Source organism: Arthrobacter sp. 'calajunan' (genome assembly GCF_046940185.1).
Classification (GTDB): domain Bacteria; phylum Actinomycetota; class Actinomycetes; order Actinomycetales; family Micrococcaceae; genus Glutamicibacter; species Glutamicibacter soli.
In genome coordinates, this window is record NZ_JBKZDY010000011.1 from 1 (window position 1) to 57,671 (window position 57,671).

Consider the following 57,671-nt stretch of genomic DNA (forward strand, 5'->3'; position numbering starts at 1 on the left):
AGATGTGTATAAGAGACAGCAGGACGCGGTGGTGGCAACCATCGCCGCCGGTTCGCAGACGCTGCCGGGCACTTCCGGCCAGTCGGTGAAGCTGACCGAGTTCAGCGAATTCCCGGCCAAGGGCCGTGCCACCGCCGGCGTGCGTGCCCACCGCTTCGTCAAGGGCGAGGACTACCTGGTGCTTGGCTACGCCGGGCATGGTCCGGCCCGCGCCAGCTCCGCGGCCGGCGTGGTGCGCGCCCTGCCGACCGAATTCGGCAAGCGCGACGGCTCCGGCGCCCCGCTGGCGCAGAGCATCAACATCCTCGGCGGCTCGCTGAGCGTCGCTACCGGCACCGGCGAAGCCCCGGCCCGCGCGGCCTCCGCGGCCACGGCAGGCGCGGAGCTTCCCCCGGTGGTTCCGTCCTCCCGCCCGTCGGTGCAGCCAGGCGAGGACACCTTGCCGTTCGACGACGGCGGGGTCGTGCTCTAGCAGTTTCCGCCGGCCAACGGTAGTTGACCCCCGGCAGCAGTCAAGCCCGGGACCGGTTCGCACTGAACCGGTCCCGGGCTTGTCCGCGTTGTAGCTGGCCACTCGGAGCCGCGAGCCGTCAGCTGGCGGGAGCCAGCTTGGCCTGCAGCCGGATCTGTCCTTGGCATTCGCGGGCGAGCTGCTCGTCATGGGTGATCAGCACGACGGTGCGCCCTTCGAGCGCGCCGCGCAGGGTCTGCATCAATTCCACGGATTCGTCTTGGCCCAGGTGCGCGGTGGGCTCGTCCAGCAGGATCACCTGGTGCCCGCCCACCAGAGCGCGGGCCACGGCGAGCTTGCAGCGCTGGCCGCCGGAAAGCCGGTGGCCCCCGGAGCCGATACGCGTGTCCAGTCCCCCGGGCTGCTCGGCAAGCCAGCCGCCCAGGCCCACCTGCTGCAGCACGTCCTGGAGCTGGTCGTCGGAAACCTGCACCTCGTCCGCGGCGCCCAGCAGCAGGTTGCGGCGCAGCGTGGAGTCGAACAGGTGCGCTTCCTGCGGGCACCAGGCCACCGAATCCAGGTTCGCCGCGGCGAACTGGTGTTCCCGGCCGTCCGCATCCAGCGCGGCCAGGCGCCCGCTCTCCAGCGGCAGCGCCCCGAGTAGCGCGGTGAGCACCGTGGACTTGCCCGAGCCGGACGGCCCGGTCAGCGCGCTCCACTGGCCCGGTTCGATGCGGGCGGTCAGCTGCTCGATCACCGGGGCCTGCGGCCCGTAACCGAGCGACACGTCCTCCAGCACGAAGCCGCGGACAGCTGGCGCGCCGGCCGGGGAGGTCTCCCGCAGCCCGGTCTGGCCTTCGGCTGCGCTGCCCCCAACGCCGCGCGAGGCGAGGGTCGTGGTCAGTTCCTTCAGCGCCCTGCCCTGCTGCACGGCGCTCAGCGCGGCGGTGGCGGCTTCGCCCAGGGCCAGGGCCATGAGCACGGCGAGCGCGGTGAAGGAGGCCGAGCTGGTGGATAGCTCCGCGAAGGCGACGGCCAGCGCGCCGGTCAGCAGCGCACCCAGGGCCGGGGCGAGGCCCTGGCCGAGCGCGTGGCGCCGGGCAGCCGAGGTGTTCTCGGATTCGGCGATGGCAAGCTTGTCCAGCACCCGGGCCAGCGACCCGTAGGCGCGCAGCGCGCCCTGGTTGCGCAGGATGCCCAGCACGGCTTGGTTCACATTCAGCCGGTGGGCCAGCTGCCGGGCCAGGTGCAGGCCTTCGACTCGGCGCACGAGCCAGCGGCCCGGGAAGGCCAGCAGCAGTCCGGCGGCCAGCGCGGCCCAGCCGAAGGCGGGCTGGATGTAGAACAGCACAGCGATGCCGGCGGCCCAGACGGCGACGGCCTGGATCGGCGGGAAGAGCACGCGGGCCAGCAGGTCGCGCAGCTCGTCGACCTCAGCCAGCAGGAAGCGCAGCACCACCGAGGAGCGGCTGACCAGTCCCCAGCGGGCGGGGTTGGCGACCATGGAGGTCCAGATCTTCTCACGCAGCGCCCCGGCGTAGCCGAGCACTGCGTCGTGGATGGCCAGCTGTTCCAGGTAGCGGAAGGCGGCGCGGCCGATGCCCAGGGTGCGGACCATGACGAAGGCGACGGTCAAGTGCAAGATGGCCGGCTGGTAGCTGGATTCGACGATCAGCCATCCACTCAGTGCGGACAGGGCCACGGCGCACAGGATGCCGAGGGTGCCGTAGACCGCCGCCTTGCGGGCCGGGACGTAGCCGGAGAACAGCTCGCGCAGCGGGTTGAAGCGCGGCGCGGGGCCGGCTGAAGCCGTTGGCACAGCGGACGCCTGGGCTGACGGGGCCGCAGCATGCCGGCTCGCGAAGTCCCGGGCAGGCTGCGAAGCCTGCGGCGCACCCTTCTCGCCGGCCTGCGACGGGTTGGCGGCCAGCAGCGGGTCGTGGCTGGCAACCAGCACGGCGGTGCCGGCCGGAAGCTCGGCCAGCACCTGGCGTACGGCAGCGGCGTTGGCCATATCCAGATGGGCGGTGGGCTCGTCGGCCAGCAGCAGGCGGCAGTCTGGCACGCTGTGCAGGCGCAGCACGGCGCGCAGCACCTCCAGCCGGCGCAGCTCGCCCGGCGAGTATTCGGCGATCTGCCGCGGCAGCATGGTCTCCAGTTCCAGCCGGGCCGCCAGCTCGGCGACCAGCCGCTCCTCGGCGTCCGGGACGTCCTGGGCCAGCTGGGCCTCGCCGGTGGCGGCGTTGAACTGCGGGTGCTGGCTGATGACTGCCAGCTGGCTGCCCACATAGACCTGGCCGCTGACGCGGGCCGCATCGAAGCTGTTGTCGCTAGTGGAGGCCTCGGCGACCAGGCGCAGCACGGTGGTCTTGCCGGTGCCGCTGGCGGTGGACAGCAGCTTGCGCTCCCCCGGCATCAGGGTGAGGTCCAGGTGCTCGTGCACCGGTTCTCCCGCGCGGTAGCCGATGGACACGTCGCGCAGTTCCAGCAGGCTGCCCGGGGTCGCGGGGACCAGCGAGAGGATCTGGTGGTTTTCCTGTTCGGCGGTGATGGCCTGGTAGCGCTGGTAGGAGGCCAGCCCGTCGTCGGCGGCGTGGTAGGCGGAGCCGACCTCGCGCAGCGCGGAAAACAGCTCCGGGGCGAGGATCAGGATGATCAGGCCCGGAGCCAGGTCCATGCTGCCGCCGACCAGGCGCACGCCGATCATCACTGCCAGCACCGCCACTGACAGGGTGGAGATCAGTTCCAGCCAGAAGCTGGAGAGGAACACGGTTTTGAGATTGGCCATGGTGGCCTGGCGGTACTTTTCGCTGACCGCGGCGATGGCGTTGCCGTGGCGGCGGGCGCGGCCCAGGCCCAGCAGGGCGGGCAGGCCCTGGGCCAGCTCGTACATCTGGTGGGCCAGCGCGTCGAGCTTGGACTGCGAGGCGGCCAGGGTGTCCTGGGTGTGCAGGCCGATCAGGGCCATGAACACCGGGACCAGCGGGATGGTCAGCAGCAGCACCACCGCGCTGATCCAGTCCAGGGACAGGATGTAGATGCCCAGCAGCGCCGGGAGCACCATGGCTCCGATGAGCGCCGGGATGAATTTGGTGAAGTAGTCGTCGAGCTTGTCGATGCCGTGGCTTGCCAGGGTTGCGGTGACCGGCACCGAGTGGTCGGCCGAGTCGGCCGGGACGATGCCCGGCCGGCTCGCCGCGGTGCGCACCAAGGTGGCGCGCATCCGCTCCTTGGCACCCAGCCCCATGCGCCGCGCCCCGGTGTTCAGGCCCCATACCCCGGCGGCGCGGCCCAGCACGCCGGCGGCGGCCAGGACCAGCAGCGCCGGGGTATTGCCGGTTCCGGAGGCCATGTTCGCGATCCACTGGCCCAGGCCGTACGCGGCGAGCACCAGTCCGGCGGTCTTGAGCACCGAGAACACGGTGAGGACCACGATCTGGCGTGGAGCGATCAGCTCTCGGGGCAGGAAGCGCGGTGTGCGCATGGGGTGCGTTCCTTTCGGTCGCCGCGGTGGGGTGTGCTACTTGACGATCGGTTCCGGGTGGTGCGCCTCGGGGATGTGCTCCTCCTTGACGCGCTTGCGGAAGACCCAGTAGCTCCAGGACTGGTAGGCCAGCACCAGCGGGACGCCGAAGGCCGCCACGATGCTCATCAGCTTCAGCGTGTAGGCCGAGCTGGAGGCCGTGTAGATCGTCAGGTCGAAGGCCGGGTCCAGGGTGGAGGGCAGCACGACGGGGAACGCCGCAGTGAAGATCGCCGCCACCCCGGCGGCGAGCATCACGCCCAAGGCGATGAACGAGACGCCTTCGCGTCCGGCGCGGGCGGTGACGATGCTGACGACCAGGGCTAGCGCCGCGGCGGCCAGCAGGGCCCAAGCCACTGCCGAGTCATTGTCCAGCAGCACCATCAATACCCAGGCCACCAGCGGCAGCACGGCCAGCGGCAGCCAGCGGGTGAACAGCCTGCCGGCGCGTTCGCGGACCGGGCCGTCGGTCTTCAGCCGGACGAAGGCCAGCGCGTGGATCCAGCAGAAGGCCACGACCGCCACGCCGCCGAGCACTGCGTACCAGGTCAACCACGCGAACGGTCCGCCCACGCGGTCGCCGTTCTCGTTCAGCGGCAGGCCCAGGGTGGTCAGCGCCAGCATGGCGCCCACGCCGAAGGCCGCGACCAGCGAGCCGTAGCCCAGGGCTGCGTCCCACAGCTTGCGCGAGCGTTCGGTCTTCGCCTTGCCGCGGTACTCGATGGACACGGCGCGGAAGATCAGCGCCACGAGCACGAGCGTCAGCGGGATGTACAGCGCCGAGAACAGCGAGGCGTACCAGTGAGGGAAGGCAGCGAAGGTGGCGCCGCCGGCGGTGAGCAGCCAGACTTCGTTGCCGTCCCAGACCGGGCCGATGGTGTTCAGCAGGACGCGCTTGCGCTTCTCGCTGTTCCTGCCCAGGCCGATGAGCATGCCCACGCCCAGGTCGAAGCCTTCCAGGAAGAGGTAGCCGCACCAGAGCACAGCGATGAGGATGAACCAGAGAGCTGGTAGCCAATCCATGGTGTTTCTCCTATGTTCTGTGCGGGTCTAGTAGGCGAAGGCGAGCACGTCGCCGTCGTCGTTCTTGTCGTGTCCCGGGCCGTCGGCGTCATCCTTGTCGGAGGCCGCGTTCAGCTCCGGCATGGCCGAGCCTATGCCGCCCCGGATGTACCGGGTGAGCAGGACCAGTTCAACCACCAGCAGCACGCCGTAGACGAGGGTCAGGGTGATCAGCGAGAAGAGCATCTCCCCGGCGCTGACCGTCGGCGAAACCGAGGCCGCGGTGTACATGAAGACCTGGTCGATGCCGCCCATTTGCGGGTTCGGCGCCACGGTGAAGGGCTGGCGTCCCATTTCGGTGAAGATCCAGCCTGCCGAGTTCGCACCAAACGGGGCCGCGATGCTCAGCAGCGCCAGGCGGGAGAGCCACTTGCTCTGCGGCACGGTGCCCTTGCGGGTCAGCCACAGGGCCAGAGCCGCGGTGAGCGCGGACAGACCGCCCAGGGTGATCATCAGACGGAAGCCCCAGTAGGTGACTTCCATGACCGGCAGGTAGTTGATCTCCTGGCCTGCGTACGGGCCGAAGTTCGGGTCCTCGGGATAGTACTTGCCGTATTTCTCCTGGTATTCGGGGATCAGGGTGTTCACGCCCTTGACCTCGGTGGTGAAGTCGCCGTTGGCCAGGAAGGACAGCAGGCCGGGCAGTTCAAAGGTGGCCACGATGTCTGCACAGTTGGTGGAGCCCGGAGAGGTGATATCTCCCAGGGTGAGCACCGAGAAGCCGGTGCCGTCATGGCAGGCTGCTTCGGCGGAAGCCATCTTCATTGGCTGCTGCTCGAACATGAGCTTGGCCTGTTCGTGGCCGGTCAGTGCCACGCCGAGGAACGAGACCATGGCGACGACGGCGCCGATGCGCAGCGACTTGATCCACACGTGGTAGTCGGTCTTGTCGCGGCTCTTGCCCTTGCTCAGGTCCTGCCCGACGACAACGCGCCCCTGGGAGTCGACGGAATCGATGCCTTCCTTGCGGCGGCGGTAGAGGTGGAACCAGGAGATGCCCAGCAGGAAACCGCCGGCGACGGCGAATGCGCCGAAGAGCGTGTGCGGGAAGGTGATCAGCGCGGTGTTGTTGGTGAAGACCGCCCAGGCGTCGGTCATGACGGCCTTGCCGTCGATGATCTCAGCGCCGACCGGGTGCTGCATCCACGAGTTGGCGACCAGGATGAAGTAGGCCGAGAGCAGCGAAGCCAGCGCCGCGGCCCAGATCGTGGCAAGGTGGGCCAGCTTGGGAAGCTTCTTCCAGCCGAAGATCCATAACCCGAGGAAGGTCGATTCGACGAAGAAAGCCAGCAGGGCTTCCATGGCCAGCGGAGCGCCGAACACGTCGCCGACATAGCGGCTGTATTCGCTCCAGGCCATGCCGAACTGGAATTCCTGGACGATGCCGGTGGCAACGCCCATGATGAAGTTGATCAGGAACAGCTTGCCCCAGAACTTGGTCATGCGCAGCCACTGCTCGTTGCCCGTGCGGTACCAGACGGTTTGAAGCACCGCCACGGTCAAGCCCAGGCCCAGCGTCAAGGGCACCATCAAGAAGTGGTACACGGTTGTAATGCCAAATTGCCACCGGGCAATCTCTAATGCATCCATCGGGTCCTCTGTATATATGTGTCGCGAGTTGGTTGATTGCCAACTTCTACGCCCCGTAGAAATTAGCTCCCGTGATCACCATAGTTCAATTTCGACAACATGTAGAAATCGCGTCGGCCATGTCACTCGCGCGGCCCGGAAATCTGGGAAGCAGCCCTTAAAAATCAGGTTCGGGCGATTCTAAACCCGTAAACCGTTTCACGTCCACGGAAATTAAATTCCCCAAGTCAGCAAAAAGTACCCTTCATAACTTCAGCCGGAACGCCGCAAATAGGAAACGGCGTGCTCACAGAGCTCTTTTACGGTACGTAGAAATATTGGTCAAATGCCGCTACAATGAGACTTCCAAGCACCAGATTTCACGTCGTTACGACGGGAGGCCTGGTGCGCAGCAACTAAAGCAAGTGAGGTACTACCTAGTGGCCAGCCTTGGCGATCTGGAACGCTCCGTCATGGACCTGCTGTGGGATTCCGCAGAACCACTCACCGCAAACGACCTCCGGGACGATCTTGCGGCACTTGGTACCGATGCAAAGGAACTCGCAGTCACCACGGTTCTCACCGTGTTGGCACGACTGGAGAAGAAGGGCCTCGTGATACGCGAACGTACCACCCGCCCTCACCGTTACACCGCGTCCTCCACCCGCGAGGATCACACTGTGGGATTGCTCAACGACGCCCTGGGGACCGCCCAGGACCGCGAAGCAGTTCTCGCCCGCTTTATCGGCGGCATTTCAGCAGATGAAGCAGCATCCCTTCGTGCTATCTTGGACACTGTAAAGTCCGCCTAATTTACACGAACTTCGGGGACTGAGTGCTTCTCACCTCATATTTCCTAGCGGCGTTGGCTATCGCATTGGCATGGCCAACGCCGCTGGCGTTGTCCAAGGCAAAATGGACCTCCCGTGCTCCCGTGCAAGCTGTCCTGCTCTGGCAGGCCATCGCACTTGGCGGTGGCTTGTCCATGATCGGCTCCATGCTGGTCTGGGGCCTGGCGCCACTGGGGAACGACCTGATCTCGGCGCTGATTGCCGGCTGGGGCTTGATCACTGGCGAACCCGGTGTCGCCTATCCCGGCGTCGTGCACCTTTTCGCCTTGAGCACCGCCCTGCTGTTCGGCTTCCATCTGGTGCTCACCCTGGCCCGCGCCGCATGGCGCACCACCAGACAGCGCGCCAAGCATCGGCAGCTGCTCCGCCTGCTAAGCAACCCTTCCGAGACCCGGCCCAATACCCTGGTGCTGGATCACGACATGCCGGTCGCCTATTGCGTACCGGGGATCGCCCAATCCGTCACCGTGCTCTCCCGCGGGCTGCTCACCAAGCTCTCCCCCGAGGAACAGGCTGCGGTGATCGCCCATGAAAGCTCGCATCTGGACCAGCGGCACGATCTGCTGATCCTGGCGTTCACCGCATGGAACGAGGCGCTGCCCTGGCTTCCGACGTCCCGACTGTCGCTGGACGCGGTGCGCCAGCTGATCGAGATGCTGGCCGATGACAAGGCTCTGGAACAGGTCAGACGCCAAACCCTGCTCAAGGCCATCGTCACCGTCGCGGCGGCCGGCGCCCCCGAGGCTCCGGGCTCCGCCGCCGCAGGTTCATCCAACGCGCAGCAGGTAGGGATGCCCGGCGGCGAAGTCTCCTCCCGTCGCCTGCAACGGCTGCTCACCCCCGAGGAACCGCTGGCTAAACCGCAGCGCGGCCTGGTCCTTGCCTGCACCGTGCTGCTCATGGTGTGCCCGACCGTCCTGCTGATCGCTCCGCGCCTGCTGGCTTGGTAGCCGCCGGCCCCGCCAACAACGAAGTCCGCCGGCGCCAGCCCACGATACGTGGGCTGGCGGCGGCGGACTCGGTTTTCGCTGGTTTTACACGTCGATGCGTTCGCGCTCCAGGTCTTCGGCTCCGGCGATGATGAAGCTCTTGCGCGGCGCGACGTCCGAACCCATCAGCAGGTCGAAGATCTCCTCTGCCTGCTGGGCGTGCTCGATGTTCACGCGGCGCAGCATGCGGTGGCGCGGATCCATGGTGGTTTCGGCCAACTGGTCCGCATCCATCTCACCCAGGCCCTTATAGCGCTGGATCGGTTCCTTGTAGCGCCGCCCCTCGGCTTCGATCTTGGCCAGCAGGCGCTGCATCTCGGCTTCGGAATAGGTGTACACCACTTCGTTCTGCTTGGATCCGGGGTTGATGATCTCGATGCGGTGCAGCGGGGGAACCGCCGCGTACACGCGCCCGTGCTCGATCATCGGCCGCATGTAGCGGTAGAACAAGGTCAGCAGCAGGGTTCGGATGTGCGCGCCATCGACGTCGGCATCGGTCATCAGGATGATCTTGCCGTAGCGGGCCTGTTCGATGTCGAAGCTGCGGCCCGACCCTGCGCCGATCACCTGGATCATCGCCGCGCATTCGGCGTTCGAGAGCATGTCGGAGACCGAGGCCTTCTGCACGTTCAGGATCTTGCCGCGGATCGGAAGCAGCGCCTGGAATTCGCTGGAGCGAGCCAAGCGGGCGGTGCCCAGGGCGCTATCGCCCTCGACGATGAACATTTCGGAACGGCCGACTTCCTTGCTGCGGCAGTCCAGCAGCTTGGTTGGCAGCGACGAGGATTCCAGCGCGGTCTTGCGCCGTTGGGTTTCCTTGTGCATGCGGGCCGAGACGCGGGATTTCATCTCGTTGACGACCTTCTCCAGCAAGGAGGAGGCCTCGGCCTTCTCACTGCGCTTGCTGGAGCCGAGGCGTTCGTTCATGGCCTTTTCCAGAACCTTGGAAACCACCTGGCGCACCTGGGGCGTGCCCAGGATTTCCTTGGTCTGGCCCTCGAACTGCGGCTCGGCCAGGCGCACGGTGAGCACTGCGGTCATGCCGGCCAGGACGTCATCCTTCTCCAGCTTGTCCTTCTGGCCGAACTTCAGCTTGCGGGCGTTGGCCTCGACGTTCTTGCGGAACGACTTCAGCAGGGCCTGCTCGAAACCGGTCGTATGGGTTCCGCCCTTGGGGGTGGCGATGATGTTGACGAAGCTGCGCAGCGTGGTGTCGTAGCCAATCCCCCAGCGCAGCGCGACGTCGACTTCGCACACGCGCTGCACGTCCTCGATGTGGCTGCGGCCGTTCTCGTCGATCACCGGGACCTTCTCGTGGAAGGAGCCGCTGCCGTGGAAACGCCAGATATCAGTCACCGGCGAATCGCTGCTCAAGAAGTCGACGAACTCGCTGATGCCGCCGTCATGCTGGAAGACCTCTTCGTGAGGCCCTTCGGCCCCGGGGGTGCCGGGCAGGCCGCGCTCGTCGCGCAGGGTGATGCGCAGTCCTGGAACCAGGAACGACGTCTGGCGCGCCCGGTCCTGGAGGTCGGTATAGGAAAATTTCGCGTCCGGAGTGAAAATGTAGTTATCCGCCCAGTAGCGAATGCGCGTTCCGGTGACTCCGCGTTTAGCCTTGCCGATGACCTCCGGCGGGGTGGCCTTTTCGTGCGGGATGAATTCCGCATCGAACTTCTTGCGGCCCTTGTCCACGAAGGCTCCAGGCTCGCCACGGCGGAACTGCATGGCGTAGGTCTTGCCGCCGCGGTCCACTTCGACATCGAGCCGGGAGGATAGCGCGTTGACCACCGAGGCGCCCACGCCGTGCAGGCCGCCGGAGGCGCTGTAGGAACCGCCGCCGAACTTGCCACCGGCGTGCAGCTTGGTGAAAACGACCTCTAGGCCGCTCAATCCGGTTTTTGGTTCAACGTCTACCGGAATGCCTCGGCCGTCATCCTGGACCTCGACCGATCCGTCGCTATGCAGGATCACGTTGATCGATTGGCCGAAGCCGCCCAGGGCTTCGTCAACCGAGTTGTCGATGATTTCCCACAGGCAATGCATCAGGCCGCGGGAATCGGTGGAACCGATGTACATACCCGGCCGCTTGCGCACGGCCTCCAGGCCTTCAAGAACCGAGAGGTGGCGGGCGTTGTAATTTTCGGATGAGGCCACTGGGCTGCTGTCTCCTACTGACGCGAGAAAAGAACTACTTTGCATTCCATTCTAATCGTTACTTTGTTCGAATGGGCGGCATTTGGCGGTAATGCGGTTGCCGGTCCGGCCGTGAGAGCTTATCCACACTCGCTACGCGGTGAGCGAAAGCGCGGCCCTTTCGGGATAAAGTCAGGGGCAAAGCTGGTTGTATAGAGTAACCATCTATTTAGGGAGGCTGGCGATGACTACTACAACACCTAGTCGTGAACTCAACGCCCTCGACCGGTGCGACCGCTGCGGTGCACAGGCCTACGTACGGGCTGTGCTAGCTTCTACCGGCGGCGAGCTGCTCTTCTGCGCTCACCATGCACGGGACGTGGAACCAAAACTGCGCCCACAGACTTCCGTGTGGCATGACGAGTCCTCGCGGCTCCACGAAAAGCCGAAGGTCGACATCAACGACTGATCGTAACTTGTCCCGCGAGGGATGCACCGCAGGCGGTCCCATCACTGGATGGGACCGCCTGCGGTTTTTTGTGCCGCCAAGCTGCCGGCCGAGCCAGTCGCGCTGGCCGCGCTTGGGTGATTAAGCAGCTGTGGCCGGGACGATCCTTGCGGATCGGCCCGGCCACAGCTCACTAACGGCTTAGTCGAGGTAGTCCCGAAGCACCTGTGAACGCGACGGGTGGCGCAGCTTCGACATGGTCTTCGACTCGATCTGGCGGATACGCTCACGGGTCACGCCGTAGACCTTGCCGATTTCGTCCAGGGTCTTGGGCTGTCCGTCGGTCAGGCCGAAGCGCATGGCGACAACGCCGGCCTCGCGCTCAGATAGGGTGTCGAGCACCGAGTGCAGCTGCTCCTGCAGCAGGGTGAAGGAAACCGCATCGGCTGGCACGACGGCCTCGGAGTCTTCGATCAGGTCGCCGAACTCGGAATCGCCGTCCTCGCCCAACGGGGTGTGCAGCGAAATCGGTTCGCGGCCGTACTTCTGGACCTCGACCACCTTTTCAGGGGTCATGTCCAGTTCCTTGGCCAGCTCTTCCGGGGTTGGTTCGCGGCCCAGGTCCTGCAGCATCTGGCGCTGGACGCGTGCCAGCTTGTTGATCACTTCAACCATGTGGACCGGGATGCGAATGGTACGCGCCTGGTCAGCCATGGCACGGGTAATCGCCTGGCGGATCCACCAGGTCGCGTAGGTGGAGAACTTGAAGCCCTTGGTGTAGTCGAACTTCTCCACGGCGCGGATCAGGCCCAAGTTGCCTTCCTGGATCAGGTCCAGAAAAAGCATGCCGCGGCCGGTGTAGCGCTTGGCCAGCGAGACCACAAGGCGGAGGTTGGCCTCCAAAAGGTGGTTCTTGGCGATCTTGCCGTCGTGGATGATCTGCTCGTAGTCCCAGCGCAGTCGCTGGTCGATGCCTTCGCTGTGGTGATCCAGCTTGTCCTGCGCGAACAGGCCGGCTTCGATACGCAGCGCGAGATCGACTTCCTGTTCCGCGTTCAGCAGGGCAACCTTGCCAATCTGCTTCAGGTAGTCCTTAACCGGGTCCGCGGTAGCGCCGGCAACCATGACCTGTTGCTGCGGGGCGTCGTCGTCGGTGGTCGAGAGGGTAAAGCCCTTGGACTCTTCCTCTGGCTTCTCTCCGGCCTTTGCTTCGGCGTTTGCCTCGGCATCGTCGTCGAGTTCCTCGGGCTCGGTGGCCTCTTCGGTCTGATCTGCGGAGTCGGCTGCTGCCTTCTTGGTACGGGCCTTGGTAGCGCGCTTCTTCGCTACAGGCTTGGATACCGATTCCTCGGCGACGTCGACCTCAGCCTCGGTTGCCTTGCGATTAGCGTTCGTCTCAGAAGATGACACGAATAACCTTTCTAACGATGCGTTCCGGATGCACCTGCCGGTAACACCACTATGACCCTGTCAAGTCCGATAGCAATTCGTACACGACGAATCACCGTAAGTTGGCACGTCCTTTACAACGCACCAGCTCCGCCAAATGTTCCCAAAATCAGTGACTTTGAGGCATAGGCGCTTTCGAACCTAACCGGGTCTGTGGAACCATTATCCATGAATTGATGCCCGGACACCACTTGGAGGGCACAAAGGCGCATCGTGTCATGCGAAATGGGCCCTCCAAGCCCTCAGCTGGTCGGTGGCCCAATGCGGCATGATGCCCTGATTGAGCATTTCCTTCAGCAGCTTCGCCAGATTGTAGTCCGGGCATTCGCGCAACACCTGGTCCAACAGCGTCATGGCCAGGGATCCCCTTCCCTTGGCCCATTCAATCCAGCCGAGCACGCACATCAGCGCGTAGCGCTGGTGGTTCTGCGCAATGCCCAGCAGATCGCGGGCCAGGTACCACAACCTCTCGGTGCGTTCCCAATCGGGACTGCGCCACCCTTGGCCCAGCAGGAACTGGCCCAGTTCCGGCACTTCCTCCCCCGGTTCTCGTTCGGACAACTTGACCAGAACATCAACCGTTTCCCCATGGCTGGTACCGGCAAGATAGGGAAGGATGTCGCGCACGACTTTCCAACGCAGCGAGTCGATCAGTTCGGCCGCGCAGGTTGGGTCCTCATGGATTTCCCGGGCAGCAAGTTCCGGCGGCAACTCCAGCAGCTTCGCCCAGCGGGCGATTCCTTCGACAGAATTCACTCTGAGCGCGTCCGCCAGCTCCCTGACGTTCTCCGCGTTGGGCCATGGCTCCATGCCGCACCCGTCCCAGGGCTTGTCCAGCGGCGCCGATCCTGCCAGCACCATCGACAGGTGCGTCTCGTTTCCGTCGGTCTGCGGCCTTGGCAGCCAGGCCTCGACGCTTGCCGCATGGTAGTCCCAGATGTACCGGGGCCCCAGGCACCAGGCATGACGCAGCTCGACGCCCCGCAGCTGCAGCCGGTCGCGGAGTTTCTCGTGCATCGCCCGGTAGGGAATTTCGCGGCAACTTCCGAGCCCTGACGGCGCGTAGACCACGGCGACAACACTGCGCACTTCGGGCATCCGGCGCAGGAGGTTTGTCACCTGCAACACCCAGGCATTCAGCCCTTCCTCCGGTTGCATGGCGGGCAGGTCGACGCGCAGCGTTGCTTCCAGCCGTTGTTCCTGGACCAGCAGGAGCACCACCGAATCGACGGGGTGGAATCCCAAAGCGTGCGGGATGTAGGCGAGGATGTCTTCAACATCCGCGAGGGACAGCGGGTGGCGTTCAGGTGTAGTAGTCATGAACCCACGGTGAAGCACCGGGCCCGTGTCCTTTTCCGATGCCTGGCGAACTGTGGAGAACCAAAGGGGCAGGCCGGCGAAGGACGCGGAGCTAGCCGTTCTCGGCTAGGAATCGCCTGGCCTTACCCCGTTCAATCAGCATGAAGGACACCCCGATGACCATCATGACGAACTGGAAGGACAGCGCGACGCGGAATGCCGGGAGGTTGTAGAGCTCCCCGGTCGAGCCGCCGGCTTTGTAGGCCCAGTCCATGATGAATCCGATGACGTAGATCGTGATGAAGGCGCCGATGAAGCCACCGGTGTTCACCACGCCGGTTGCGGTTCCCTGCAGGTGGGGCGGATTGAACGTGCGGGCGAAGTCGAAGCCGATCACCGACGCCGGGCCACCGGCGGCGACTGCAACCATGAGGATGATCAGCACCCACATCGGCGCCTGTCCCGGCCACAGCAGCACGATAGCCCACATCACGACCATCCCGGCGATGATTCCCAGCGCGAAGAAGGAGCGCTTGCCCGGATGCCGAGATGTCAAGGCGCCAAGCAGCGGACCGACCAGCACTGCGACCACGACGAACACCGACATCAGGCTCGAAGCCAGTGCGCTGTCGATCCCTTGGCCTTGGACCAGGAACGGGTAGCCCCAGGTCATCATGAACGTATTGATCATGAATGCGGTGGAGAAGTGGGTCCAGAATCCGAGCCTGGTGCCGGGCTGCCGCAAGGCCGCCAGTAGGCGCGATCCCTGGTGCGTTCCGGCGCCCTGCTTGGCGTGCGCCCAGCTGTCGCCGTTGCGGACAAAGGCGATGGTGGTAATCAGCGTCTCGAAGGCAAAGGCCGAGAGGACCGAGAAGGCGGGAGTCCATCCGCGGGCCACGAGGATCATGTGGAACGGGAAGATGCTGATCAGCTGCCCCAACTGGCCGAACGTTCCCGTCAGCTGGGTCAGGATGGGGATCCGCGATCCGGAGAACCACAGCGGCAGCAGCTTCAGCACCGAGACGAAAACCATGGCATCACCCATGCCGACCATGACACGACCGACAAGTCCCATGGGGACGTTGGTTGAAATGGCGAGGAACGCTTGGCCGGCGGTCATCAGCATCGCGCCGGTGGTAATCAGGATGCGCGGGCCGAAACGGTCCAAGAGCAACCCGACCGGGACTTGCGCCCCGGCATAGACCACCAGCTGGACCACCGAGAAGGTGGCCATGATCTGCGCGTTGGCGTCGAAGCGCTCGGTGGCTTCAAGTCCGGCCACGCCGAAGCTGGTGCGCTGCGCAATGGCCGAAATGTAGGTAAGTATTGCGTAACCGTAGACGAGCCACGATTTTTTCGAGTTCAGGTGGGAAGTGCTCACTGTTCCGTTTCACCCGGGAACGGGTCATTCTCGGAATTGTTCAGCCAGTCCTGCGTGTCTTCGATCGTCGCCAGGAAGTCTTCAACGCGGGTGCCCAGTTCCTCGGCATCCGGCATGTCTTCCCCCTCGTCGAGCAGCAGCGAACGGCGCTCGTGCTCCTGGGCGTGCGCGTCGAATCGCTGTTCGAAGCCGTCGACCATCTGGCGCACGTCGGTGCTGCTTTCGAGCTGCTCGGCCAGTTGCGTGTCGACCAGCCGGCCCGCTTCGCGCAGGTTGTCCGTCGGCAGGGCGAGCTTCAGCGCGGCGCCGACATGCTCCAAGGCGGCCACCGCCACCGCCGGGTACTCAGATTCGGCGAGGTAGTGCGGGGTGTGCAGCGAATAGCCGACCACGTCGCGCCCTGCGTCGTTGAGGCGGATCTCCATCAGCGAGGTCAGTCCCGCCGGGGATTCCACGGTGGGGCTCCAGGTCGAGATGTTTTCGATCAGGTCCTTGCGGTTGCCGTGGGCGGTGACCCCGACCGGGCGGGTGTGCGGCACCGGCATCGGCAGGGACGCGGTGCTGACCACGAGGCAGATGTTGAACGCCTCGATGAAGCCGAGCAGCTCGGCAACCAGCCGCTCCCATTTCAGGTCCGGTTCCACGCCGGTCAGCAGCCAGAACTTGCGTTCAAGCTCGTCGGTCATGAGATACATCTCCAAGCGCGGGGCCTGGTAGCCGGCGAAATGGTCGCCCAGGAAGGTCACCCGCGGCCGCTGGGAGGTGTAGGCCACCAACTCGTCGGCGTCGAAGGTCGCGAACAACTCGGAGTCCAGGCGGCCGAACAGCTCGTTGGCCACCTGCGAGTGGGCATGGCCTGCATCTGACATTCCGCGCAGCGCCACGTACATGCCCAGGCCCTGAAGTCGGGCGTCGTCCACCTCGGACGCGACCAACGTCATCAACGGTTCCCTGGACATGTCCACCTCTCTACTGACCACACTGGAAAGAATTCCTGCCCCGCCACGATGCTCCTGGCACACGGCATCCGGACACAGCTCAATCATCAATCCTAGCGCGTGCGGGCTTTCGCTCGCTGTGAAGTATCGCACGCCGACGCCGGACCTCGGATAACATCGTCTATGGGAGATACGCAGCCCACCGGCATCACCGTTTCCGGCATTGAACTCTGGGCTGTCTCGTCCTTAGACCCTACAAAGGCATAGAAGGAATGATTTTGTGATCAACTCCAGTGATCTCACACTGACTGCCATCGGCACCGACATCAAGCGCAAGAGCGCCGATACCCTGGTGCTGGGCGTACTGAAGAACGGCGACAAGGTGTCAATTGCCGCGTCCCCGTTCTCCGCGGACGTCACCACCGAACTTGAGAAGTCGCTGACCCTGATCGGCGTCGGCGGCAAGGCCGACGAGGTGGCGCTGCTGCCAGCCGTCGAGGAGACCAAGGCCAAGGTCCTGATGTTCATCGGCCTAGGCGTCAAAGAACTGTCGGAGCTGGATGCAGAGACCCTGCGCCGCGCCGCCGGTTCGGCCGCCCGCCAGATGTCCAACGCCAAGAGCGCGATCTACGCGCTGCCTGCCGACACCACCGAACGCGTCGCGGCGATCGCCGAGGGCATCGCCCTGGGCTCCTACCGCTACGAGAACCTGCGCACCGCCGCCAACGACAAGCCGGTGCTCGCCGAAGCCATGGTCGCCACCGACGCAGCGACCTCCAAGGACTTGCCGGACGCCCTCAAGCGCGCCGCGATCCTCGGCCGCGCCGTGCGCGCTACCCGCGATTTGATCAACACCCCGGCGAACCTGCTTTACCCGGAGTCCTTCGCCCAGGCGGTCAAGGACTACACCAAGCCGCTGCCGCTGAAGGTCACCGTCATGGACGAGAAGCGCCTGGCCAAGGACGGCTTCGGCGGCCTGATCGGCGTGGGCGGCGGCTCAGCCCGCCAGCCGCGCATGGTCAAGGTGGAGTACTCGCCGGCCAAGGCCCAGAAGCACCTGGCGCTGATCGGCAAGGGCATCACCTTCGACACCGGCGGCATCTCGCTGAAGCCGCCTGCAGGCATGCACGCCATGAAGTCGGACATGTCCGGCGCCGCCGCGATGTTCCAGACCATCTGCGCCGTGGCCGAGCTGGGCCTGGACCTGAAGGTCACCGCATGGCTGTGCCTGGCCGAGAACATGCCAGGCGGGGCCTCGACCCGTCCGGGCGACGTCATCACCATGTTCGGCGGCAAGACCGTCGAGGTGCTGAACACCGACGCCGAGGGCCGCCTGGTGATGGCCGACGGCCTGGCCGCAGCCAGCGAGGAAAAGCCTGACGTGATGATCGACATGGCCACCCTGACCGGCGCGCAGATGCTGGCACTTGGCCTGCGCACCGCCGGCATCATGGGCAACGAGCAGGTCCGCGACGACCTGGTCGCCGCGTCCGACGAAGCCGGCGAGCTGGCCTGGGCCATGCCGCTGCCCGAGGAGCTGCGCCCGAGCATCGACTCGCAGGTGGCAGACCTGGCGAACATCGGCGAACGCATGGGCGGCATGATGACCGCCGCCGTCTTCCTGGAGGAGTTCGTCGGAGAGGTCGACGGCGCCAAGATCCCTTGGGCCCACATCGACTTCGCCGGTCCCGCCTTCAACGAGGGCAAGGCCTGGGGCTACACCCCGAAGAACGGCACCGGCTCGCAGGTCCGCACGCTGGTTGCCTACGCTGAAAAGCTGGCCGGCGCCCGCTAGGACTATCCGTGGCGCATGGAATTTATCAATTTCATGCGCCACGGCCCGTTCAGGGCAACGAGACATACCCTACTTTTGGGCGTGCGAGCGTGACTGTGGCGCGCCGACGGTACTAAGGTAAGTTTTGAAACATCACTGCGGATTGCTGGCGCGCGCGTACCAGCACAAACCATCGATCCGCGACCCGATCCCCTGGCCGACCAAAGTCGGCCTCACTTAGCTAATAACGAGGGAGCGTTCACGTGGCCGATTCGGCAGCAACGCAAGAATTTGATGTCCTCATCCTCGGCGGTGGATCCGCTGGATACTCGGCAGCTTTGCGTGCCATCCAGCTGGGCTACACCGTCGGTCTGATCGAGAAGGAGAAGCTGGGCGGCACCTGCCTGCACACCGGCTGCATCCCGACCAAGGCTTACCTGCATGCCGCAGAACTTGCCGAGAATGCACGTGAGGGCGCCAAGTACGGCATCAACTCCTCGCTGCAGTCGATCGACCTGGCTGGCGTCCGCACCTACAAGGACGGCATCGTCGCCGGCAAGCATAAGGGCCTGCAGGGCCTGCTGAAGATGAAGAAGGTCAACGTTATCACCGGTAACGGCCGCCTCGTCTCGCAGGATTCCATCGATGTTGATGGCACCGTTTACAAGGGCAAGTACATCGTGCTCGCCACCGGTTCCGAGTCCAAGACCTTCGGCCTGGAAATCGGCGGCCGCGTCCTGACCAGCACCGAAGCCCTGAACATGGAAGACCTGCCGAAGAGCGCCATCGTCCTTGGCGGCGGCGTCATCGGCGTCGAGTTCGCCTCGGTCTGGAAGTCCTTCGGCGTGGACGTCACCATCGTCGAGGGCCTGCCGTCGCTGGTTCCGAACGAGGATCCTGCCATCATCAAGAACCTGGAGCGCGCATTCAAGAAGCGCGGCATCAAGTTCAACACCGGTGTCTTCTTCGAAAAGGTCGAGCAGGATGCCAACGGCGTCAAGGTCTCCCTGGCCGACGGCAAGACCCTGGAAGCAGAAATCGTCCTGGTTGCAGTAGGCCGCGGTCCGGTCACCGCGAACCTGGGCTACGAGGAGCAGGGCATCACCATCGATCGCGGTTTCGTGATCACCGATGAGCGCCTGCACACCGGCGTTGGAAACATCTACGCCATCGGCGATATCGTGCCAGGCCTCCAGCTGGCGCACCGCGGCTACCAGCATGGCCGCTTCGTCGCCGAGGAAATCGCCGGCAAGAAGCCGACCATCATCGAGGACATCAACATCCCGAAGGTGACCTACTGCGAGCCAGAGATCGCCTCCGTCGGCTACACGGAGCCCAAGGCCAAGGAGAAGTTCGGCGCCGATTCGATCGAGACCACCGAGTACAACCTGGCCGGCAACGGCAAGTCCTCGATCCTGGGCACCAGCGGCATCATCAAGATGGTCCGTGTCAAGAACGGCCCTATCGTCGGCGTGCACGGCATCGGTGGCCGCATTGGCGAGCAGATCGGCGAAGCACAGCTCATCGTGAACTGGGAAGCCTACCCAGAGGACGTTGCACAGCTGATCCACGCGCACCCGACCCAGAACGAAGCCCTGGGCGAAGCCGCAATGGCTCTGGCCGGCGCTCCTCTGCACGGCTAACAGCGCATCAAGTCATGCGGGCGGCGCAGGTTTCGGCCGCGCCGCCCGCATGGTCTAGGCTCGGAGGCAACGCCTCCTACAAAATTCAAGTTTTATAAACGAGGAGATACGGGAAGATGTCTGAAACCGTAAACCTGCCCGCACTGGGTGAAAGTGTTACCGAAGGTACGGTAACCCGCTGGCTGAAGCAGGTCGGCGACCGCGTAGAGGTCGACGAGCCATTGGTGGAAGTTTCCACCGACAAGGTTGATACCGAGGTTCCTTCGCCTGTTGCCGGAGTCATCGAGGAAATTTTTGTCGCCGAGGACGAGGAAGCCGAAGTCGGCGCTCCCCTGGTCCGCATTGGCGACGGATCGGGTGCCGGCGAGTCTGCTGCCCCTGCTGCTCCTGCCGCCGAAGAGGCATCCGCAGAGGCGCCTGCCGCTGAAGAAGCACCAGCACCTGCCGAGTCTGCTCCTGCGGCTCCTGCCGCTGGCTCCGCTTCCGGCACCGAGGTCACCCTGCCTGCCCTGGGCGAGTCGGTCACCGAGGGTACCGTCACCCGCTGGCTGAAGGAAGTCGGCGAGGAAGTCGCCGTCGACGAGCCGCTGCTGGAAGTTTCCACCGACAAGGTCGACACCGAGGTTCCGTCCCCAGTGGCCGGCACCCTGCTGGAAATCCGCGTTCCGGAAGACGAGACCGCTGAGGTCGGCGCAGTCCTGGCCGTCATCGGTTCGGCAGATGCAGCTCCTGCTGCTCCAGCCGAGCCAGCTCCGGAAGCCAAGGAAGAAGCTCCGGCCACCAAGGAGGAAGCACCGGCTGCCAAGGAAGAAGCTCCGGCCCCCGCTCCTGCAGCCCCGGCCGCTCCGGCACCTGCTGCCGCTCCGGCTCCGGCCGCACCAGCTGCTCCAGCCGCCGAGTCGAACGATTCGGGTTATGTCACCCCACTGGTTCGCCGCCTGGCCAACCAGCACGGCATCGACATCGCCTCGGTCAAGGGCACCGGTGTTGGCGGACGCATCCGCAAGCAGGACGTGCTTGACGCAGTTGCCGCCAAGGAAGCAGCTGCTCCAGCCGCTGCCGCCGCTCCTGCTGCCGCCAAGCCAGCCGCCCCGGCAGTGGAGGCTTCGAGCCTGCGCGGCACCACCGAGAAGGCTCCGCGCATCCGCCAGGTCATCGCCCGCCGCATGCGCGAATCGCTGGACGTTTCGACTCAGCTGACCCAGGTCCACGAGATCGACATGACCCGCATCGTGAAGCTGCGCGGCTCGGCCAAGAGCAACTTCAAGGCAGTCAACGGTGTGAACCTGACCTACCTGCCGTTCATCGCCAAGGCTGTTGCCGAGGCTCTGAAGGCCCACCCGAAGCTGAACGCCGAGTACAACGAAGAGACTCAGCAGATCACCTACCACAATGCCGAGCACCTGGCATTCGCGGTGGATACCGACAAGGGACTGCTGGTTCCTGTGGTTTCCAACGCTGGCGATCTGAACCTTGCTGGTCTGGCCAACAAGATCGCTGATGTCGCTGCCCGTACCCGCAGCAACAAGATCGGTCCGGACGAGCTGTCCGGTGGCACCTTCTCGATCACTAACATCGGTTCGGTTGGCGCCCTGTTCGACACCCCGATCATCAACCAGCCACAGGTTGCCATCCTCGGCACCGGTGCAATCGTCAAGCGCCCAATGGTCGTCACCGACGCCGAGGGTAATGACTCGATTGCGATCCGCCACATGATGTACCTGTGCCTGACCTACGATCACCGTCTGGTAGACGGTGCCGATGCCGGTCGCTTCCTGCAGACCGTCAAGGCACGTCTTGAAGGCGGCGCATTCGAGGGCGATCTGGGCCTGTAAGGCCGGGACGCTTCAGCGCTTCTAGCAAGGGGAAGCTTTCACGTTGGTTCGCCGGCGGTGGAAGCTTCCCCTTGTCGTTTCTACAATGCGTCGAACCTCGACTACTCTGGAGATATGACTTTTGCAATCTCTTTCCTCGTATTCCTGCACATCCTGGGTGCGGCAGCGATCTTCGGCGGCTGGCTGGCCAACTTCAAGACCCCTACTGTCAACGTGTGGCAGTGGTACGGCGCGCTGCTGCAGGTGATCACCGGCCTGGCTCTGGTAGGCATCTACGAAGCGCAGGACGCTGACGTCAACCACATCAAGATCGGTGTGAAGGTTGTCATCGCCCTGGGCATCGCCGTGGCCGCCTTCATCGGCCGCAAAAAGGTCAAGGCAGGCCAAGAAGTCTCCACCGGCATCGCCCACGCAGTCGGTGGGCTGGCACTGGTCAACATTGCCGTCGCAGTGCTCTGGAGCTAATCGCCCAACACGCTGTTGCGTCCGCTCACCGGCCGTTCTCCCTGATTCCTGGGAGAACGGCCGTTTGCAGTTTAACGGGCGCTGATTCTCAGTCGCTGCGACTGAGCACCGTCCCGAGGAACCACTGGCCGTCAACAAGCTCGACCTCGACCTGGATCCGTTCGGGGTCGCCCGCGGCCACCTGGTGCCGCAACGTGCCGGCTGCATCAACGTAGGTATAGGAACTGTGCGTCGAAAGGGCCTGAAGGATCACGGTGTCTGCGGAGCCGCGAGCCTGGATCGAGACATCCTCCAATTTCGTTTCGAGGCCATTGAACCGCAATTTCAGCTTGCGCATCGAGTCCAGGGTTTCACGGTCCCTCTGCAGTTGCTCCGAGTCCTCGACGTAGATTTTTCGCAGCGCCGAGGAATCGCCTGAGTTCATGGCCCGGTCACGCGCGGCGGACAGTGCCAGGAAGCTTGCAATGACTGTATCGGCTTCGAAGGAGCAGGCTGGGACCTCCCCGACGTCCAGGATCCGGCAGCCTGGCGTCTCGCCCGGTACTGCGCCCTGTGCCGCCGGGTCCGGCGGTTGGCCGGGCAACAGGTATTTCACCCCTAGGAAGCTGGCCGCAATCGCGATGCCTCCGATCGCGAGCGCGGCAACGACCTTCGCGCCTCCGGGGGTGCGGCGTAGACGGTGCCCGTGCCAGCTGCCACTATCTCCCGGAATGACGGTGCTGGTCTTTCCTGCTTTCCGACGTGACCCGGCTCGACGGTGTTGCGTCCGTGCCGCCACGTCAGGGTGGATCGTATCCATCAGCTGGTTGCTGTCAGTGTCGATGAACCCTTCCCAGTGGATCGGCGCGGCCGGAATGCTGGAGAACAGCGTCCGGGCGAATTGGTCCGCGGTGGGGCGCTGCAGCGGATCTTCGTCCAACGAGTCGGCCAGGAGCTCCTGGATGATCTCGGGAACGCCGGGAAACTGGACCCTGACCGGCGGGCGGTAATGCGGCTCGTCCGGTGGTTCGCCGTCCAGAAGGTACCAGAGGCAGCTTCCCAGCGCGAAGACGTCCCGGGCGCCGAGCTCCTCCTCCCCTGCGCCTGTGAACGTCTCGGGTGCGATGAATCCGGGCGTCCCGGCGACTTCAGCCGCATCCTGGCTCAAAGAGGCTTCCTGGAAGTCGATGATCTTCGGCATGCCCTGTGCCGTGAGCATGATGTTGGACGGCGAAATGTCCCCGTGCCGCATCCCTGCTGCATGAAGTCCCGCAATGGCCTGGGCGATGGGGGCCAGAGCTGTCACGCATTCGGCGAGCGTGAAGTTCGAGCGCCGAGCCATGAGCGCAGCGAGGCTGCCACCCGGGCAGTACTCCATCAGCAACCCGTCGCCTAGCTGGGTGCTGAGCATGCCGTAAGAATCGACGACATATTTCCTCGCGGCATTGACATTGTGAAGCCTCTGCGATGCCACATTTTCCATAGTCAGACTAAGTTTCAGCACCATATATTGCTGGTCCGACTCTCGTCGAATGAGCCAAACTTTGCATGGTGACTTGGTACTTAAGGGTTTCACTGTCATGTAACCGGGGCACGTTGGCCAGGCCAGCACATTCGTTGATTCATCCATGGTTCCGTTCTACCGAATAATCCCGAATTGCAAATTCGTTATCCACATGTACAGCGGGTGGTGGCGAATTAGCGACCGCCGGTTCAACGGCGTAGGGTAACCCCCATGGCGATCGAATTCGAAAGAGTCGGACTCGGCACAGAATACATTCCGTACATGCAGGCTTGGGACTACCAGATCCAGCTGCATGATGCGGTGGCCGCGGACGAACAAACCCCAAAAGTCCTCTTCCTCGAACATGCAGCCGTTTACACGGCTGGCAAACGAACTGAACCCGAAGATCTTCCCCTCGACGGCACCCCCGTTGTTGACGTTGACCGCGGAGGCAAACTCACCTGGCACGGCCCAGGACAACTCATTGGCTATCCCATCGTCAAGCTGCGCAAGATCAGCGCAATCAGGCTATACGTGGAAACCCTCGAACAAGCGCTGATCAACGTGGTCGACGAGTACGGCATCCCCACCGCGCAGGTGAAGGGACGCTCCGGGGTGTGGGTTCCAGGTGCGGAGGGCGAGCAGGACCGCAAGATCGCCGCCATCGGAATTCGAATCAACCACGGCGTGACCATGCACGGTTTCGCCTTGAATTGCTCGAATGATCTCAACGCCTATGACCAGATCATCCCGTGCGGCATCACGGATGCCGGCGTCACCACGATTTCCAAGGAACTGGGCCGCGAAATCTCCCCCAGCGACGTGGTCGATCGCGTCCAGCAGGAGCTTGAGCGTCTCCTCACCCCTCAAGTCGTCTAGACAACCACTCCCTTCCTTTAGAAAGAGCAGTCAATGAGCATCGAGCCAGAAGGCCGTCGACTACTGCGCGTTGAAAAGCGCAACGCCGCCGTACCCGTGGAGCGCAAGCCCGAGTGGATCAAGGCGAAACTCAACATCGGTCCTGAATACGTGGGGCTGAAAAACCTGGTGCAGTCCGAGGGACTGCACACCGTCTGCGAAGAAGCCGGCTGCCCGAACATCTTCGAGTGCTGGGAAGACCGCGAGGCCTCATTCCTCATCGGCGGTTCCGAGTGCACCCGCCGCTGCGACTTCTGCCAGATCGACACAGGCAAGCCGGCGGCGCTGGACCGCTCCGAGCCGTTCAAGGTCGCCATGAGCGTGAAGAAGATGGACCTGCGCTACGCCACCGTGACTGGAGTCGCCCGCGACGATCTCGAAGACGAGGGTGTCTGGCTGTACGCGGAAACCGTGCGCCGCATCCACCAATTCAACGAAAACACCGGCGTGGAACTGCTGATCCCGGACTTCTCCGGCAAGCCGGAGAACCTGGACGCGATCTGCGACTCTGCTCCGGAGGTCTTCGCGCACAACGTGGAAACCGTGCCGCGCATCTTCAAGCGCATCCGCCCGGCGTTCCGCTACGAGCGCTCTCTGGGCGTCATCACCCATGGCCACCAGCGCGGCATGATCACCAAGTCGAACCTGATCCTGGGCATGGGCGAGACCCGCGAGGAAATCTCGGAGGCCATGCGCGACCTGCACGAGGCTGGCTGCGACCTGCTGACCATTACCCAGTATCTGCGCCCGACCGAACGTCACCTGCCTGTTGACCGCTGGGTGAAGCCGCAGGAATTCCTGGAGCTGCAGCAGGAAGCCGAAGAGCTCGGCTTCGCCGGGGTCATGTCCGGGCCGCTGGTGCGCTCGTCGTACCGGGCCGGGCGACTGTGGGCAGGAGCCATGCGCAAGAAGGGCCGCGAGATCCCCGAGGCGCTCGCGCACATCGAATCCTCCGGCGACACCCGTCAGGAAGCTGCCTCGCTGATCGGAAGCTAGGCAACGCCGCCGGAAATGTCCCGGCCCGAATGGTACACTCCGGACCATTCGGGCCGGGACATCGTGCGTTGGCCCTCCCCCGCAGCCGTACGGGACTGGCAATTTCCCGCACTGGATTAGATCTCATAGATTCATCGCGTAGAATTGAGGCACTATGGCCAAAAACTCCGACAACGACGCTGCCTCGCAATCAAAGCGTGGGCTTTTTTCGCGTAAACCAAAAGCTGAGAAGCAGAACAAAGAGCCCGGTCGCCTAAAGCAGATCGGCCAGGTCTTCCAGATGACCCGCCGCCACGACCCGATGGTCGTCTGGTGGATGGCTCTGGCTGCCTTGGGAATCATCGCCGTGGGCCTGGTCATCGGCTTGCTGATCCGCAACTGGGTCACCATGCTGATCATCTCGATCCCGCTGGCCCTGCTCGCTGCTATGTACATCATGTCCCGCCGCGCCGAGAAGGCCGCCTTCTCGCAGCTGGTCGGACGACCGGGTGCTGTCGGCGCAGCGATGAGCGTACTGCGTCGCGGTTGGATCCTGAAAGAGGAACCGGTTGCCTACAACCGCCACCAGGACCTCGTGTTCATGGCCATTGGCCGCGCCGGCGTGGTGCTGGTCTCCGAAGGCCCCAAGTCCCGCGTGCGCGATCTGGTGATCTCCGAGCGCAAACGAGTCGGCCGCGTACTGCCGAACGTTCCGATCCACGTGATCAACGCCGGCCAGGACGAAGACCAGGTGGCCTTGGAAGACGTCGCCAAGAAGATGAAGAAGCTTCCGAAGTCGATCACCAAGCTTGAGGTCAGCGCAGTCGAGAAGCGTCTGAGCACCCTGACCGCGAATCGCCTGCCGATCCCCAAGGGCATCGACCCGAACCGCGTTCGCCCGAACCGCCGCGCCATGCGAGGCTAGGACCGGATAAAAAGAAACCGCATCGTTCGATGCGGTTTCTTTTTTGTCTTGATTCTGTGCAGCGCCAGGGACCTCGTGCCCGGGCCGAGGGAGCCTGCTCTTGCTAGCGGATGTTGACTAGGATGCTCTTGGCCAGTCGGTCGTGCAGTCCGCGCTGGTCCTTGTCGGCAATCAGTACCGGGATGAAAAGGCAGAGCAGCACCGAGCGAATCAGTCCCTGCAACGGCGTAACCGCAGTGCCGTCCATCGACTGGACCTGCATCCTGAAGACCCGATGGCCGATGGTATGCCCGGTGATGCCTACTCCGATGATCTGGCCCAGACCGAACAGCGCCAACGTTGCCCAGTCGTTCAGGTCGAAAAGCCACCAGCTGAGCAGCATCGACAGCCCCCAGTCGATGCTGATTGCCCCGAGCCGGCGCGGCAGGCGCCCAATCGAGCCGGGGCCCTTCTCCGGACGGCCCATGTGCTCCCCCGGCCAATGCTGGGAATTAAGCTGGGGCGGGCCTTCAAGCCACGAACTAAAGTCTTTGCGTTCCACCCCTCTAGTCTATCCGCGCACCCTGTGTAAACATTTTTCACTGATTTTCCGCACGGATTTGTTTGTTACACCCGTGCTTTCACACTGATCAGAGACGTACGACACGCCCGAACATGTTGTTTGTAACGCGGACGAAACAATAGAGACACCAATAAGAAACGGATCCTAGGTAAGCTTGATGGGTAAGCAAGAGAACAGCTCAGATCATTTCGTGTGATCGTTCCGTTTACCAAACCTAAATCTCACCAGGGAGTAACCTGCACATGTTTAAGAGTCCAGAAGAAGCTTTGGCCTACATTGCCGAAGAGGACGTCAAGTTCGTCGACATTCGATTCACTGACCTTCCAGGTGTCCAGCAGCACTTCAATGTTCCAGCCAAGTCGGTCGACGCGGACTTCTTCGTCAACGGCCAGCTCTTCGATGGTTCCTCCATTCGCGGATTCGCAGGTGTCTCTGATTCCGACATGCAGCTTATCCCGGATGTCAGGACCGCGTTCATCGATCCATTCCGTATCGAGAAGACCCTGGCCATGAACTTCTCGATCATCAACCCCCGCACCGGCGAGCCGTACCACCGCGATCCGCGTGGCGTGGCCGAGCGTGCCGAGGCCTACCTGGAATCGACCGGCATCGCCGACACCGCATTCTTCGCTCCGGAAGCAGAATTCTTCATCTTCGAAGACGTCCGCTACGAGTCCAAGCCGCAGGGTGCGTTCTACAAGATCGACTCTGACGAAGCGCCATGGAACACCGGTCGCAAGGAAGAGGGCGGAAACCAGGGTTACAAGACCCCGTTCAAGGGCGGCTATTTCCCTGTCTCCCCAACCGACAAGCAGGCTGACCTGCGCGATGCCATCTGCGTCGAGCTGGATGCAGCAGGCTTAGAAGTCGAGCGCAGCCACCACGAGGTTGGCGCTGCCGGCCAGGCTGAAATCAACTACAAGTTCAACACCATGGTGCATGCCGCCGATGAACTGATGCTGTTCAAGTACATCGTGAAGAACGTGGCCGATGCCTGGGGCAAGTCCGCAACCTTCATGCCGAAACCGGTCTTCGGCGACAATGGCTCGGGCATGCACGTGCACCAGTCGCTGTGGAGCAACGGCGATCCGCTGTTCTACGACGAGAAGGGCTACGCCGGCCTGTCCGACACCGCCCGCTGGTACATCGGCGGCCTGCTGAAGCACGCAGATGCGGTGCTTGCCTTCACCAACCCGACCGTGAACTCCTACCGCCGCCTGGTCAAGGGCTTCGAGGCACCGGTCAACATGGTGTACTCGCAGGGCAACCGCTCGGCCGGTATCCGCATCCCGATCACCGGTTCGAACCCGAAGGCAAAGCGCATCGAGTTCCGCGCTCCAGACGCTTCCTCGAACCCGTACCTGGCCTTCGCAGCCCAGCTGATGGCTGGCCTGGATGGCATCAAGAACCGCATCGAGCCTGCAGACCCGATCGACAAGGACCTCTACGAGCTTCCTGCCGAAGAGGCCAAGGACATCCAGCGCGCCCCTGAAACCCTTGAGGAGGCGCTCAAGGCCTTGGAAGCCGACCATGAGTTCCTGCTCGAGGGCGGCGTGTTCACCGAGGACCTGATCCAGACCTGGATCGAGTACAAGCGCGAATACGAAATCAAGCCACTGAGCCTGCGCCCGAACCCATACGAGTTCGAGCTGTACTACGGCTGCTAATCCCCGCCCTGCGGGGTGACAGCACTACGCCGGGTTCCACCAACGGGTGGAACCCGGCGTTGTTTCGTTCCGGGGTACGCTGGCGTCATGGACTTTTCCACCCGGGTCGGCGTGCAGCGCGAAGACGGCGAAACCGTGGGTCATCTCGACCCTGCGGATCCCGACTACAAACTGGTGACCCCGCGCAACGTCCTGGGCCACGCACTGGCGGATGCCTGCGGATACGTGGACGGCGAGCAGCTGCTGGTGGATCGCGGCATCAGCGAGGTGATGACCACCTGGGTGCTGGATGCCGGCTCCCGCGATGCCGCCGAGGTGCTGAACATACTGGAAGTCTCACCCCACGGCATCGTCCTGGCCAATGCGCTGCGCACCAAGGCCCTGCAGCCCACCGAACGCTTCCGCGTGGCTTGGCCGGTCGTGGAACACCGCTAGGCGCCAAGCCAACCCTGAATCAGCGGCGGCTAGTATTCCTGCTTGTCTACCTTGGCGGTCCACGCTTCGAAGGCCCCCAGAGCCGAGGCCAGCTCGACCTTGGTGAACGGGATGCGCCGTTCGCTCATGGGAAGCTCCAGTTCGGTGTAGATGAAGTTGTCGTCGAAGCCGATGTTCGCCGCGTCCTGCCGGTCGTTCGCGTAGTAGACGTGCTTGAATCGCGCCCAGTAGATGGCGCCGAGGCACATGGGGCACGGCTCGCAGCTGGTGTAGAGCTCGCACTGTGACAGGTCGAAGGTTCCCAGAGCCTGTCCGGCCTTGCGGATCACGTTGACCTCCGCGTGGGCCGTCGGATCGGAATCATGCACCACGGTGTTGTATCCGGTGGCAATGACCTTGCCGTCCAGTACCACCACCGCCCCGAACGGGCCGCTGTCGTTGCTTTCCAGCGCCAGTACCGACTGGTCGACCGCTGCCTGCATTAACTGCGGATCCATGTCCTTTTCCCCCTCAAACCATCGGCGCTGCCGGGCAATCCGGGGGCGCCGAACCGAAATTTGGAACTGCCTGCCCAGCCTATCGTCTGATGAGGCGCGGGTGCGAGGGTCGAAATGAAATTCATGGTCTTGCCGCCGTCCCGCCGATGCAGATGCAGGTCAGGACGTGCGCTGGCGCATCACCCGCAGATAGCGCCACCGGATGAACCGCTGCGCTCCGAGCAGCAGCCAGAAGACCGAACGCCAGATCCTGCGGTCCGAAGCGGCCGTGAGCGAGCGGATCTCCAGGAACACCGCTGGCCCCATCCGGCGCAGGATGAAGGCTTCCTCGCCGCAGACCGGGTGTCCCGGCAGGGTCCGATAGGCGAATCCGGCCAGGTTGCCGCATTCAACGACATCCACCACCTCGACGGGTTCGTGGATTGACACCGGTCCCACGGGGACGATGATTAGCGGCTTGGCGCCGCTGCAGACTTTGTCCTGCGTGCTGATGCGAAATCCGCTGCGGGTTTTCACTTCCCAACGCAGCAGCGCTGCCGCCGACTGCTCCGAGAACGCGTTGCCCGAGCCGAGGTAGACTTGGCGCCTCCACACACGCCAGCCTCCGGGCTCCGGGCTCCAGCGCTCCTCGCGGATCTGCGTCCGGGACATCAAGGCTAGTCTTCGAAGCCGTAGAACAGCTGCTCGAACAACGCCCGGGAGTGCCGGGTGGCGCGCAGGTAGTCTTCTTCCAGTTCCATGCCGGTGTTCGCCTCGTAGCCGCACCAGCGGGCCACGGCTTCCATGTCCCTCGCGGAACCGGGCAGCACGTCGCTGGAACGACCCGAGGTGATGATCTCGGCGGAACGGATGCGGGTGGCCAGGCGCCAGGCGATGTCCAGCACCTCGGCCTGCTCTTCCGTGATGATTTCCAAGGCCGCCAGCTGGTCCAGCGCGACGAGCGTGGACGGCGTGCGCAGCTCATGGTGTTTCCAGGCGTAGCGCAGCTGGTAGAACTGCACCAGCCATTCGACGTCGGACAGCGATCCCCGGCCGAGTTTCAGATGCCGGTTCGGATCCGCTCCGCGCGGCAGCCGTTCTGCCTCTACGCGCGCCTTGATCTTGCGGATCTCCTTGATCTCCGCCTCGTCCAGGCCGCGGCCGTAGCGGATCGGCTCGATCAGCTCCATGAAGTCCTGGCCCAGCTGCTCGTCGCCGGCGAACGGCCGGGCGCGCTGCAGCGCCTGCCGTTCCCAGACTTCCACCCAGCGCTCATAATAGGCGGCATAGGAATCGAAGGAGCGCACCAGAGCGCCCTGGCGCCCCTCGGGGCGCAGGTCCGAGTCGATCTTCAACTTCACCTCGGCCGGGATGGCCGGCTTCAACGGCTTGGAGCTCCACGACATCAGCTCGGTGACCACACGCGAGGCCTGCTCCTGGGCCTGCTGGTCGGTCGCGCCTGCAACCGGGCGCTGGACATAGAGCACGTCCGCGTCGGAGCCGTAGCCGATCTCCTGCCCGCCTTGGCGGCCCATGGCGATCACCGCGATGCGCGCCTGCTCCCCGTGAACCGCCTGGTCGGCGGCCAGCAGCACGGTGAGGATCCCGTCGATCATGACCCCGTCGATGTCCGACAGGGCCCGGCCCACCTGGTCCACCCGCAGCAGGCCCGCGCCGTCGGCGAGCGCGACGCGCAGGATCTCGCGGCGGCGCACGAGCCTGATCTGCCGGATGGCGGCTTCGGGTGCCTTGGTGCGCTGGATGATGGAGGTGTTCTGCTGCGCCAGGCTTTCTCGGCTCAGCGGCATCAACGAGCTGTCGGTGCCCAGCCAGGCGGCGGCGGCCGGCTCATTGGCCAGCAGGTCGGTGAGGAAGCGCGTATTGGACAGCAGGTGGCTCAGGCGCTCGGCGGCGGCGTTGGTGTCGCGCAGCATGCCCAGGAACCAGTGGGTCTTGCCCAGGGACTCGCTGAGGCGGCGGAAGCCGAGCAGCCCGGCGTCCGGGTCGACGCCGCGGGCGAACCAGTCAAGCAACACCGGCAGCAGCTGGCGTTGCAGGGCCGCGCGGCGGGAGACTCCCCCGGTAAGCGCCTCGATGTGGCGCATCGCGGCCTTGGGGTCCAGATAGCCCAGGGCGCGCAGCCGGGCCTGCGCGGATTCCGCGGTGAGCCGGACGTCGTCCGCCGAGAGATTGGAGCTGCTGACGAGCAGCGGGCGGTAGAAGATGCGTTCGTGCAGCGAGCGGACCAGGCGCTTGGTTTCGTTCCAGCGGCGCAGCAGCTTTTCCGGGCTGGTGGCTTGCAGGTCCCCGGCGCCGCGGATGGCGCGGGCCAGCACGCGCTGGGCGTTTTCGTTGCGCGGCATCAGGTGCGTGCGGCGCAGCTGGCTGAGCTGGATGCGGTGCTCCAGCAGGCGCAGGAAACGGTAGGAGCCATCGAAGTTGGTTGCGTCCTCGCGGCCGATGTAGCCGGTCTCGCTCATCGCGTGGATGGCCTGGGTGGTGGTGGGCACCTGGATGGAAGGCTCCACCCGTCCGTGGACCAGCTGCAGCAGCTGCACGGTGAACTCCACGTCGCGCAGCCCGCCCGGGCCCAGCTTGATCTGCCAGGGCACGTCGTCCTTGGAGATGTTGTCGCTCACCCGCCGGCGCATGGCCTGCACGGATTCCACGAATCCGTCGCGTTCGGAGCTGGACCAGACCATGGGCGAGACCATGCGCTCGTAGGCTGCGCCCAGGTCCTTGTCGCCGGCGATGGCGCGGGCCTTGAGCAGCGCCTGGAACTCCCATGAGTGCGCCCAGCGCCGGTAATAGGCCTCATGCGAGGACAGGGTGCGGGTCAGCGCGCCGTCCTTGCCTTCGGGGCGAAGGTTGGCGTCCACTTCCCAGAGCATCGGCTCGGGGCCGGGAACCATCAGCGCGCGGGCGGCGTTGCCGCACAGCACCGTGGCGACGGCGCCGGCCAGATCTTCCTCGATGCCCGGCAGCGAACCATGCACGTAGATCACGTCCACGTCGGAGATGTAGTTCAGCTCGCGGGCGCCGCACTTGCCCATACCGATCACGGCCAGCTTCACCTGGTCGACCTGTTCGGGGGTGTACTGTTCGCCGGCTTCGGCGCGGGCCACGGCCAGGGCGCCTTCCAGGGCTGCCGCGGCCATGTCAGCCAGTTCGGCGGCGACCTGCGGCATGACCCATTGCGGCTGGGCCGATCCCAGATCGCGGTAGGCCAGCGAGAGCAACGCCAGCCGGTAGCTGACGCGCAGCTTCTGACGCGCCTCGGCCCCCGTGCACGAGGCGACCCAGTGGCCGTTCGGAGTCTGCACCGCGCCGACCGCTGCAAGCATGTCGTTGCGCAGCTGGTCTGCGGGCACATTGGTGAAGCTGGTGGACGGTGCCTGCGCAACGACCTGCAGCGCCTCCTCGCATCGGATCAGGAATTCGCCCAGTGCCGCGGAACTGCCCAGCAGCCGGATCAGCGCCTGGCAGCTCTCGGCCTGCAGGAAGATCTCCGCCGCCTGCGGGTGGCGGTCCACCAAGCGCAGGGCAAGCAGCAGGGCTTGGTCGGGGTCCGGCGCGTGCGCCATCATCTTCACGATCAGTTCCGGGTCCAAGGTGGACAGTTCCGTGGAATCGAGGAACTTCTTGGCCCGTTCAACGTCGGAGAACCCGGCGTTGATCAGGGATCGCGAGGAAATTTCTGTCATGGCGTGAACGTCGGCTCCTGACTGTGTGACGCGCGTCGGCGCGCCGGGGTCCTCCTAGAGGATCCCCAGGTATTTATCCAGCTCGTACGGGGTGATGATCTGTCGGTACTCTTCCCATTCGGCGCGCTTGTTGGCCAAGAACGAGTTGAACACCTGCTCGCCGAGGATCTCGGCCATGAGCTCGGACTCCTCCATGGCGCGCAGGGCGTCATGCAGGCTGCCCGGCAACGGCACGTGGCCCGAAGCCCGGCGCTCGGCGGTGGACAGGCTCCAGACGTCGTCCTCGGTCGGGTCTTCCAGCTCGTAGCCTTCGCGAATGCCCTTCAGGCCGGCGCCCAGCAGGCAGGCGTAGGCGAGGTACGGGTTGGCGGCTGAATCGATGCCGCGGTACTCCACACGCGCGCTTTGGCCCTTGCCCGGCTTGTACAGCGGCACGCGCACCAGGGCGGAGCGGTTGTTGTGCCCCCATGACCGGTGGCTCGGGGCTTCTCCCCCGCCCCACAGGCGCTTGTAGGAGTTCACGAACTGGTTGGTGATCGCGGTCATTTCCTGCGCATGGTGCAGGATGCCGGCAATGAACGACCTGGCGACGTCGGAGAGCTGGTACTCGCGGCCGGCCTCGAAGAATGCGTTGACATCGCCTTCGAACAAGGAGAAGTGGGTGTGCATGCCGCTGCCCGGATGCTCGGCGAAGGGCTTGGGCATGAAGGTGGCGTGGATGCCCTTCTGCATGGCCATTTCCTTGATGACGGTGCGGAAGGTCATGATGTTGTCCGCAGTCTGCAGGGCATCGGCGTAGCGCAGGTCGATTTCGTTCTGGCCCGGTCCGGTCTCGTGGTGGGAGAACTCCACCGAGATGCCCAGGGCTTCGAGCGTGGTGACCGAGGCGCGGCGGAAGTCCTGGCCGACGCCGTCCGGCACATGGTCGAAGTACCCGCCGTTGTCAATCGGCTGCGGACGCCCTTCGGCATCCAGCTCGGAGTTCTTCAACAGGTAGAACTCGATCTCCGGGTGGGTGTAGCAGGTGAAGCCCATATTGGCCGCTTCGGTGAGCTGGCGCTTGAGCACCTGGCGCGGGTCGGCGTTCGAGGGCTGGCCTTCGGGGGTGAGGATGTCGCAGAACATGCGGGAGGTCGGCTCGACCTCACCGCGCCACGGAAGCAGCTGGAAGGTGGCCGGATCGGGTTGCAGGAGCATGTCTGATTCGGAGATCCGGGACAGGCCGTCGATCGAGGAACCGTCGAAGCCAAGACCTTCTTCAAAGGCGTCCTCGACTTCTGCGGGTGCCAGCGCCACAGATTTCAGTGAACCAACCACATCGGTAAACCACATGCGCACAAATCGAACGTCACGTTCTTCAATGGTGCGCAGCACGAATTCCTGCTGACGATCCATATTCCACCGCCTTATAAATGCTAGAGTCCGGCGCCCATCAGGCCCGTAGTTATGTTGACCTGTTGCAAGACTATAACGTTTCGACCTCTTTAGCCGTGCAAGCACCGCCTGCGCCAAGTGCGATAAAGTCGTTTCATGCCTCAACCATACGTAGCGAACCCTGAAAAAGGCCCGTCCCGCATCCGGGTTCACCATCTACAGCAAGCCAAAGAACAAGGCGAAAAATTCGCCATGTTAACCGCATATGACGTCATGATGGCCGAAATTTTCGATGAAGCGGGAATCGAGATCCTGCTCGTGGGCGATTCAGCCGCCAACACCGTCATCGGTTACGAATCCACGCTTCCCATCAGCATCGATGAAATGATCATCTTCACCAAGGCCGTTGCCAACGGAAGCAAGCGCGCCATGGTTGTCGCCGACCTCCCGTTCGGCAGCTACGAGCAGTCCCCTGCCCAGGCCGTGGACACCGCTGTCCGTCTGATGAAGGAGGGACATGCGCACGCCGTGAAGATGGAAGGCACCGCCGCCTACGCCGACCACGTGCGCGCCATGGTCCTGGCCGGGGTTCCGGTCATCGGGCACATCGGCTTCACCCCGCAGTCCGAGCACGCCCTGGGCGGCTACCGCATCCAGGGCCGCGGCGACGCCGTGGAGGGCATGAAAGCCGATGCGCTGGCCCTGCAGGACGCCGGCGCGTTCTGCATCCTGATGGAAATGGTTCCGAGCCCTGCCGCCAAGCTGATCGACGAGGCACTGGTGGTGCCGACCATCGGCATCGGCGCCGGGGCCTCGACCACCGGCCAGGTGCTGGTCTGGCAGGATATGCTGGGACTGGGGGGACGCCGCACCCCGAAGTTCGTCAAGAAGTACGCCGATTTGCGCACGACGGTCTCCGAGGCGGTCAGCGCCTACCACCAGGACGTCTTGGCCGGCACCTTCCCGTCGGCCGAGTACGAGTTCGACAAGTAGCGTTTCGTCGGCCCACGCCGCGGCAAAGAGGAAACCGGTGCCAGCGGCCCCGTGCAGGGGCTGCTCGCACCGGTTTTCTTGTGCGCGGACGCAGGAGAACTAGTCGTCTTCTTCGTCTTCCGCATCCCAGGCGTCGTTGCGCGCCTGCACTTTTTCCAGCGCGGTGCGGGCTTCAGCCTCGGTGTCGTACGGGCCCAGCAGCTGGGACCAGTCCGACTGCGCGCCCTTCTCGATGCTCTTCGTGTTCACGTTGTACCAGTACTTCCCCTCACCGGGGGTTCCTTCTGAGCTCATCGCCTGCTCCTTCAGATGGTTCTATGGCTGCCTAGCTCAACGCTAGCGCACCGGGATAGTTTTCGGTGTGAAATGCGTTCGGCTCTCAGCTCATCCACAAATCCGGGGGCCAGCCGGGCGATAGAATATCTTCATGGCTACTGTTGCAACTGCACCAATCGGAAATCTCACCGCGGGCGTGGTCTCCCCCCAGCTCCCGGTGCCCAAGAACATTGAACGTCCGGAGTACGTGGGCAAGCGCGAACCGGCCAAGAACACCGCATCCGAGGTCAAGAGCCCCGAGGTCATCGAACGCATCCGCATTGCCTCACGCATCGCGGCGCAGGCGCTGGCCGAAGTCGGCAAGGCCTGCCAGCCAGGGATCACCACCGACGAGCTGGACCGCATCGGCCACGAGTTCCTCCTGGACCACAACGCCTACCCGTCCACCCTGGGCTACCGCGGCTTCCCGAAGTCGTTGTGCACCTCGCTGAACGAAGTGATCTGCCACGGCATCCCCGACTCCACGGTCCTGCAGGACGGGGACATCATCAACATCGACATCACCGCCTTCATCGGAGGGGTGCACGGCGACAACAACGCCACCTTCCTGGTGGGCGACGTGGACGAGGAATCCCGCCTGCTGGTCGAGCGCACCGAGAACTCGCTCAAGCGCGCTATCAAGGCGGTCATGCCGGGCCGCGAGATAAACGTCATCGGCCGCACCATCGAAAGCTACGCCAAGCGCTTCGGCTACGGCGTGGTCCGCGACTTCACCGGCCACGGCGTGGGCGAGGCCTTCCACTCGGGCTTGATCATCCCCCACTACGATGCGGCGCCGGGCTACAACACGCTGATCGAGACGGGCATGGTCTTCACCATCGAGCCGATGCTCACCCTGGGCACCGTTGAATGGGACATGTGGGCCGACGACTGGACTGTCACCACGCGGGACAAGAAGCGCACCGCGCAGTTCGAGCACACTTTGCTGGTCACCGACTCGGGCGCCGAGATCCTCACCCTGCCATAGGGCGCGGCGCCGACGCGGCGCGCAAAAACCAGAGGCGTTGGCCTGGTCCCTGAAAAGAGCCGGGCCAACGCCTCTGGTGTATCCCGAAGGGTCAGTCTGCGGTCAGTGGTCGTTGGGTCCCCTGCGGAGCCTTGCCGCGCTGTTCGCGCAGCTTCTCCATCGCCGCCTCGAAATCCTGCAGCGACTGGAAATTGTGGTAGACACTGGCAAAACGCAAGTATGCCACCTCGTCCAGGCGCGAGAGCGGGTCGAGGATTGCCAGTCCCACCTGGTGCGCCGGGATCTCCGCGGCGCCCGAGGTACGCACGGCTTCCTCGACTTCCTGCGCCAGAATAGCCAGGTCGTGGTCTGTGACCGGCCGTCCCTGGCAGGCCTTGCGCACGCCGTTGATCACCTTGTTGCGGGAGAACGGTTCAACCGCACCGGACTGCTTCAAGACGCTCAGGCTTGCGGTTTCGATCGTCGTGAAACGACGGGAGCACGCGGTGCACTGCCGGCGCCGGCGGATGGAGACGCCATCATCAGCAACTCGGCTATCGACCACACGCGAATCGGGGTTGCGGCAATAAGGGCAGTTCATGACACCTCCAACTCAGTGCTAAAACTGGATTCCACAAAGCGTACCTTCCGAAATCCACACATGTCATGTATTAGTTTAGCGCTTTGTGCGCCTTTCGCACGGCGACCGCGTCGCCGTGGGCCGGAAGGTCCTCGGCAGTCGCCAGATTAATCACGTGCGCCGCGACATCGCCCAACGCCGACTTGTCGTAGCTGATGACCTGCACGGCCTTCAGGAACGTGTTCACGTTCAGCCCCGAGGCGTGCAACGCGGTGCCGCTGGTCGGCAGCACGTGGTTGGACCCGGCGCAGTAGTCGCCAAGCGACACCGGGGCATAGTCGCCCACGAAAATCGCGCCGGCGGCGGTGATGCGGGCGGCGTCCTGCGCGGCGTTGCCGGTCATGATTTCCAGGTGCTCCGCCGCATAGGCGTTGCAGACATCCACGCCCTGGTCCAGGTCCTTGACCAGGATGATCGCGGACTGGCTGCCGCTCAGCGCCTCGCGGACGCGTTCGCTGTGCTTGGTGGCCGCGACCTGGACGTCCAGCTGCTCGCGCACGGCCTGAGCCAGTGCCGGCGAGTCGGTGACCAGCACCGCGGCGGCATTGGCATCATGCTCGGCCTGCGAGATCATGTCGGCGGCCACGAAGTCCGCCTTTGCCGTGCTGTCGGCCAGGATCGCGATCTCGGTGGGCCCTGCCTCGGCGTCGATGCCCACGACGCCCTTGACCAGCCGCTTGGCGGTAGCGACGAAGACGTTGCCCGGACCGGAGATCACGTCCACCGGCTCGATGCCGCCGCGCGAGTCCCCCGGCACGTCCACGCCATAGGCGAAGGCCGCCACGGCCTGGGCGCCGCCCATGGCGTGCACCTCCTCGATGCCCAGCAGCTTCGCGGCAGCCAGGATGGTGGGGTGCGGCAGTCCGCCGAACTCCTTCTGCGGCGGGCTGGCCAAGGCCAGGGACTTCACGCCCGCGGCCTGGGCCGGGACGGTGTTCATGATGACCGAGGACGGGTAGACGGCCAGTCCACCAGGCACGTAGAGGCCCACGCGGCGCACCGGCACCCAGCGCTGGGTGACGGATCCGCCGTTGCTGTAGTCGACCACGGCGTCGGCCGGCACCTGGGCGGCGGCGAAGAGCCGAGCGCGGGAGATCGATTCCTCCAGCGCCAAGCGGACCGCGGGATCAAGTTCGGCCAGCGCCTTGTCCAGTTCCGCCTGCGCAACCCTTGTATGATCCAGCTCCACCTGGTCGAATCGCCGGGCCAGGTCCTTGAGCGTGCCCATGCCGTGGGCACGCACATCATCGATAATCTGCTGCACGGTTTCAGCGGCGGTCTGCGAGTTCATGGCAGGGCGCGGCAGGTTGGCCTTGAGCTGGGCGTAGCTGAAGTCCTCGGCGCGCCAGTCGAGGGTTGCGAGTTCGGAAAAGACGGTTACTGGATTGGAAGTCACGTACCCATTTTAACGCCGAAGACCGGGTGCGGCACCCATTGGTTACCTCACCCGGTCATCTGCGGCTGCGCCGCAATGCTCCGGAGCGCTACACGTCCAGGCAATTGGGGCCGAGCAGGACCTTCAGGTCGCCGAACAAGGCGGGGTTAGGGTTCACCCGGAAGTTCATGCCCAGGCGTAGCAGCGAGGTGCCGCGGCTGCCGGTGAGCTTCACCCGGACCTCGGTGTTGCCGCTGTGGGTGCGCAGCACGTCGCCGAGTTTCTGCACCAGGGATTCGGTGGCCTTGTGAGTCGGGATGCCGATGACCACCGGGCCGCCGTTGGCGTCCTCGGACAATTCGGGGATCATCATTTCCTGGGCGTTCAGGGTGATGGACCCGTCGTCGCGGCGCTGTACGCGCCCCTTGATGACCACGATCAGGTCGTCGGCCAGCACCTCGGCGATCGGCTGGTAGGCCTGTCCGAAGAACATGACCTCCATGGAACCGGAGAGGTCCTCCACCTCGCAGCGCGCGTACGGGTTGCCGCTCTTCTTGGCGATGCGCCGCTGCAACCCGGAGATCATGCCTGCGATGGAGATGATATGCCCGTCCTGCGGCCCGTCGTCGGACAGCACATGGGTCACGGACATGTCGGCATACTGCTCCAGCGCGGAACCCAGGCCCTGCAGCGGGTGGTCGGAAACGTACAGCCCGAGCATGTCCCGCTCGTAGGCCAGCTTTTCCTTCTTGTCCCAGTCCGGGAGGTCCGGGATGGCCACGGTCATGGCATCCGAGGCCTCGGAGGGATCCAGGGCGCTGAACAGGTCGAACTGGTTGGCCGCCTCGTTGCGCTTGAGCTGGATGACCGAGTCCACGGCTTCTTCGTGGATCGCGACCAGCGCGCGGCGGGGGTGGCCCATGGAGTCGAAGGCTCCGGCCTTGATCAGCGATTCGATGGTGCGCTTGTTGCAGACCACCGCGGGGACCTTGTTCAGGAAGTCGCTGAAGTCGGTGTAGGCGCCCTTTTCCTGGCGCGCCTGCACCATGCCGTCCACGACGTTGGAGCCGACGTTGCGGATGGCGCCCATGCCGAAGCGGATATCGTTGCCCACAGGGGTGAAGGTCAGGGCCGATTCGTTGACGTCCGGAGGCAGCACGGTGATGCCCAGGTGGCGGCACTCGTTGAGGTACAGCGCGAGCTTGTCCTTGTCGTCGCCCACCGAGGTGAGCAGCGCGGCCATGTACTCGGCCGTGTAGTGCTCCTTGAGGTAGGCGGTCCAGTAGGACACCACGCCGTAGGCCGCCGAGTGGGCCTTGTTGAACGCGTAGTCGGAGAAGGGCAGCAGGATGTCCCAGAGGGCCTGCACGGCTTCCATCGTGAAGCCGTTGTCCATCATGCCCTTGGAGAAGCCGGCGAACTGCTTGTCCAGCTCGGACTTCTTCTTCTTGCCCATGGCGCGGCGCAGGATGTCCGCCTGGCCCAGCGAGAAGCCTGCAAGCTTCTGCGCGATGGACATGACCTGTTCCTGGTACACGATCAGGCCGAAGGTCCCCCCGAGGATCTCCCGCAGCGGCTCTTCCAGTGTCGGGTGGATCGGGGTTTCTTCCTGCAGCTTATTCTTGCGCAACGCGTAGTTGGTGTGCGAGTTCGCGCCCATGGGGCCCGGGCGGTAGAGCGCGAGCACCGCGGAAATGTCTTCGAAGTTATCCGGGCGCATCATCTTCAGCAGCGAGCGCATCGGACCGCCATCGAGCTGGAATACGCCCAGCGTGTCGCCGCGGGCCAGCAGCTGGTAGGTTGCCGCGTCGTCCAGCGGCAGGGTCTCCAGGTCCAGCTCCACGCCCTTGTTGGCCTTCACATTGGCCAGGGCGTCGGAGATGATGGTGAGGTTTCGCAGACCGAGGAAGTCCATCTTGATCAGCCCCAGGCCTTCACAGGTCGGGTAGTCGAACTGGGTGATGACCTGCCCGTCCTGGATGCGCCGCATGATCGGCACGACATCGATGATCGGGTCCGAGCTCATGATCACGCCGGCGGCGTGCACGCCCCACTGGCGCTTCAAGCCTTCGAGCCCCTTGGCGGTTTCGAAGACACGCTTGGCCTCGGGGTCGTTAGCCACGAGGTTGCGGAAGTCCCCGGCCTCCGAGTAGCGCTTGGACTCCGGGTTCTCGATGTCGTTGAGCGGGATGTCCTTGGCCATGACTGCCGGCGGCAGCGCCTTGGTGAGGGACTCGCCCATGGAGAAGGGGTAGCCCAGCACGCGTGAGGAGTCCTTCAGCGCCTGCTTCGTCTTGATCGATCCATAGGTCACGATCATTGCCACACGCTCATCGCCGTACTTCTCGGTGACGTAGTGGATCACTTCGGAGCGGCGGCGATCATCGAAGTCGACGTCGAAGTCGGGCATGGAAACACGTTCCGGGTTCAGGAAGCGCTCGAAGATCAGGCCATGAACCAGCGGGTCCAGGTCGGTAATGCGCATGGCGTAGGCAACCATGGAGCCTGCGCCGGAACCGCGGCCCGGGCCGACGCGGATGCCGTGGTCCTTGGACCAGTTGATGAAGTCCGCCACGACTAGGAAGTAGCCGGGGAAACCCATCTTGATGATGACGTCCAGCTCGAAGTCCGCCTGCTTGCGCGAAGCCTCCGGGATGCCGTTCGGGTAGCGGTAGTGCAGACCCTTGTCGACTTCCTTGATCAGCCAGCTCGTCTCGTCCTCGCCGGGAGGGCAGGGGAACTTCGGCATGTAGTTGGCGCTGGTGTCGAAGGTGAGGTCCACGCGGTCCGCAATATGCAGCGTGTTGTCGCAGGCCTCGGGGAGTTCCTTGAACAACTCGCGCATTTCGCGCGAGCTCTTCAGGTAGTAGCCGGTGCCGCTGAAGGCGAAGCGGCTGCCGCCCTGGTCGTAGGTCGGCTCATCCAGCGTGGAGCCCGAGTTGATGGCCAGCAGCGCTTCGTGGGCCTTGGCATCGGCCTCGTGGGTGTAGTGCAGGTCATTGGTGGCGACCAGCGGAATGGCAAGTTCCTTGGCCAGCCGCAGCAGGTCCTTGGTGATTCGGCGTTCGATTTCCAGGCCGTGGTCCATGATTTCGCAGAAGTAGTTCTCCTTGCCGAACAGGTCCTGGAATTCGGCGGCTGCGGCCTTCGCGGCATCGTACTGCCCCAAGCGCAGCTTGGTCTGCACCTCGCCCGAGGGGCAGCCGGTGGTGGCGATCAGGCCCTCGTGGTGGTCGTTGAGCAGCTCGCGGTCCCAGCGCGGGTACTTGCCGAACACGGAGTCCAGCGAGGCGCGCGAGGAGCCCTTGAAGAGGTTGTCCATGCCCTTGTTGTTGTAGGACAACAGGGTCATGTGGTTGTACAGGCCGCCGCCCGAGACGTCGTCGCCCTTCTGGCGTTCCTCGGTGCGCCACTTGACGCGGGTCTTGTCGGTGCGGTGGGTACCCGGGGTGACATAGGCTTCCACGCCGATGATCGGCTTGATGCCGGCACCGGTGGCTTGGCGCCAGAAGTCGAAGGCTCCGAAGAGGTAGCCATGGTCGGTGATCGCCATGGCTTCCATGCCCTGCCGGTTGGCCTCGGCGAACAGTTCGCCTAGCCGGGCCGCCCCGTCCAGCATGGAGTATTCGGTGTGTGTATGAAGATGGACAAATCCGTCACGTGTCGCGCTCACCAAACCAGTCTAGCGACAGCCGGCACGGAAGTCCTCGAGCCTGAACCAGGTGTGGGAAGAGATACAGCCGCCCGGAAAATTTCCGGGCCGCGCCGGCGCTTACAGGTGCACCCCGTTCCATGGTGTTCCTAGAAGGTTCCCTCGCGCAGCAGCTCCAGCGCGCCGGACAGGTCCGAGGGGTATTCGCTCTCGTATTCCATCCACTGCCCGGTGACCGGGTGTTCGAAGCCCAGGCGCTTGGCGTGCAGCCACTGCCTGGTCAGCCCAAGCGCGGCCCCCAGCTTCGGGTCGGCGCCGTAGGTCTGGTCGCCGGCACAGGGATGGCCGAATGCGGAGAAGTGCACGCGGATCTGGTGGGTGCGCCCGGTTTCCAGGTGCACCTCCACCAAGCTGGCGCGGCCGAAGGCCTCGATGACCTTGTAGTGGGTGACCGAGTTTCGTCCGCCGTCCAGCACGGCGAATTTCCAGTCGTGCCCTGGATGCCTGCCGATGGGTGCGTCGATGGTGCCTTCCAGCGGATCGGGCAGGCCTTGGACGACTGCGTGGTAGATCTTCTTCGGAGTGCGTTCCTTGAAGGCGCGCTTCAGGGCGGTGTAGGCGCGTTCGGACTTCGCCACCACCATCAGTCCGCTGGTGCCCACGTCGAGCCGGTGCACGATGCCCTGACGCTCGGAAGCTCCGGAGGTGGAGATCGTGTAGCCTTCGGCCATCAGCGCCCCGACCACGGTCGGACCGACCCAGCCCGGCGACGGGTGGGCGGCGACGCCCACGGGCTTGTCGATGACAACGTAGTCGTCATCGTCGGCGATGATCTTCAGGTCTTTCACGGCTTCCACCCTGATTTCCAGCGGGTCGGCTTGGGCCGGTATGGTCACCGACAGCCTGTCCCCCGCTTTGAGCTTTAGTGACTTGGCAATAGTTTTCCCGTTGACCTGCACCTGTGAGTCCTTGCACAGGCTGGAGGCCAGGGTGCGGGGAATCTGCAGTACGCGCGCCAGGTAAGCATCCAGCCGGGATCCGGCGTCGGCCTCGTCGACCGAGAGGGCATGGTGCGATGCGTCCATCAGGGGGCTCATGAAGCAGGCTTCTGCGGGTCGTCGCCCTGGGCTGCGGAGCCGCTGTCCTTCGGCTTGTCCCCGATGGTGCCGTCCAGATTGATGCCGCGGATGAGCATGTAGGCGACCACGATCATGGAGCACACGATGAACGAATCGGCGACGTTGAAGATCGCGAAGTTCGTCACCGAGAACATGTCGACCACGTGGCCGAAACCGAAGGCAGGTTCGCGGAACAATCGGTCGCCCAGGTTGCCGAGCACGCCGCCCAGCAGGCAGCCGAGGACAATGGACCAACTGCGGATCTTGACCCGGCGGAACAACAGGTAGGTGACGACCACGGCCACCGTGGCCTGCAGGATGGTGAACACAACGGTGAAGTTCTCGCCCATGGAGAACGCGGCGCCCGGGTTCAGGATGTAGTGGATGTCGAAGAACCCCGGGATCACCTCGAAGGACTCTCCCAGCTCCATGCTGTTTTCGACCCAGAGCTTCACGCCCTGGTCAAGGACCAGGGCAATCAGGGCGATGATCAGGCCGAGTCCGGTGTAGCGTTTGGCCTTCGCGGCGGCGCTGCCCGCTTGTGGTTCACTCACGGTGTTACCCATTAATTCCTTTTAAACGTCATCGGTGGTGCCGGAAAGAATCCGTGCACCACCGATGATCTTACTTTATGACCAGTTCAAGCGTTGAACCGCAGGCAGCTAGTTGGCCTTGCCTGCTGCGCCATCGATCGAACCCTGCGACTCGAGGTCGCGCAGCTGTCCTTCGATGTAGGTCTTCAGGCGAGCACGGTAGTCGCGCTCGAAGCCGCGCAGCTGCTCGAGCTTGCGTTCGAGGACGGACTTCTGCTGCTCCAGGGCAGACAGGGTCTTGCGGCTCTTCTCTTCTGCCGAGGTGACCAAGGAGTTTGCCTCGGTCTTGGCATCGGAGATGATCTTGTCGCGCTGCTCAACACCGGATGCGACGTATTCGTCGTGCAGGCGCTGGGCCATGGCAAGAACGTTGGCAGCCGATTCGGCGGAAGGAGCGACGGCCGGTGCTGCTGCAGGAGCTGCTTCGACCTTCTTCTCGGCAGGCTTGGCAGCCGGAGCTGGCTCGGCCTTCTTCTCTTCTGCCGGCTTGGCAGCTGGAGCCGGAGCAGCCTTGGCTTCTTCGGCAGGCTTGGTTTCAGCCTTCTTATCCTCGGCTGGCTTGGCAGCCGGAGCAGCGGATACTGGAGCCGGAACAGCCTGTTCCTTGGCTACAACGTTTGCGTCTTCGCCAAGTTCGCTCAGACGGCGGCGGAGAGTCTCGTTTTCACCGGTTAGGCGACGCAGCTCCACCACGATCTCGTCGAGGAAGTCATCTACCTCGTCCTGGTCGTAGCCTTCACGGAACTTGGTCGGCTGAAAGCGCTTATTGACTACGTCTTCTGGCGTCAAAGCCATTGGGTCACCTCAATGCTGGGATCATTTCCGCAAGGCCTTTGGTTGCCCTGCGAAACACTTACCGTTCTTCAGTGTCGCGACCGGTGAAGTCGGAGCACTATTTCCTAAAGGATATAACGATTTGGACACTAAATACGAAATCGGGTCTTCACCCGAGTCTCTTTTTCTTTGAATCTACCTTGTAGGCGCTATGCCTACAATCCCCTAGCTGGAGGAGAAACTCCTACTCAGATACCTGTGCTCGCCCCCAGATTGCCGACGATGACCTTCGCGATCATGACGACGATGAAGAAAATCAAAAAGGACAGGTCAAGGCGGATTCCGCCGAGATCCAGGGGTTTGATTTTCCCGCGGAGCCACCGCAGCGGCGGATCGGTGATCGACACGACAAACGACGCGACGACCAGCGCGATGCCCTTGGGACGCCAGTGGCGGGCAAAGTTTTCAGTTATATCCAGCACAATTCGCATCAGAAGCAGAATTTGCAGGATCGCTAAGGCGAGATAAATAATCCCGAACACCATTTTTGTGCGCTCGCTCCTGGCGTCTTAGCTCTGGTTGAAGAAGGTTGCCTGGGCTTCGGACTGCTTGCGGTCCTCGCCCAGCACCTCGACGGTGGACGGCGAGAGCAGGAACACCTTGTTGGTGACTCGCTCAATCGATCCGTGCAGCGCGAAGACGAGGCCAGCGGAGAAGTCCACCAAACGCTTGGCGTCGGTTTCACCCATGTCGGTGACGTTCATAATCACCGGAATGCCGTCACGGAAGTTCTCACCGATGATTTTGGCATCGTTGTAAGAACGAGGGTGCACGGTTGTAATCTGACGCAATTCGGAATCCTCATCCCTCACTGAAGGGGCACGCTTGATGGGGGTTACCGGTGCACGGTATTCGGCATCCGGTTCTGTGGCTGTTGGTTGCGGAGCGGCCGCGCGAACGACTGGCTGCGGGCGCGGGGATTCGGCGGGACGCTTCGGAGCAGGGTCTTCGACGACGCGAACCGGAGGTTTCGGTTCTGCCTTATCTACCACAGCCTCTTCGTGCTCGACGGCGTCCGCCAAGCCGAGATAGACCATTGCTTTGCGCAGTCCGTCAGCCACGATAATTCTCCTAATTTGTCCCGTTCATGCACCCCATGCATGATTCCGCTACTTCGACGCTACCGCACAGAATTCAGGTAGCAATGTTCATTCGAGATTTTCTCACCGGTGTGTCGCACACGGGTGTTACTCGCGCCAAATAAGTCCTGCAAGTCGGCCCGAGTCAGTAGATCTGCGGTATGAAAAAAATCGTTCATCTTCCAAGGTGCAGAGATCGCTGGGCTGGACTTGGACGTCCAGTTCCGCCAGCTCCCGGGCCGCGGAGGCCGGAAGATCCAGCGCCTCGGTTCCCCAGGAAGTCCGGGTGCGGATTCCCGGACGAAGCTGCTCGGATTCCTCGGCCATCTGCTGCGGCACTTCGTAGCAGTTGCCGCAGATCGAAGGGCCGATGACGGCCTCGATCTGCACCGCGCCGTGGGAACGCAGCTGGTGTACGGTCTTGGACAGTATTCCGTCCAGCAGTCCGCGGCGTCCGGCGTGGGCAGCGGCCGTGAGGCTGCCGCCGGATTCCGGATTGCGCCCCACGAAAAGCACCGGCAGGCAGTCCGCGACCATGACCGCCAGCGGTTCAAGCCCTGAGGGGTCGACCAGCGCATCGCAGGTCGGCGCCTCCGGGTCGCTCCACGAGGTGCGTTGCGCACCGTCGACCGCATGGATCAGCGTGGAGTGGATCTGGTTCATGAAATTAAGGGAAAAACGTCGAACCCCGATCGAGTCCTCCAGCCTGGTACGATTCTCCGCCACGAGGCGGGGATCGTCATTCACATGCAGGGCGAGGTTTCCCTCGGCCTGCGTCGTGAAGGCCAGCTGGATGCTCGGATCGAGGTTCGACGCGAAATGTAGCACTGCTCAGCTTCCTGCTGTTCTTACTTCAGGAAGTCCGGGACGTCGAGGTCGTCGTTGGAGCCGTTCAGGTCCGAATCGACAACGTCTGGCAGGTCCTGGAAAGGGTTCTGCTCTGCGGCAGGCTTCTCTGCAGGTGCCGGGGCGGCCGGCGGGACAACGGCGGGAGCAGCAGGCGCGGCAGGTGCAGCTGGCTCTGCTGCACGGCTGACGGCTGGCTTGGACACGGCCGGTGCGGACATCGGCTTGCTGGTCACGTCCGGCTCGTCGAAGCCGGCGGCGATCACGGTCACGCGGGCTTCATCACCCAGTGCGTCGTCGATGACGGCGCCGAAGATGATATTTGCTTCCGGGTGGGCGACTTCCTGGACCAGGCGGGCGGCTTCGTTGATCTCGAACAGGCCGAGATCCGAACCACCCTGGATGGACAGCAGCACACCGTGCGCGCCGTCGATGGAGGCTTCCAGCAGCGGCGAGGCGATGGCCAGTTCGGCCGCCTTCACCGCGCGGTCCTCGCCGCGGGCCGAGCCGATGCCCATCAGTGCGGAGCCAGCGCCCTGCATGACGGACTTCACGTCGGCGAAGTCGAGGTTGATCAAGCCCGAGGTGGTGATCAGGTCGGTGATGCCCTGGACACCGGAGAGCAGGACCTGGTCGGCCTGGCGGAATGCGTCCAGAACGGACACGTTGCGGTCCGAAATGGACAGCAGACGATCGTTAGGGATGACGATCAGGGTGTCGACCTCGTCGCGCAGCGCCTCGATGCCGGACTCTGCCGAGTTGGCACGGCGGCGGCCTTCGAAGGTGAACGGGCGGGTGACCACACCAATGGTCAGCGCGCCCAGGGAGCGTGCGATGCGGGCAACGACAGGGGCGCCACCGGTACCGGTGCCGCCGCCTTCGCCTGCGGTGACGAAGACCATGTCGGCGCCGCGCAGGACGTCCTCGATCTCCTCGACGTGGTCCTCGGCTGCCTGGCGTCCAACTTCAGGGTTGGCGCCTGCACCCAGACCGCGAGTCAGCTCACGTCCAACATCCAACTTGACGTCGGCGTCGCTCATGAGCAGTGCCTGAGCGTCGGTGTTGATGGCGATAAATTCAACGCCCTTCAAACCGACTTCGATCATACGATTGACTGCGTTTACACCGCCACCGCCGATACCGACGACTTTAATGACCGCGAGGTAGTTCTGTGGAGCTGCCACGTCCCGCTTCCCTTGTTAGATGTGCTACATGAATCCGACCCATGCCGAAACCTTCACCCTTAGCCTGAAGGTCAGGTTTCTGTCAAGCGATCGTTATTAAGAACGCTATGAGTCGTATGGTCTTTGTGCAACGACCGCCTAGGCGTGTCGCTACTTCAAACCTATCTTTCCAGAATTTTGGCTCAGAATGTTCATCCCGCGCCCAAGTCTGACGTACTTAATAGGTCACCGGATTTTCCGGATTGGAGACGTCGATGGTCTTCTTCGCCTCCGCGCTGTCCTTTGAATTATTCAGGAAAATCTGTGTCACCTGATTTTTCAACGCCGCCTTCTCCCCGTTGCCCCAAATCAGTGTACGCTTCTGCGGCAAAGCAAGTTCCATGAATCCCGCTTCGGTCAACGAAGCGGTGGAAACCTGCTCCAGCACCTTGGCGTCGACCCCGCTGAGAATCGAGGTCAGCAACTTGAACTGCTCTGGATCCTTGGTGGCATCCGAGGCCTTGATCTTCGGCAACTTGGTTTTGTCCTTGGCGCCGAGCTTCTTCAGCTTGGCGCCGGTGTCGGACACCAGGAAGTTGGATTTGCCGTCCACCAGGATCGCCACCGGAACCTCCTCATGGATCTCCACCACCAGGGTGTTGGGCATTTGGGCCCGAACCACGACGCTGTCGATCGCCGGCTGCTCACCGAGCAGCTCTTCGACCTTGGCTTCGGAAATCCGCGGAAGCGGCGTGCCTTCCAAGGGCGCCAGCGACTCGAGCAGCTGCTTTTCGCTCAGCAGCTTGGTCCCGGTCACCTCGATCTTCTTGGCTGCCAGCACCGGGGAAAAACTCAGCACCAAGACCACGACCAGGCTGAGCACCACGATGGCGGCTGCGCCGATGAGCATGATCTTGCGCCGCCTCTTCTCCGGGCTGGGCGGAAGTTCAACGACCTTGGCTTTTTCGTCCATTGGTTCCTAGGGTTGCGTTCGTCGAGCGGGTCTCAGGACAAAGCGTCGAGCAGCCGGCCGCCGAGGTAGGTGACGTCTCCTGCTCCCACGGTCATGATCACGTCGCCGGGCTCGGCGTTTTCCACCACATGGGCCACCGCGGCCTCCGGCGCGAACACATGGGCCGGCACTTCGACGCGTTCGGCGATCAGCTCGCTGGCGACACCCTCGATGGGCTCCTCGCGGGCGGGATAGATCTCCAGCAGGGTCACCGTGTCCGCGAGCGAGAGCGCGCTGGCGAACTGGCGGTAGAACTCCTTGGTGCGGGAGAACAGGTGCGGCTGGAAGAGCACGTGCAGCTTGCCCTCCCCCGCCATCACGCGGCCGGCCTTCAGCGCGGCGGTGACTTCGGTGGGATGGTGGGCGTAGTCGTCGTACACCCGCACACCGTCGGCTTCGCCCTTGAACTCGAAGCGGCGGGCCGCGCCGGTGAAGCCGGCCAGGGCTTCGAGCGCGTCGTCCACGTCCACGCCGGCGTCGATGCCCACCGAGAGCGCCGCGGCGGCGTTAAGCAGGTTGTGCTGGCCGGGCACCGCGAGGTTCAGGATGTGCTCCTGTCCGCTGCCCCATTCGATGGTGGCGGCAAAGCGGCCGTTGTCCAGGGCGCGGGCATCGCTCAGCCGGCGGTCTGCATGATCGGAGAAACCGTAGGTCTGCACCCGCAGGTCGCTGCGGCTCTGGCGCATCTTGTGCGCGAGCTCGTTGGCGCCGGGATCGTCGGCGCAGCAGATCAGCAGCCCGTCCTCGGGCAGCAGCTGGGCGAAGTCGACGAAGGCCTGGTGCACTGCTTCGGCGGTGCCGTAGTGATCAAGGTGGTCCGCCTCGACGTTGGTCACGATGATGACGTCCGGGCGGTAGTTCAGGAACGATGCGTCGGATTCGTCGGCCTCGGCCACGAAGTAGCCTCCGTTGCCCAGTTCCGCGTTGGTGCCCAGGCTCGGGATGTTGGCGCCCACCGCGAAGCTCGGCACGGCCCCGACGGACTTGAGCATGTGGGCGGTCAGCGAGGTGGTGGTGGTCTTGCCGTGGGTTCCGGCGATCGCCACGACGCGGTCATGGCCGCGCATGGTCGCTTCAAGCCCCTGGGAGCGGTGCAGGATGCGCAGTCCGCGGCGCACTGCCTCGTCGTATTCGGGATTGCCCGGCTTGATGATCGAGGAGATCACCACGGTGTCCGCGTCGCCCAGGTTCTCCGGCGCATAGCCGACATGAATGCGGGCCCCGCGTTCGCGCAACCCGTCCATCACCGGCAGGTCCTTGGCGTCGGATCCCGAAACGCTCAGCCCGTAGTCCAGCATGAGCCGGGCCACGGCCGAGACTCCGACACCGCCAACACCCATGAGGTGTACCTTGCCCAATTCGGCATTGAGCTCGTCGGCTCGCTTCGACATGTTCTAGCCTTCCTGTCCCGGCAGTGCCCGGGATGAAACTTCGGTGATGATCTTCCGTGCCATGATCTGCGCGGCGTCGCGCCGTCCCAGTGAGGAGGCGGCCTGCGACATCCCTTCCAGTTTATGCCGATCGCCCAGCAATGGGATGACATGCTCGACGATGTAGCCGGCGGAGAAGTCCTTGTCCTCGACCAGCAGCGCGCCGCCGGCCTGGACCAGTTCGCGGGCGTTGAGCTTCTGCTCGCCGTTGCCGATCGGCAGCGGGACCAGCACCGAGGGGGTGCCTGCCACTTCGAGTTCGCAGACGGTTCCGGCGCCCGAGCGGCAGACCATCAGGTCCGCCGCGGCGTAGGCGTAGTCCATGCGGTCAACGTATTCGACCTGGGTATAGCCCTCGTGGGCCAGCAGCGCGCCGGAGTCGTCGGTGAGCTGCTTGCCGCGGCCGGTGATATGCACGGTGCGGATGCCGGCGGCGTTCAGCTGCTGGAGGGACTGGGCGACGGCGTTGTTCAGGCTCAGCGCGCCCGAGGAGCCGCCGGTGACCAGCAGCACCGGGCGGTCGTCGGTCAGCCCGAAGTGGGCCCGGGCCTCGTCGCGCAGCGCGGCGCGGTCCATGGTGGCCACGTTGGAGCGCATGGGCATGCCGACCTGTTCCTCGCCGGGCAGCCCGGTGCCGGCGAAGGTGGTACCCACGGCGGCAGCGTGCTTGGCGCCGAGCTTGTTGGCCATGCCGGCCTTCGAGTTCGCTTCGTGCACGAAGATCGGGACACCGAGCTTCCTGGCGGCCAGGTAGGCCGGGGTGCAGACGTAGCCGCCAACTCCCAGCAGCGCCTGCGCGTTGCTCCGGCGCAGCACCGCCTTGGCCTGGTTCACTGCCTTGGCGAAGCGGAAGGGGAACTTCAGCAGGTCGAGATTGATGCTGCGCGGCATCGGGGCCTTGGGAATCAGTTCCAGCGGGTAGCCAGCTTCCGGCACCAGCCGGGTTTCCAGTCCCCCGGGCGAGCCCAGCGCGGTGATCTGCGCGGCCGGGTTTTCGTCCTTCACCGCGTCGGCGATCGCCAGCATGGGCGAGATGTGCCCGGCCGTGCCGCCGCCGGCGACTACCAGTCGAATCGGTTCGCTCATGGTGCTGGTGTACTCCTTGGGTTGGTCGGCAGCGGGTGCCGTTGGTAATTCTGTGGTGCGCTCGGTGAGAACCGTCCGCGGGGGTGCCGGGCCCGGTCCGTGGGCTCAGCGCTTGGGCTTGGGTTTGGCCGCCGGCTTGGTGGAAGGAACGACGGAGACCACTTGGTCTTGCTTCTGCTGGCGGGCCGAGGAGAGCACGAAGCCCATGGCAAGCATGACCGCGAGCATCGCGGAACCGCCGGAGGAAATGAAAGGCAGCGGCACGCCGATGACCGGCAGCACGCCGGAAACGGTGCCCAGGTTCACGAAGGTCTGGCCGATGATCCAGGACATCAGGCAGCCCATGAGGACGCGGGTGTACAGGTCGGTGGCGCGCATGGCGATGCGGTACATGGCCAGGGCGAGGATGGCGAACAAGGCGAGCACGAAGATCACGCCGATGAAGCCGAACTCTTCACCGAGGATGGAGAAGATGAAGTCGTTCTGCGCTTCGGGTACGTAGGACCATTTCATGCGGGACTGGCCTGGGCCGACGCCGAACCAGCCGCCGGAGGCGAAGGCGTGCATACCCATGTTCGACTGGTAGCACTGGTCTCCGCTGCCGCAGTCGATGCCCAGCCATGCCTTGATGCGTCCGCGGCGGTTGGCCGAGGCCATGACCAGGACGGTCAGCAGCGCGAACCCTGCGGCGCCCAAGCCCAGCAGCCATTTCATGCGCAGGCCGCCCAGGAACATCGCGGTGGCCAGGATCATGATGAGCACCAGGGCGGTGCCCACGTCCTTGCCGAGCACCACAAGCAAAAGAATGATGGCGCCGACCGGTGCCAGGATCGGAATCATCAGGTGCTTCATGTCGCCCAGCAGGTGCTGCTTCTTCTCGAGCATGAAGGCGGAGAACACCGCCAAGGCGAGCTTGGCGAATTCGCTGGGCTGCAGGCCGAATCCACCGATCTTGATCCAGTTGCGGTTGCCGAGGACTTCATGTCCCAGCGGCGTGAACGCCACCAGGAACAGCAGCGCCATCGCGGCACCCACGGCGATCCACGCGAGGCGTTTGAGCTTGGAGGGGTGGATGAACTGCATGATCAGCATGCAGACGATGCCGACCCCTGCGAACATCGCCTGGGACAGGGCCACGGTGAAACCGTTGCGTCCGGCCGCGATTGCTTCGACGGAGGCGGAGGACTGCACCATGATGACGCCGAACACCGACAGGAAGATCGAGGTCACCAGCACCAGCCAGTAGTCGGTCGAGGCCAGGCGTGCGCTGGCCTTCTCGACTCCGCTGAAGATCCCGCCCTGCGGGCGCAGGCCGGGCTTCTTGCCGGAGGCGGCGGTCTTCCCGGTTTCGGCCTTGGCGCCCTGCGGCTGCTTGCGCTCCTTGGTCACCACCAATGCCCCCGTCTGTTGTTGCTTTCCGGCACTGGCCGGGTTCTCTTGCGTGCTGCTAGTCGTCGGAATTCTGTTCCGTGGAACCACTATCCATCAGATCACTGACCGCGCTGATAAAGGCGTTGCCACGCTGGGCGTAGGAACTGAACTGGTCCATGGACGCGGCGGCCGGTGCCATCAGCACCGTGTCCCCCGCCTGGGCAAGTTTCCCTGCGGTGTGCACGGCGCGGGCCATGACCTGGGCGCCGCTGGGCAGGGTGCCGGTTTCATCGTGCACCGCGGCGGTGATGTCGATGACCTCGACCTTCGGCGCGTGCTCGGCCAGCGCTTCGCGCAGCCCCTGGATGTCGGTGCCGATCAGCAGCACGGTGCGCAGCCGGGCCGCGTGCTTGGCCACCAGCTCGTGGTAGTCCACGCCCTTGGACAGGCCGCCGGCAATCCAGACGACCTTGGTGAAGGCCGCCAGGGAGGCGTCGGCCGCGTGCGGGTTGGTGGCCTTGGAGTCGTTGATCCACAGGATGTCGTCGCGGCGGGCGACAGCCTGGATTCGGTGGGCGCCGGCGTCGAAGCCGCTCAGGCCGCGGTGCACGGCTTCCGGCTGAACGCCGAAGGCGCGGGTCAGCGCGGCGGCGGCCGCTGCGTTCGCAGCGGTGTGGCGCGGGACGATCTCGCCGATGTCCTTCAACGCGATCAGTTCCACCGCATTGGTGCGGCGGTCCTCGATGAATGCGCGGTCCACCAGCAGGTCCTCGACCACTCCGACCATGGACACCGACGGGGTGTTGGTGGTGAAGCCGATGGCGCGGCAGCCCTCGATGACCTCTGCGTTCTCCACCATGTCGAGGGTGACCTCGTCGGCGACGTTGAAGATCGCGGCAATCTGCGTGCGCTCGTAGATCTTGGCCTTGTCGGCCTTGTAGTTCTCGAACCCATCATGCCAGTCCACGTGGTCCTCGGCGATGTTCAGCACCACGGAAGCGACCGGGGAAATGCTGTGGGTGTAGTGCAGCTGGAAGCTGGACAGCTCCACGGCGAACACGTCGTAGTCCACCGGCTCGCGCACGGCGTCCAGGATCGGGGTGCCGACGTTGCCCACGGCGATGGCCTTCAGGCCAGCGGCCTGCAGGATCGCTTCGGTCATGCCCACGGTGGTGGTCTTGCCGTTGGTGCCGGTGATGGCCAGCCACTTCGGCGCCGTGCGCCCCGCGCGGTTCTGCACGCGCCAAGCCAGCTCGATGTCGCTCCAGACCGGGATGCCTGCCTCGGTGGCTTCGGCGATGACCGGGTGGCGCGGGTTCCAGCCTGGCGAGGCGAGCACCAGCTGCGGCTGCTGGTCCTGCACCTGCGGCAGGTGCGTGACGTGCTCGGCGCCCAGCAGCACCTGGTGCGCGCCGACGATCATCAGGGTTTCCCCGCGCTGCTGGTTCAGCTCGTCGTCGCGGCCGTCCAGGACGGTGACGACGGCTCCGAGCTCGATTAGCGTGTCGGCGGCGGAGAAGCCAGACAGGCCCAGGCCCGCCACGAGAACGCGCAGGCCTTTCCAGTTCGAATCCCAGCTTGTCAGTTCGGCCAGTGCGGCATTGGCGTTTGCGCTCACAGTGCGACAACCCATTCAGAGTAGAAGATGCCCAGACCTGCGGCCACGAACAGGCCTGCCAGGATCCAGAAGCGGATGACGACGTTTTCCTCGGACCAACCCGACAGCTCGAAGTGGTGCTGCAGCGGGGCCATCTTGAACACGCGCTTGCCGCCGGAGATCTTGAAGTAGCCCACCTGGATGATCACGGACAGCGAGATGATGACGAACAGGCCGGCGATGATGACCAGCAGCAACTGGGTGCGGGAGAGGATCGCGAAGGCCGCGACGGCGCCGCCGATGGCCAGCGAGCCGGTGTCGCCCATGAAGATCTTGGCCGGCTTGGCGTTGAACCACAGGAAGCCGATCAGCGCGCCGGAGAGGATGGCGCCGAGCATGGCCAGGTCCTGCGGGTCGCGCACCGAATAGCACACGTCCAGCGCGTTCGCGTTGCTGCAGGCCTGGTTCTGCTGCCAGATGCCCATCAGCGTGTAGGCGCCGAAGACCATGATGGAGGCGCCGGTGGCCAGGCCGTCCAGGCCGTCGGTGAGGTTCACGCCGTTGGTGGTGCCGGTGACGATGAAGTTGGCCCAGAGGACGAACAGGATCAGGCCGACCATCGGTCCGGCGAAGGCCAAGTCGATGTTGGTGTCGCGCAGGAAGGAGATCGCGGTGGAGCCAGGGGTCAGCCCCTGGTCATTGGGGAACTGCAGCGCCAGCACGGCGAAGCTGATGCCCACCACTGCCTGCAGCACGATCTTCTGCCAGGCGCGCAGGCCCAGCGAACGCTTCTTGAAGATCTTGATGAAGTCGTCCAGGAAGCCGACCAGGCCCATGCCGCCGAAGAGCAGCAGCACCAGCAGGCCGCTGGCCGTGATGCCCGCGCTGGCCCGGCCCATCATGCCCAGGATGGCGTGGGTCAGGAAGTAGGCGATGAAGACCGCCAGCACGAAGACCACGCCGCCCATGGTGGGCGTTCCGGACTTCACCGCGTGGGACATCGGCCCGTCGTCGCGGACCACCTGTCCGTACTGCTTCTTCGTGAGCAGCTTGATGTACAGCGGCATGAACACCACGGTCAGCAGCAGGGCGATGCCCGCTCCTACGATTAATGCGATCATGCGTTCTCGCCTTCCTTCACGAATGCTGCGATGTCATCACCCAGATGGCGCAGGCCGGCGCCGTTGGAGGACTTGAACAGGACGATGTCCCCCGGCTCCAGCTGCTCCTGCAGCAGGGTGCGGGCTTCGTCCACGTTCTCCACGAAAAACGCCTCGTCGCCCCAGCTGCCTTCCAGCACCGCGGAGTTGTAGGCCGCCTTCGCGCCGCGGCCGACGACCACGAGCTTCTTGATGTTCATCCGCACCGCCAGGCGGCCCAGCAGGTCGTGCTGGTGGATTGACTCGTCGCCCAGCTCCAGCATTTCACCGAGCACCGCCCAGGTGCGCCGCCCCGGAGTCTCGCCGCTGGGCAGGCCCAGCTCGGCCAGGGTCACCAGTGCGGCGCGCATGGATTCGGGATTCGCGTTGTAGGCGTCGTTGATGATGCTCACGCCGTCGGCGCGCTCGACGCGCTCCATGCGCCAGCGGCTTCCTGCCTTCCGACCGTTGAGCACGCGGGCAATCAGCGCGGGATCGATGTCCAGGGCGTAGGCGGCGTTGGCAGCTGCCAGGATGTTCGCCACGTGGTGGCGGCCGAGCAGGCCGGAGGTGATGCGCTGGGAGTAGCCGTCGGGGAACTGCAGGGTCATTTCGGGCTGGCCCTGGGAGTTGACCTCCACGTCGGCGGCCCAGACCCCGGCGCCCTCCACCGGCTTGCTCCCGGTGCCGAAGAAGCGGACCGCTCCCCCGGAGCGCGAGGCCATGCGCGCCACGCGCGGGTCCTCGGCGTTCAGGATGGCGATGCCGTCGGCGTCCAGCGCCTCGACCAGCTCGCCCTTGGCCTTCTCGATGTTCTCCACGCCGCCGAATTCGCCGGCGTGCGCGGTGCCCACGCAGAGCACCACGCCGATCTTCGGGTGGACCATGTCGGTCAGGTAGGTCAGGTGACCGATGCCGGTGGCGCCCATCTCGATCACGAAGTACTTGGTGTCCTCGGTGGCATTGAAGACGGTCAGCGGCACGCCGACCTCGCCGTTGTAGGAGCCGATCGGCGAGACGGTCGGCGCGACCTCGGAGAGGATGGCCGCCAGCAGGTCCTTGGTGGTGGTCTTACCGGCCGAGCCGGTGATGCCCACAACCACCGCATCGTTCTTCTGCTTCAGGTAGGCGACGATGTGGGCCGCGATCTTGCCCATGGCTTCCACGGCATCCGGGACGATGACCGCCGGGTGCTCGCGGCGCTGCTCGTCGAGCGTGACACGCTCGGCCAGCGCCAGTACGGCCCCGGAGGACAGCGCGGCGTCGATGAAGGCATGGCCGTCGGAGAACTCTCCGGGCTTGGCGACAAAAAGCGAGCCTGGTACGACGTCGCGGGAATCGGTGGTCGCCGAGGTCACCACGGTGCCGGGGGCGACGGTATTCGTCGCTTTCCCTCCGGTGATGCTCAGCAGGTCGGTCAAAGACAGTTCAATCATGGCAATAAGGACTTTACACTCGGGCGATGACGTTGGTGGACTTGGGCGTGCTAGGGAATGGTCACAAAACCATGAAGTTTCAGGGCATTGGCCAGTTCCACTCGATCGTCAAGCTCGACGTCCATTCCCGCGACGTCTTGGCTGACTTCGTGCCCGCGGCCTGCCACGAGGATCGCGTCGTTGGCTCCCGCCAAACTCACAGCAAACTCCACGGCTTTGGCGCGTGGCGCGATGTTGTGCAGCTGCACCTCGGGGCGTTCGGCCTCGATGGCGCGGGCGGCGCCGGCGGCCACCTGCTCGCGGATCGGGGCCGGGTCTTCCCCGTGCGGGTCGTCGTCGGTGACGATCACGATATCCGCGTGGCGTACCGCCACCGCGCCCATGTCCGGGCGCTTGGTGGTGTCGCGGTCGCCGGTAGCACCGAAGACGATGATGCGCCGTCCCCCGGGGCCCGGGCGCACCGAGTCCAGGGCCTTGGCCAGCGCGTCCGAATTGTGCGCGAAGTCAACCACTGCCACCGGCGACTCGCCGACCACCTGCATGCGTCCGGGCACCGCGACCGACAGCGGGTCGCTGGCGTCCAGCGCTTGCTGCAGCGCGTGAAGCGGCACCCCGCTGGCCAGCACCATCAGCGCCGCCAGCGCCGCGTTGGCCACGTTGAACATGCCAGGCAGCCCGGTGCGGGTGCTCAGGGTG

46 protein-coding genes and 2 pseudogenes (1 of these 48 running past the window's edge) are annotated in these 57,671 nt (G+C 64.3%); 15 read left to right on the plus strand and 33 right to left on the minus strand.

Annotation, left to right across the window (positions count from 1 at the left end):
* Nucleotides 1-472 (plus strand): annotated as a pseudogene (locus tag RF641_RS14980) (DNA topoisomerase IV); the annotation flags it as partial.
* A 118-nt stretch (nucleotides 473-590) separates the two neighbouring features.
* Here the strand turns inward: RF641_RS14980 and cydC are convergent.
* The 3 genes from cydC to RF641_RS14995 are packed head-to-tail and all read right to left on the minus strand — an operon-like array spanning nucleotide 591 to nucleotide 6,626.
* Nucleotides 591-3,935 carry a thiol reductant ABC exporter subunit CydC gene (gene cydC, locus RF641_RS14985; RefSeq protein WP_424573525.1) on the minus strand — a complete coding sequence of 1,115 codons (3,345 nt, stop codon included), beginning with the start codon at nucleotides 3,933-3,935 and terminating at the stop codon, nucleotides 591-593.
* A 36-nt stretch (nucleotides 3,936-3,971) separates the two neighbouring features.
* Entirely contained in the window at nucleotides 3,972-4,997 is a 1,026-nt protein-coding gene (gene cydB, locus RF641_RS14990; RefSeq protein WP_047119451.1) for a cytochrome d ubiquinol oxidase subunit II, read from the minus strand.
* Nucleotides 4,998-5,024: 27 nt separating this feature from the next.
* Complete coding sequence (locus RF641_RS14995) at nucleotides 5,025-6,626, minus strand: cytochrome ubiquinol oxidase subunit I (protein ID WP_047119452.1); 1,602 nt, start codon at nucleotides 6,624-6,626, stop codon at nucleotides 5,025-5,027.
* 419 nt (nucleotides 6,627-7,045) lie between these two features.
* On the opposite strand from RF641_RS14995, the gene RF641_RS15000 reads away from it, so the two are divergent.
* Together RF641_RS15000 and RF641_RS15005 are read left to right on the plus strand one after the other, a co-directional pair.
* Complete coding sequence (locus tag RF641_RS15000) at nucleotides 7,046-7,417, plus strand: BlaI/MecI/CopY family transcriptional regulator (RefSeq protein WP_047120787.1); 372 nt, start codon at nucleotides 7,046-7,048, stop codon at nucleotides 7,415-7,417.
* 23 nt (nucleotides 7,418-7,440) lie between these two features.
* On the plus strand, nucleotides 7,441-8,406 hold the full coding sequence (locus RF641_RS15005; protein WP_424573526.1) for a M56 family metallopeptidase: 966 nt from the start codon (nucleotides 7,441-7,443) through the stop codon (nucleotides 8,404-8,406).
* An 84-nt stretch (nucleotides 8,407-8,490) separates the two neighbouring features.
* Here RF641_RS15005 and RF641_RS15010 read toward each other — a convergent pair whose 3' ends face one another.
* Entirely contained in the window at nucleotides 8,491-10,599 is a 2,109-nt protein-coding gene (locus RF641_RS15010; RefSeq protein ID WP_047119454.1) for a DNA gyrase/topoisomerase IV subunit B, read from the minus strand.
* Between the two features lie 223 nt (nucleotides 10,600-10,822).
* Here RF641_RS15010 and RF641_RS15015 point away from each other — a divergent pair, with 223 nt between their 5' ends.
* On the plus strand, nucleotides 10,823-11,047 hold the full coding sequence (locus tag RF641_RS15015) for a DUF7455 domain-containing protein (protein WP_047119455.1): 225 nt from the start codon (nucleotides 10,823-10,825) through the stop codon (nucleotides 11,045-11,047).
* A gap of 180 nt (nucleotides 11,048-11,227) precedes the next feature.
* Here RF641_RS15015 and RF641_RS15020 read toward each other — a convergent pair whose 3' ends face one another.
* The 4 genes from RF641_RS15020 to RF641_RS15035 all read right to left on the minus strand — a co-directional run bounded on the left by RF641_RS15020 (nucleotide 11,228) and on the right by RF641_RS15035 (nucleotide 16,096).
* Nucleotides 11,228-12,466: an RNA polymerase sigma factor gene (locus tag RF641_RS15020; RefSeq protein WP_053798372.1), complete on the minus strand. Its 1,239-nt coding sequence runs from the start codon at nucleotides 12,464-12,466 to the stop codon at nucleotides 11,228-11,230.
* A gap of 225 nt (nucleotides 12,467-12,691) precedes the next feature.
* Entirely contained in the window at nucleotides 12,692-13,795 is a 1,104-nt protein-coding gene (locus RF641_RS15025) for a DUF4192 domain-containing protein (protein WP_424573527.1), read from the minus strand.
* A 91-nt stretch (nucleotides 13,796-13,886) separates the two neighbouring features.
* Entirely contained in the window at nucleotides 13,887-15,155 is a 1,269-nt protein-coding gene (locus tag RF641_RS15030; RefSeq protein ID WP_424573528.1) for an MFS transporter, read from the minus strand.
* Nucleotides 15,152-16,096 carry a proteasome assembly chaperone family protein gene (locus RF641_RS15035; RefSeq protein WP_231735936.1) on the minus strand — a complete coding sequence of 315 codons (945 nt, stop codon included), beginning with the start codon at nucleotides 16,094-16,096 and terminating at the stop codon, nucleotides 15,152-15,154. Before RF641_RS15035 ends, RF641_RS15030 begins: the two co-directional genes overlap by 4 nt.
* Nucleotides 16,097-16,373: 277 nt before the next feature.
* On the opposite strand from RF641_RS15035, the gene RF641_RS15040 reads away from it, so the two are divergent.
* The 4 genes from RF641_RS15040 to RF641_RS15055 all read left to right on the plus strand — a co-directional run bounded on the left by RF641_RS15040 (nucleotide 16,374) and on the right by RF641_RS15055 (nucleotide 21,810).
* Complete coding sequence (locus RF641_RS15040) at nucleotides 16,374-17,888, plus strand: leucyl aminopeptidase (RefSeq protein WP_424573529.1); 1,515 nt, start codon at nucleotides 16,374-16,376, stop codon at nucleotides 17,886-17,888.
* A gap of 242 nt (nucleotides 17,889-18,130) precedes the next feature.
* Entirely contained in the window at nucleotides 18,131-19,510 is a 1,380-nt protein-coding gene (gene lpdA, locus RF641_RS15045) for a dihydrolipoyl dehydrogenase (protein ID WP_047119460.1), read from the plus strand.
* Nucleotides 19,511-19,626: 116 nt separating this feature from the next.
* Nucleotides 19,627-21,345 (plus strand): 2-oxoglutarate dehydrogenase, E2 component, dihydrolipoamide succinyltransferase, encoded by a 1,719-nt coding sequence (gene sucB, locus RF641_RS15050; RefSeq protein WP_047119461.1) that lies wholly within the window; start codon nucleotides 19,627-19,629, stop codon nucleotides 21,343-21,345.
* A 114-nt stretch (nucleotides 21,346-21,459) separates the two neighbouring features.
* Complete coding sequence (locus RF641_RS15055) at nucleotides 21,460-21,810, plus strand: hypothetical protein (protein WP_047119462.1); 351 nt, start codon at nucleotides 21,460-21,462, stop codon at nucleotides 21,808-21,810.
* A gap of 88 nt (nucleotides 21,811-21,898) precedes the next feature.
* Here the strand turns inward: RF641_RS15055 and RF641_RS15060 are convergent, their stop codons facing one another.
* Complete coding sequence (locus tag RF641_RS15060) at nucleotides 21,899-23,272, minus strand: protein kinase domain-containing protein (RefSeq protein ID WP_286163493.1); 1,374 nt, start codon at nucleotides 23,270-23,272, stop codon at nucleotides 21,899-21,901.
* 240 nt (nucleotides 23,273-23,512) lie between these two features.
* Between RF641_RS15060 and lipB the strand changes: the two are divergent.
* The 3 genes and pseudogenes from lipB to RF641_RS15075 form a co-directional block, all read left to right on the plus strand.
* A pseudogene (lipB, locus tag RF641_RS15065) lies at nucleotides 23,513-24,172 on the plus strand (lipoyl(octanoyl) transferase LipB); the annotation flags it as partial.
* Between the two features lie 33 nt (nucleotides 24,173-24,205).
* On the plus strand, nucleotides 24,206-25,207 hold the full coding sequence (gene lipA, locus RF641_RS15070; protein WP_053798379.1) for a lipoyl synthase: 1,002 nt from the start codon (nucleotides 24,206-24,208) through the stop codon (nucleotides 25,205-25,207).
* A gap of 154 nt (nucleotides 25,208-25,361) precedes the next feature.
* Nucleotides 25,362-26,111, plus strand: coding sequence for a DUF4191 domain-containing protein (locus RF641_RS15075; RefSeq protein WP_047119467.1), 750 nt, complete (start codon nucleotides 25,362-25,364; stop codon nucleotides 26,109-26,111).
* Nucleotides 26,112-26,214: 103 nt separating this feature from the next.
* Here the strand turns inward: RF641_RS15075 and RF641_RS15080 are convergent, their stop codons facing one another.
* Entirely contained in the window at nucleotides 26,215-26,652 is a 438-nt protein-coding gene (locus RF641_RS15080; RefSeq protein WP_047119468.1) for an RDD family protein, read from the minus strand.
* Nucleotides 26,653-26,915: 263 nt separating this feature from the next.
* Here RF641_RS15080 and glnA (RF641_RS15085) point away from each other — a divergent pair, with 263 nt between their 5' ends.
* On the plus strand, nucleotides 26,916-28,340 hold the full coding sequence (gene glnA, locus RF641_RS15085; RefSeq protein ID WP_424573530.1) for a type I glutamate--ammonia ligase: 1,425 nt from the start codon (nucleotides 26,916-26,918) through the stop codon (nucleotides 28,338-28,340).
* A gap of 87 nt (nucleotides 28,341-28,427) precedes the next feature.
* Complete coding sequence (locus tag RF641_RS15090) at nucleotides 28,428-28,775, plus strand: hypothetical protein (protein WP_120989242.1); 348 nt, start codon at nucleotides 28,428-28,430, stop codon at nucleotides 28,773-28,775.
* Nucleotides 28,776-28,804: 29 nt separating this feature from the next.
* On the opposite strand, the gene RF641_RS15095 is transcribed toward RF641_RS15090, so the two are convergent.
* From RF641_RS15095 to glnA (RF641_RS15110), 4 genes are all read right to left on the minus strand, one after another.
* Nucleotides 28,805-29,272 carry a nucleoside deaminase gene (locus RF641_RS15095; RefSeq protein WP_047119471.1) on the minus strand — a complete coding sequence of 156 codons (468 nt, stop codon included), beginning with the start codon at nucleotides 29,270-29,272 and terminating at the stop codon, nucleotides 28,805-28,807.
* 159 nt (nucleotides 29,273-29,431) lie between these two features.
* Nucleotides 29,432-29,923, minus strand: a complete 492-nt coding sequence (locus RF641_RS15100; RefSeq protein ID WP_424573531.1) for a DUF1990 family protein — start codon at nucleotides 29,921-29,923, stop codon at nucleotides 29,432-29,434.
* A 5-nt stretch (nucleotides 29,924-29,928) separates the two neighbouring features.
* The gene (locus tag RF641_RS15105) at nucleotides 29,929-32,955 is read right to left on the minus strand and encodes a bifunctional [glutamine synthetase] adenylyltransferase/[glutamine synthetase]-adenylyl-L-tyrosine phosphorylase (RefSeq protein ID WP_120989241.1); all 3,027 of its coding nucleotides are present in this window, start codon (nucleotides 32,953-32,955) and stop codon (nucleotides 29,929-29,931) included.
* A gap of 54 nt (nucleotides 32,956-33,009) precedes the next feature.
* Nucleotides 33,010-34,350: a type I glutamate--ammonia ligase gene (gene glnA / locus RF641_RS15110; protein ID WP_053798385.1), complete on the minus strand. Its 1,341-nt coding sequence runs from the start codon at nucleotides 34,348-34,350 to the stop codon at nucleotides 33,010-33,012.
* A gap of 135 nt (nucleotides 34,351-34,485) precedes the next feature.
* Here glnA (RF641_RS15110) and panB point away from each other — a divergent pair, with 135 nt between their 5' ends.
* Entirely contained in the window at nucleotides 34,486-35,322 is an 837-nt protein-coding gene (panB, locus tag RF641_RS15115) for a 3-methyl-2-oxobutanoate hydroxymethyltransferase (protein WP_053798386.1), read from the plus strand.
* A gap of 99 nt (nucleotides 35,323-35,421) precedes the next feature.
* Here panB and RF641_RS15120 read toward each other — a convergent pair whose 3' ends face one another.
* A complete protein-coding gene (locus RF641_RS15120) occupies nucleotides 35,422-35,616 on the minus strand; it encodes a hypothetical protein (RefSeq protein ID WP_047119475.1) in 195 nt (64 codons plus the stop codon).
* Nucleotides 35,617-35,749: 133 nt separating this feature from the next.
* Between RF641_RS15120 and map the strand changes: the two genes are divergently transcribed.
* The gene (map, locus tag RF641_RS15125) at nucleotides 35,750-36,625 is read left to right on the plus strand and encodes a type I methionyl aminopeptidase (RefSeq protein WP_047119476.1); all 876 of its coding nucleotides are present in this window, start codon (nucleotides 35,750-35,752) and stop codon (nucleotides 36,623-36,625) included.
* Between the two features lie 91 nt (nucleotides 36,626-36,716).
* Here map and nrdR read toward each other — a convergent pair whose 3' ends face one another.
* From nrdR to RF641_RS15215, 18 genes are all read right to left on the minus strand, one after another.
* A complete protein-coding gene (gene nrdR, locus RF641_RS15130) occupies nucleotides 36,717-37,205 on the minus strand; it encodes a transcriptional regulator NrdR (RefSeq protein WP_047119477.1) in 489 nt (162 codons plus the stop codon).
* Between the two features lie 70 nt (nucleotides 37,206-37,275).
* Complete coding sequence (gene hisD, locus RF641_RS15135) at nucleotides 37,276-38,640, minus strand: histidinol dehydrogenase (RefSeq protein ID WP_053798388.1); 1,365 nt, start codon at nucleotides 38,638-38,640, stop codon at nucleotides 37,276-37,278.
* Nucleotides 38,641-38,728: 88 nt separating this feature from the next.
* Nucleotides 38,729-42,292 (minus strand): DNA polymerase III subunit alpha, encoded by a 3,564-nt coding sequence (dnaE, locus tag RF641_RS15140; RefSeq protein WP_047120790.1) that lies wholly within the window; start codon nucleotides 42,290-42,292, stop codon nucleotides 38,729-38,731.
* A gap of 128 nt (nucleotides 42,293-42,420) precedes the next feature.
* Nucleotides 42,421-43,368: an RluA family pseudouridine synthase gene (locus RF641_RS15145; protein WP_231735934.1), complete on the minus strand. Its 948-nt coding sequence runs from the start codon at nucleotides 43,366-43,368 to the stop codon at nucleotides 42,421-42,423.
* Nucleotides 43,365-43,943 carry a signal peptidase II gene (lspA, locus tag RF641_RS15150; protein ID WP_244910786.1) on the minus strand — a complete coding sequence of 193 codons (579 nt, stop codon included), beginning with the start codon at nucleotides 43,941-43,943 and terminating at the stop codon, nucleotides 43,365-43,367. The genes RF641_RS15145 and lspA overlap by 4 nt, the downstream gene beginning before the upstream one ends.
* Before the next feature lie 108 nt (nucleotides 43,944-44,051).
* On the minus strand, nucleotides 44,052-44,777 hold the full coding sequence (locus tag RF641_RS15155; protein ID WP_113606456.1) for a DivIVA domain-containing protein: 726 nt from the start codon (nucleotides 44,775-44,777) through the stop codon (nucleotides 44,052-44,054).
* A 227-nt stretch (nucleotides 44,778-45,004) separates the two neighbouring features.
* Entirely contained in the window at nucleotides 45,005-45,301 is a 297-nt protein-coding gene (locus RF641_RS15160) for a YggT family protein (RefSeq protein WP_047119481.1), read from the minus strand.
* Between the two features lie 24 nt (nucleotides 45,302-45,325).
* On the minus strand, nucleotides 45,326-45,877 hold the full coding sequence (locus RF641_RS15165; RefSeq protein WP_047119482.1) for a cell division protein SepF: 552 nt from the start codon (nucleotides 45,875-45,877) through the stop codon (nucleotides 45,326-45,328).
* Between the two features lie 126 nt (nucleotides 45,878-46,003).
* On the minus strand, nucleotides 46,004-46,723 hold the full coding sequence (locus tag RF641_RS15170; RefSeq protein WP_120989236.1) for a polyphenol oxidase family protein: 720 nt from the start codon (nucleotides 46,721-46,723) through the stop codon (nucleotides 46,004-46,006).
* 20 nt (nucleotides 46,724-46,743) lie between these two features.
* The gene (gene ftsZ, locus RF641_RS15175; RefSeq protein ID WP_113606458.1) at nucleotides 46,744-47,925 is read right to left on the minus strand and encodes a cell division protein FtsZ; all 1,182 of its coding nucleotides are present in this window, start codon (nucleotides 47,923-47,925) and stop codon (nucleotides 46,744-46,746) included.
* A gap of 217 nt (nucleotides 47,926-48,142) precedes the next feature.
* A complete protein-coding gene (locus RF641_RS15180; RefSeq protein WP_047119485.1) occupies nucleotides 48,143-48,877 on the minus strand; it encodes a cell division protein FtsQ/DivIB in 735 nt (244 codons plus the stop codon).
* Nucleotides 48,878-48,909: 32 nt separating this feature from the next.
* Entirely contained in the window at nucleotides 48,910-50,307 is a 1,398-nt protein-coding gene (gene murC / locus RF641_RS15185) for a UDP-N-acetylmuramate--L-alanine ligase (protein WP_047119486.1), read from the minus strand.
* A 3-nt stretch (nucleotides 50,308-50,310) separates the two neighbouring features.
* Nucleotides 50,311-51,432 (minus strand): undecaprenyldiphospho-muramoylpentapeptide beta-N-acetylglucosaminyltransferase, encoded by a 1,122-nt coding sequence (murG, locus tag RF641_RS15190; protein WP_424573532.1) that lies wholly within the window; start codon nucleotides 51,430-51,432, stop codon nucleotides 50,311-50,313.
* 105 nt (nucleotides 51,433-51,537) lie between these two features.
* Nucleotides 51,538-52,824, minus strand: a complete 1,287-nt coding sequence (gene ftsW, locus RF641_RS15195; RefSeq protein ID WP_244910801.1) for a putative lipid II flippase FtsW — start codon at nucleotides 52,822-52,824, stop codon at nucleotides 51,538-51,540.
* 55 nt (nucleotides 52,825-52,879) lie between these two features.
* Nucleotides 52,880-54,436 (minus strand): UDP-N-acetylmuramoyl-L-alanine--D-glutamate ligase, encoded by a 1,557-nt coding sequence (gene murD / locus RF641_RS15200; protein WP_120989233.1) that lies wholly within the window; start codon nucleotides 54,434-54,436, stop codon nucleotides 52,880-52,882.
* The gene (mraY, locus tag RF641_RS15205; RefSeq protein ID WP_047119490.1) at nucleotides 54,418-55,521 is read right to left on the minus strand and encodes a phospho-N-acetylmuramoyl-pentapeptide-transferase; all 1,104 of its coding nucleotides are present in this window, start codon (nucleotides 55,519-55,521) and stop codon (nucleotides 54,418-54,420) included. The genes murD and mraY overlap by 19 nt, the downstream gene beginning before the upstream one ends.
* On the minus strand, nucleotides 55,518-56,975 hold the full coding sequence (locus tag RF641_RS15210) for a UDP-N-acetylmuramoyl-tripeptide--D-alanyl-D-alanine ligase (RefSeq protein ID WP_053798398.1): 1,458 nt from the start codon (nucleotides 56,973-56,975) through the stop codon (nucleotides 55,518-55,520). Before RF641_RS15210 ends, mraY begins: the two co-directional genes overlap by 4 nt.
* A 50-nt stretch (nucleotides 56,976-57,025) precedes the next feature.
* Nucleotides 57,026-57,671 carry the end of a UDP-N-acetylmuramoyl-L-alanyl-D-glutamate--2,6-diaminopimelate ligase gene (locus tag RF641_RS15215; RefSeq protein WP_424573533.1) on the minus strand. Its footprint extends 947 nt past the window's final position, so the window shows 646 of its 1,593 coding nt (coding positions 948-1,593); the start codon falls outside the window, past its right edge; it ends in the stop codon at nucleotides 57,026-57,028.

What these genes read in the sequence shown, in the direction of transcription:
- lipA (WP_053798379.1), top strand. Translation starts at nt 24,206, where the DNA reads ATGAGCATCGAGCCAGAAGGCCGTCGACTACTGCGCGTTGAAAAGCGC.
- RF641_RS15120 (WP_047119475.1), bottom strand. Translation starts at nt 35,616, where the DNA reads ATGAGCTCAGAAGGAACCCCCGGTGAGGGGAAGTACTGGTACAACGTG.
- murD (WP_120989233.1), bottom strand. Translation starts at nt 54,436, where the DNA reads ATGGGTTGTCGCACTGTGAGCGCAAACGCCAATGCCGCACTGGCCGAA.
- RF641_RS15090 (WP_120989242.1), top strand. Translation starts at nt 28,428, where the DNA reads ATGGACTTTTCCACCCGGGTCGGCGTGCAGCGCGAAGACGGCGAAACC.
- murG (WP_424573532.1), bottom strand. Translation starts at nt 51,432, where the DNA reads ATGAGCGAACCGATTCGACTGGTAGTCGCCGGCGGCGGCACGGCCGGG.
- RF641_RS15210 (WP_053798398.1), bottom strand. Translation starts at nt 56,975, where the DNA reads ATGATTGAACTGTCTTTGACCGACCTGCTGAGCATCACCGGAGGGAAA.
- RF641_RS15015 (WP_047119455.1), top strand. Translation starts at nt 10,823, where the DNA reads ATGACTACTACAACACCTAGTCGTGAACTCAACGCCCTCGACCGGTGC.
- RF641_RS15180 (WP_047119485.1), bottom strand. Translation starts at nt 48,877, where the DNA reads ATGGACGAAAAAGCCAAGGTCGTTGAACTTCCGCCCAGCCCGGAGAAG.
- RF641_RS15095 (WP_047119471.1), bottom strand. Translation starts at nt 29,272, where the DNA reads ATGGATCCGCAGTTAATGCAGGCAGCGGTCGACCAGTCGGTACTGGCG.
- RF641_RS15105 (WP_120989241.1), bottom strand. Translation starts at nt 32,955, where the DNA reads ATGACAGAAATTTCCTCGCGATCCCTGATCAACGCCGGGTTCTCCGAC.
- nrdR (WP_047119477.1), bottom strand. Translation starts at nt 37,205, where the DNA reads ATGAACTGCCCTTATTGCCGCAACCCCGATTCGCGTGTGGTCGATAGC.
- panB (WP_053798386.1), top strand. Translation starts at nt 34,486, where the DNA reads ATGCCTCAACCATACGTAGCGAACCCTGAAAAAGGCCCGTCCCGCATC.
- RF641_RS15075 (WP_047119467.1), top strand. Translation starts at nt 25,362, where the DNA reads ATGGCCAAAAACTCCGACAACGACGCTGCCTCGCAATCAAAGCGTGGG.
- cydB (WP_047119451.1), bottom strand. Translation starts at nt 4,997, where the DNA reads ATGGATTGGCTACCAGCTCTCTGGTTCATCCTCATCGCTGTGCTCTGG.
- RF641_RS15145 (WP_231735934.1), bottom strand. Translation starts at nt 43,368, where the DNA reads ATGAGCCCCCTGATGGACGCATCGCACCATGCCCTCTCGGTCGACGAG.
- mraY (WP_047119490.1), bottom strand. Translation starts at nt 55,521, where the DNA reads ATGATCGCATTAATCGTAGGAGCGGGCATCGCCCTGCTGCTGACCGTG.
- map (WP_047119476.1), top strand. Translation starts at nt 35,750, where the DNA reads ATGGCTACTGTTGCAACTGCACCAATCGGAAATCTCACCGCGGGCGTG.
- RF641_RS15055 (WP_047119462.1), top strand. Translation starts at nt 21,460, where the DNA reads ATGACTTTTGCAATCTCTTTCCTCGTATTCCTGCACATCCTGGGTGCG.
- RF641_RS15100 (WP_424573531.1), bottom strand. Translation starts at nt 29,923, where the DNA reads ATGTCCCGGACGCAGATCCGCGAGGAGCGCTGGAGCCCGGAGCCCGGA.
- glnA (WP_053798385.1), bottom strand. Translation starts at nt 34,350, where the DNA reads ATGGATCGTCAGCAGGAATTCGTGCTGCGCACCATTGAAGAACGTGAC.
- murC (WP_047119486.1), bottom strand. Translation starts at nt 50,307, where the DNA reads ATGTCGAAGCGAGCCGACGAGCTCAATGCCGAATTGGGCAAGGTACAC.
- RF641_RS15060 (WP_286163493.1), bottom strand. Translation starts at nt 23,272, where the DNA reads ATGGAAAATGTGGCATCGCAGAGGCTTCACAATGTCAATGCCGCGAGG.
- RF641_RS14995 (WP_047119452.1), bottom strand. Translation starts at nt 6,626, where the DNA reads ATGGATGCATTAGAGATTGCCCGGTGGCAATTTGGCATTACAACCGTG.
- cydC (WP_424573525.1), bottom strand. Translation starts at nt 3,935, where the DNA reads ATGCGCACACCGCGCTTCCTGCCCCGAGAGCTGATCGCTCCACGCCAG.
- RF641_RS15155 (WP_113606456.1), bottom strand. Translation starts at nt 44,777, where the DNA reads ATGGCTTTGACGCCAGAAGACGTAGTCAATAAGCGCTTTCAGCCGACC.
- RF641_RS15025 (WP_424573527.1), bottom strand. Translation starts at nt 13,795, where the DNA reads ATGACTACTACACCTGAACGCCACCCGCTGTCCCTCGCGGATGTTGAA.
- RF641_RS15160 (WP_047119481.1), bottom strand. Translation starts at nt 45,301, where the DNA reads ATGGTGTTCGGGATTATTTATCTCGCCTTAGCGATCCTGCAAATTCTG.
- glnA (WP_424573530.1), top strand. Translation starts at nt 26,916, where the DNA reads ATGTTTAAGAGTCCAGAAGAAGCTTTGGCCTACATTGCCGAAGAGGAC.
- sucB (WP_047119461.1), top strand. Translation starts at nt 19,627, where the DNA reads ATGTCTGAAACCGTAAACCTGCCCGCACTGGGTGAAAGTGTTACCGAA.
- RF641_RS15035 (WP_231735936.1), bottom strand. Translation starts at nt 16,096, where the DNA reads ATGACGTTGGTCGCGTCCGAGGTGGACGACGCCCGACTTCAGGGCCTG.